Here is a 57671-nt window from a genome sequence, read left to right as displayed (position 1 = left end):
GCTATGGCCGCTGGCGCCCAGGTCATCGTTCAGGGCGCACTTCAGTATGGCCGATGGAGTGGCCGGACCGACATCTTGCGCCGGAAGGAGACACCGAGCGCATTTGGTCCGTGGTCCTACGAAGTCACCGACACCAAGCTCGCTCGCGAAACCAAGGGAGGTTCAGTCCTACAGCTGTGCCTCTACTCCGCTCTAGTTGAGCATGCACAAGGCCAAGCCCCGGAATATGCATACATCGTCACGCCGGAGCTTGCCGAGCCCGAGCCCTACAGGATCGCCGACTATGCGGCCTACTATCGCCACGTACGAGCCAGTCTTGAGAGCTCAGTCGCTGCCGTCCCTTCTCCAGACACCTACCCCGAGCCCAATCCTCACTGTGACATTTGCCGCTGGCGTAACCACTGCGACAGCAAGAGGCGGGCGGACGATCACCTTTCCCTCGTAGCGGGCATATCGAAGGCACAGATCTACGAGCTGACCGCCAGAGGTGTCAGCTCAACGACTTCACTCGCAACTATACCACTTCCTTTGACCTGGAAGCCGGAACGGGGCGCGATCGAGACCTACACCAAGGTTCGCGAACAAGCTCGGGTTCAGGTGCAGGCCCGGACGGCGACTGCGCCTGTCTACGAACTCTTGCCGGTCGTTCCAGCGTTCGGCTTATCGCGCCTACCGCAGCCGTCGGAAGGTGACATATTCCTCGACTTCGAAGGCGACCCGTTCGTCGACAAGGGCGGCCTCGAGTTTCTCTTCGGGTACGCCTACGCCAAGGACGGCCCTCTCACCTACACCGCCGACTGGGCCATCACGCGCGCGGCCGAGAAGGCGGCATTCGAGCGCTTCGTTGATTTCGTCATGAAGCGTCTTGAGACCTTTCCGGACCTTCACATCTACCACTTTGCGCCATACGAGCCTGCGGCACTCAAGCGGCTCATGGGGCGCTATGCGACTCGGGAGAACGAAATCGACCACATGCTCAGGGCCGAGCTGTTCGTCGATCTGTACGCCGTGGTGCGACACGCTATCCGCGCCGGCGTCGAAAGCTATTCCATCAAGAAGCTCGAACCACTGTTCGGCTTCAAGAGAGCCCAGGCCCTTGATGAATCCGGCACAGCGCTCATCAAGGTCCAAGCCTGCCTTGAGCTCGGTGACATTGACAGTATCCTCGCCCAGGACAAGGACATCGTCCAAGCCTACAACCGCGAGGACTGCCTTGCGGCAGCCGAACTGCGGCAATGGCTGGAACAACTGCGCAATCAGCAGATCACCAACGGCTACCAGATCCCCCGCCCCATTCCAAAGCCTGGCGAAGCCAACGAAGAAATCGCCGAGTGGCAGCGGCGCATTGCACCCATCATCGAACGCCTGACGCGCAATGTACCGGTCGACCCGAAGGATCGCACGACAGCCCAACACGCCCGATGGATTCTGGCCTATATCCTCGACTGGCATCGGCGCGAGCAAAAAGCCACCTGGTGGGAGCATTTTCGACTGAGAGACCTATCCGCAGACGACCTGCTTGACGAACGAGCTGCCGTATCCGGGCTCTCGTTCCAAGCCGTTGTTCCCGCTGCGGGACGCACACCGGTACATCGCTATGCCTTCTTGCCCCAAGACACCGACATCCGGCCCGACGCCAAGCTCCGCAGCGCTGGCGGCCAGCACTTCGGCTCCGTCGTCGACATCGACCAAGAAGCCCGCACGGTCGACATCAAGAAGCGCAAGGACACCGCAGAAGTCCACCCACCCGCCGTTTACGCTCACGAAGTCATTGGCACTGACGTGTTGGCGGAGTCGCTCTTCCGTCTCGCCGAACATGTCGCGATCAACGGTATTGAAGGCGATGGGCCGCACAGAGCGGCCCGCGATCTCCTCATGATGATCGCGCCTCGCATTGGTAATGACGAGCTCAGGAAACCCGGAGAAACTGCGGCTGAGGCAGCTACTCGATTAGCCACGTTGCTCGATCGAGCCGTCCTGCCACTCCAGGGCCCACCCGGAGCGGGCAAGACATACACAGGTGCCCGCATGGTCTGCGCTCTTGCGCGGGCCAGTATGAGCGTAGGCGTCACGGCTAATAGCCATAAGGTCATCCGAAACCTGCTGGACGAAGTTGCCAAGGCAGCGAAGGAGACCAACACACCTGTACGTTCTCTCCAGCGCGTTAGGGAGAAGACAGACAACATCGCAAGCATCGACTTCACGCTCAAGAACGACGAAGTGCTGACGAAGATCGGTGGCACCTACCCCGTGGCGGGCGGCACCGCTTGGCTTTGGGCACTTCCGGAAGCCTTCGAGGCCGTCGATGTGCTCTTCATCGATGAAGCTGCGCAGATGTCACTCGCCAATGTCCTGGCCGTATCGCAGGCCGCAAAGAGCTTGGTCTTGCTCGGCGACCCGCGCCAGCTCGAGCAACCCATGCAGGGTAGCCATCCGGAGGGCACCGACGTCTCGGCTCTCGACCACATCCTCGGGGAGCACGCGACCATTCCGCCAGATAGGGGGCTCTTCCTCGAAGAAACCTGGCGACTGCACCCCGACATTTGCACGTTCACATCGGAGCTTTACTACGACAGCCGCCTGCACTCGCGGCAGGGGCTTGAGCATCAGACCATTCGGTCAACCGGGCTACTTTATGGGACCGGTCTTCGCTACATTCCTGTTCAGCACAAGGGCAACCAGAGCTCATCAGTAGAGGAAGCCGAAGTCGTCAAAGGCTTGGTCGCCTCGATTCTGTCAGCCAAATCGACTTGGGTAAACCGCGAAGGGACGGAAGCACCCATCACGATCAACGACATCCTGATCATCGCCCCCTACAACGCCCAAGTTTTCGAGCTTCAACGTCGAATCCCCGCCGGCCGCATCGGAACAGTCGACAAGTTCCAGGGGCAGGAAGCGCCTATTGTCATCTACTCCATGACGACGTCCAGTCACGCCGACGCACCTCGCGGCATGGAGTTTCTCTACAGTGCCAATCGGCTCAATGTGGCGACATCTCGTGCGCGGTGTCTGTGCATACTCGTCGGATCGCCAAGCGTGTTCGAGGCCGAGACGAGAACACCACGACAAATGCTCCTCGCAAACGGCTTCTGCCGATACCTTGAACTGGCGAAAACGCTACCGCCCCCAGGCGCTACGATGAGCAAATCTGGGACGTGACTGACGATAAGCCGGTCCACTGGCTTAAGAGGGTCAGTACGCCCAATTGCCTCGCGCTCCGGCGGGAAGGTCGTGCGCCGGCGTCACACTACCCGTTGACGCGCCTTGAACCAGGCGATCTCGACATCGGCGCGTGCCTTGTCCCGTCGAATGGCAATCTCGGCGGCAGCCTTGTCGCGCATGATCTCGATCTCGGCCTGTGCCACCAGCAACGTTGCATCAACCGGTGATGATGGCGGGCCCGCGGCGCCTGTCCTGGCTGCCGCCTCCGGCGATTGGAAGAACAGTCCGGATGTCCGATAGCCAAGTGTCGCGGTGAGCTTCTGCGCGGCATTCGCGATGTTGGCGACCGTCACGAACGGTCCGTTGGCGCCACCCTGCAGGGCGATCAGCTTTTCCTGCAGGCTGCCAACCAGGGCAAGATGGCCCAACGCCTGCTCGCGGTTGCCTATGCCCACGACGTCGACCGACAGGTCCATGTCATCGGGCCACTGGCTGGGATCGCAGCTGACGAACGCGCCGCCCTCCCCCGGCCAATAGTGCAGCGGTCCCGCCGCCGCGCGCTTGATGGCGCGATAGATCAGACGATAGAGCCGCTTGATCGCGGTCTCGGCGAAGACGCGGGCAATCAGGTCCTGTCGCTGCTGGCTTGCCGACATTATGCGGTTGAGCCCGCCCAACGTTTTATTGAGGCTGTCGGCATCGAGGCCCTGGTTGTAGCGGCTGACGCCGGTGCGATTCTCGCGCACCGTCGCCAGATGCTCCAGCGCCGTCAGCGCGCCGTCGGTGACGTTGGGCACCTGCAGCCAGGCGACGTGGTTGTCGCCCGGCCGGGCGCCGGCGCGCAGGCGGATGGGCGAACCCGGTGTCCAGTCAATCAGACTGTCGATGTTGACGTGGTCGCTGATGACCGGCCGTGGCCGGTTCACGAGGTAGAGGTTGTCGAGCAGGCCGCGGGTGATGACCGAGCCGATCAGCTGGAGGTCCTGCGTCTGGTCGAACAGCGAGCGGCCGACGAGGCTGTGGGGCATCAGGATTGGCGTGGCCAGCGCGATCGCGGCCGGTCCCTCCCAGGGCATGCGTTCGATGATGCGGCCGCCGTTCGTGCCGCCATGGGCGTAGACGACCCGCTCCAGCTCGGACTTGCCGTCGCCGTCGGTATCGGCGCGGATGTAGGCCACGACCAGCCACAGCGGGCGCTCGCTGTCGGGCCGGCCGTTTGCGTCCTGGCCGCTGCGCGGCTCGCCGTCCACCAGGCCCTCGTTGCGCTGCGCTTCCTCGGTCGAGGGCGGGCGGTCGGCGTTCAGGTCGTCGATTTCCCCAGGGTTCAGCCCGAGCTTGACCAGGTCGGAGGCCGTGACCCGCTTGATGAAGCCAAGGAACGAGGCCTTGTCCTCGGTGCGCGCGCCCGGGCTGAAGCGGATGTCCTCCGGGGCGATGTTCTCGATGGCGACACGCTGCCGGCGATGCGTCAGCGTGATCGTGCCGGACAGGCGCTGCTCGCCGGGCGCCGCCGGCGGCTGCGACGGTCCGGCGTCGAGGGCGGCCAGGAAGGACATCGGCGCCGGCCGCCCTTGTGCGAACTCCGGCTCGAGGTCGAGGGTCACCGTCGCGCCCTGCTGCTCAGCGGCGGCCATGACGAGATCGATGGCGTCCTGCGGGAGGCCCTGCACCGGCAGGGTACGTGTCTCGTCGACCTCCTCGAGGTCGACGGTGACGCCGCTCAGCCGGTACATCAGGGCGTCCTTCAACAGGCCGGAGATGATGCGAAAGCCGTCGTTCTCGCGCATCAGGACGTGCGGGACGTAGGCGCTCGCCTCCTCGGCCCACTTCTCCTGTCCCGGCGCGCCGGGCGTGAAGCGGACGAGATCGTCGGCGGCGGTGAAGACGCGCATCAGGCCGGGCATCAGGGATTCGATGACGTCGGCGAACTCCGAGGTGACGACCTGCGAGGCGCCCTCCTGCTCGTCGCCGTAGGGCTGGCGGTCGTAGTAGGCCAGCGCCTGGCGGCGCAGGGCGGCGAGGGTGCCGTCCTGGAACCCAGCGGCGGCCTGCTCCTCCTTGCGCAGGAGGGCGAGGAGATCCTCGTCGGAAAGGGCAGGCTTGGGACGAGGCACGGATCAGCGCGGGTTGCGGCGGCGGAACTCGGCGATCAGCTCTTCGAGCTTGGTGTTGGTGACGGCCGCCTCGACCCGGATGCCGGTCACCTCCTTGCGGACGTCGCGCATGTCGGACTGGATGCCATTCAGGAACCAGCCGACAGCGATCACGATGGCACCGAGCAGGCCGCCGACGACCCATTTGAAGGTGTCCATGGGGACGGTCTTGCTGGAGGTGGCTTCGGCCCCGACTTTGGCGCCTGCTGCCTGCTCCTGGCGCAGGAGGGCCAGGAGGTCACTGTCGGCCAATCGCTGAGGTCCGTGGGTTACGCTGCTGTCGTGGGGCACTGCCGATCCTCCAATGGGAGTCGGCAGGGATAGGCCACAATTTCCTGCGGGGAAGTCAATGCTTGAAACTCTGCCCAGCCACCGCTCCCACTTGTTCTGCCGCCAACCATCGGGGTTGACTCAAGCGCCTACTTATGCGTGTATTGTGCTATAAGTCCTCAATCTATTTCTCTACGCGTTCATTAAGGTGCTTGAAGTCACAGAGCGGACGTCAGGTGATCGAGCGAATAGTTGCAGCTCAGGTTTCCTTCGCCGGCGGATAAGACGCGACCACTCTCAGTGCATATGGGATAATAGGGTTCATCGTCGTAGGTGCTTCGTCTGGGTCTGATCTCGCGGGGAGGTGGACATGGATCATGGAAGCATTTGGATCCTCGCGGGTTCCACGATCGCACTCCTGGGCGTTTTCTTGATCGAGTTCTGGGTGAAGCCGCGTCGTTCAGAATCACCCGCGACGAGAAGCATCGGCATGCGCGTGTCGGTCCTCATTGCCGTTGCGCTGGGCCTGGCAGTCTTGGTCGCCCTTGCCGTTTTAGTCCGATCTTCTTTGCCTTCGGCGATAGAACCAAAAGGCGTTTCCGAAACGACATCCTGGGGCATGGTAGTCGTTATGTACGTTGCAATGGTTGCCGGCATCGTCGCCCAATCATACTATTTTGGAGATGGTGCACAGGTCCGATGGTCGTGGCTCAAGCCTGCTCTTGCTTCGCCAATTATCTTCATCCCCCTCATCTCATCGTACCAGACATCCTTGTCAACCTGACGAACGTCGGCCTACCTGAATTGATGATCCTGCTCGTCTCGTTTCAGAACGGCTTCTTCTGGAAGGTGATTTTCGACAAGCAAGCCGAACTCCTAGGACAGCGAAATCCAAAATAGGAGGCGGAAATGCATTTGCGCTACTGGTTTGCTCTCTGCCTTCTCGTTCTGGCTGCAGGTAGCGCCGACGCGCGCGAGCTAGCCTATGTTCGGCAGCAAGACACTGCAGATGCGGTCCGACAAGCCGTGTCGCAAGTCTTCGGCAGCACGTTCAACAAGAGCTATGCTGTTGTCATTGGCGTTGGCAACTATCGGAAGGATCCGCGACTCCCTTCCCTTTCGGCGCCTGCATCTGATGCTGTGCGCATGCATAACTTTTTGAAAGATGAGGCGGGCTTCGACTACATCGTGACACTTACAGATGAGCACGCGTCCAAAAGTCGTATTGAAGAGCTTATGGATAAGGTTTTGCCCAGTATGGTAGGGCCGAGTGACCGATTCCTCTTCTACTTCTCTGGCCATGGACTGACGCGGCCGTTGGCGGATGGTCAGAAGAGAGGCTACTTGGCCTTGGCCGACGCTACGAGGGATAGCTGGAATTTGATGATAGACATGCCGCGGCTTCGGCAGTGGACAGAAAACTTCTTTAGTGCACGGCACAGCCTGTTTCTCATTGATGCATGCTTTAGCGGGCTTGCGGCATTCGAGCCGAAGTCGGAGGTGGAAAGGAAAACACTGAGTCGACTGCGGCAGCCCGCACACCATCTTCTGACTGCAGGCACGGAGGGTGAACAAAGCTTTATCGTTAATGGCGAGAGCTTATTTACTCAGGCGTTTCTCTCGGCCGCACGTGGCAATAGCGCTTATAGCACTGGAGATCTCTATGTGTCTCTTAGTGAGGTGTTGGTCCAGATAAACAAGGCTCTGGATCGAAAGCGCGCTGAAGTAAGAGATGAGATAAAGATGACGCCGCGCATCTACTACTCCCGGATTGGAAACAACAGCGGCGAGTTCTTCTTCATCACAACATCGACAGCGATGCGGCCGACTCAAGAGTCGGACAACAGAACCTCTCCAAGCCCTCAAGCCACACCGAAAGGCGACGCCCCACCTTCAGCGCCACCTGTGCCGCCTGCGTCCCCAGCGCCTGTACCATTGGTGTCTCCAGCGCCCACACCGCACGTTTCTCCATCACCCGCGCCGCCAGCTCAAACCCAGCAATCGGCCGCTCTGAATGCTCGATACATCCCAGAACCCTGTGGGAGCATTAAAGACAGGCAAACAAATCTGGAGTGGTATGTTGGGCCCGACGACAATCTGAGCTGGTCAGACGCGTCGTCATGGGTCCGAAACTTGCAGAGTTGCGGTGGCAATTGGTCTTTGCCCACGAGTCAGCAAGTAGCAACGCTGTTCGACCCGGCCAAGACAGCCGGCACAGGGTACTTCACAGCGGGCAAGAACTTTCCGGCCCACATCGATCCCATCTTCTCCAAGATTGGAGCCGGTTCTTGGATTTGGTTAAGGGGCGGACGCACTGGAGGCAAATCCCCAGCCTACAACTTGAATCAAAATCTCTCGGTCCAGTTTTCCTCGGATGGATCCGAGTTTCCTGCTCGTGCCTTCGGCGTGAGGGAAATCGGCACCCGATAGCTCGAAGCGTGCTAATGGCTTACTCAATCAGGCATCATACTACCCATCGCTTGAGCTTCGCGAGCTTCTCCTCCAAACGCCGCTCGGCGGCCCAGTCGCGGCGGATCGCCGGATAGGCGAAGGTAAGGGCGAGTGCGTCGCCATCATCCGGCGACGCCAGGCCGCGGCGGCGCATGTCCTGCTTGCGCTCCAACAGCAGTGCATTGCCGGCGTCGTAGCCGTATTCGACGCCGGTCATGTCGGCCACGAGATCGCGATCGTCGGGCAGGCAGCCGGCGACGCACCAGTCCTTCATGAAGCCCCACATCTCGGCGCGCTTGTTGGCGTAGCGGGCCGTGGCGCCCTCGCGATCGGGCTTGCCGCCGAAATCGACACCGACCAGGTTCGGACAGCCGAGCTGTAGCAGGCGGTCGTGGACGCCCCATCCGATGCCGGTGCCGTCGAGGAAGACGGCGTCGGGCGCGTGCTCCTGCACCAGTTCCATGACGCGGCCGGCGATCAGCATCAGGTCGGCGATGCGGAACTTCACGGCCGGGATCGAGCGTGCATCCAGGCCGCGGCGGAAGCGGATGACGCTCTGGTCGCCGCTGAGGCTGCGGGCGACGTCGATGCCCATGACCAGGGGTGCCGCGGGATCCTCGACCAGCTCGCGCTTCAAGGCCTGGTCGACCCGCTCGGAGTCGATGAACTGCATGCTGCCGGCGCGCGGGAACTGCCCGCGCACGCGCACCCGCACAAAGTCGGATTCCTCGCCGTAATCCTTCACCCACTCCGCAATCTGCGTCTTGTTGGTGATCGAGACCGAGCGCGAATCGACCTGCTCGGCCTTCCAGCGATGGGCGAAGCGGCCGCCGGCGAAGCATTCGCGGAAGCGGCCGGTGTTGCGCGTCGGGTTGCCGAAGACGGCCCACAGCAGCTCGGTATCGGCGTCGGTCAGCGCGCCCTCGATGGTCTCCCACACGGCGTCGGGGATGGCCGACGCCTCGTCGAGCAGCACGAAGGCGCGGCGGCCCTTGTTGTGCAGGCCGGCAATAGCCTCGGTGTTGTTCTCCGACCAGGTGACGGCATCGACGCGCCAGGTCTTGTCGCGGCCGGGCTGGACGGAATGGAGCGAGGTGGCGGTGTAGGTGAACCAGTCACGGACAAGGCAGAGGCCATGCCACTTGGCGAGCTCGGGCCAGGTCTTGGTGCGGAGCTGACCCTCGGTGTTGGCCGAGACGACGCCGCGCGTACCAGGCCGCGTCGACAGCGCCCAGAGGATGATCCACGAGACCAGGGCCGACTTGCCGACGCCGTGACCGGAGGCGATCGCCGAGCGCACGGCCTCGCCGCGCGCCTGCACGCCCTCGCCCAGGCTCACAAGCACCCGGGCCTGCCACGGTTCCGGTCCGGTCTCGGTCGCGAGCGCACCGGGCATGCCCCAGGGGAAGGCGAACATGACGAAGCCCAGCGGATCGAAGCGCAGGGCCCCGATCTCGCGGTGCAGGCGGCGGTCGGCCTCAGTCGCGCTTGGCATTGGCCAGGCGCTCACCGGCGGCGTCGAGCAACGCCAGCAACTCGTCGGAGGCGTGATGCTCGACCTCGATCTTGTCGCGCCACAGGTCGCGCCGGCGGTTGCGCAGCCAGAACATGCAAGCGGCAGTGTCGGGCGCGTAGTGCTGGGTGTACTTCACTTCCTGCGGCCCGTCCGGCGTCTGGAAGTAGCGCGAGGCCTCGCGCTCGTAGCCGATGGCGCGCGCGTAGAGCTTCTCGGCAACGTCGGCGTCGGCGACCGTGCGGCCCTGGCTTACGGCCTCCTTGAATTCGGGGAAGTCGCGCAGCCAGTTGCTGATGGTGGCGACGCTGACCTCGAAAAGCTCAGCCAGGTTCTCGTTGGTGGCGCCGAGAATGCAGAACTTGCGGGCAAGGTTGCAGAAGTCGGGTTTGAAGCTGGATGCGGGGCCGCGCTTGCCCATGGTGCCGATCTCCTCGAAGTGAGTGTCGGCAAGGACAGGCCACAAAATCCGGTGGGAGAGTCAAGCCTTCGTCGTCAACGACGATGAAGGACCATTGGCGCATCAACCGCCCTGCCAGGGCCTCAGGCGTCGCAGGGGGGATGTCCAGTCATTACGGCCAGGCGCGCCGAGGCCAAGCGCTGCACGGCGGTCACTCACCGTCTTCGGCTTGAACCGCATGCCGGTCCGCGCGGCAATGAGGTCGGCGATCTCGGCGTTGGTACAGCGGTCTGCACATTCGACCAGTATACTGGCACACTCGGTATCCCAGAGCGGTCTGCGGAAAGCCGATTGCAGATCCTGCATGCCATCCGAGAGCCTGAAACACGGCAGGGCGTGCGGTGTGGTGGGGGCAACGAGCAGCGATGGATAGGGCGATGTCGACATGATGATAACTTGACGTGACCATGGTATTCAGTCAATATCTTAGTTATGCACTGGAAATGACAGCAGTGCAGTCACGCCGACGAGGTTTTCCATGACGACATTAGGCGAGCGGGTAAAGACGGAGCGCCGGGCCAAGGGGTGGTCGCAGGCGGAGCTGGCGCAGCGGGTGACCAAGGCGGGCTACCAGATCACGCAAGGCGGCATCGCGCAGATCGAACGCCGCGGCGAGACCGAGCCGAAATCGATCGTCCAGCTTGCGCAGGCGCTCGGTGTGTCGGTGACCTGGCTGCAGAGCACCCACGGAGAGAAGACTGCCGGCGTCACCGTAGACAATCTGCAGCTCAGCATGTTGCCATCCGGAGGGCGCGCGGGAACGCGGCCGGCGGCCATCCCAGAGCCGCGGCAGCAACTGCAGGTTTTTGCCTCCGCCCAGGGCGGGGACGAAGGCGCGATGACGCTCAGCAACGAGCCCGTAGCATGGTTGCCGCGCGATGCCCGCCTGGAGGGGATCGACGAGGCCTATGCGTGCTTTGTCTCCGGAGACTCGATGGAGCCCGCCTACGAGAAGGGGAACATCCTCCTGGTCAACCCGAAGGCGGCGGTCAACCCGGGCGACGACGGCGTATTCATGCGCGAGGACAAGAGCGGCACGCGCTATGTGCTGGTCAAGCGGCTGGTCCGTCGAAACGAGTCGAGTTGGACGGTGAAGCAGTACAATCCACCGAAGACGTTCACCCTGTCGCGCAAGGAGTGGCGCAAGGCGCACCTGGTGATCGGCAAGTACAATCGGGCGAGCTGAGGACGCGGGGCCTCTCCCGAAATTCCTTTGGCGACAACGCCCCAGCTCGGTCGTCAAGCTCCAAAAGGCAGCTCCGGATGGCGCCGTAGTGCTCTTGCCTGAGGAGGCGAAGGCAACTTAGCCCGAACCGGGTGTCGGTTGCTCTTCACCTTCCAGGCCTTTCACTAAATGAGCCGTTTTCAGCATTTGTTGAAAACAGGACGGACAGTGAAACTTCGCAATAGATTTCACCAATTCCGCCTATTTCAGCATTCGCTGAAATCACGCCTCCCAGTGGAAATAGCATCAATTGCTGCCTGAATGGGCGGAGAGCGCCCAGCTTCCGGCGCGCGCGTCTCGATCTCCGCCCACCGCCGGGCGAACGGACTGTGCGTCGACGTCATCGGAGGGCCTCGCTGGGCTGGGGCAGCTTGCCGAACACGTCGGGCAGGCGGTCGGACCGACCCGGCCGCGCCGCAAGCACTGAGCGATATGCGATAGTGTCTTGCCGATGCGCCTCGCCAAGGCGGACTGCCCGCTGGCCCGGGTCACGGCCTTCAAGAGAGGTCCATGGCCGGGAATTTATCCACCAATGTTATATTTTATTGAAACCTCAGTTATCAATAACTGCGCTAGCATTGCCGTCATGACGACACTTGGCGAACGGGTCAAAACTGAGCGCAAGGCCAAGGGCTGGTCCCAGGCCGAGCTGGCGCGGCGCGTAACACGCGCCGGCTATTCCATCACACAAGGCGGCATCGCGCAGATCGAACGACGCGGCGACACCGAGCCGAAGTCGATCGTGCAGCTCGCGCAGGCGCTGCAGCTGTCAGTCAACTGGCTGCAGTCGAACCGTGGCGACAAGACGGTTGGTGTGTCGCTGGCCGGCGATGACGACGATCTGTCGCTCGCCGAAGGCGGCAAGCGCGGCCGCCGCGCCGGTGCAGCGGCAGCGAGCGCCGCAGCGCGAGCAGCGAGCGGACGCCCGCCGCTACAGGTATTCGCCTCTGCGCAGGGCGGCAGCGAGGGCGCCATGCTCCTGTCAAGCGAGCCGGTGTCGTGGATCCCGCGCGATCCACGTCTCGAAGGCATACAGGAGGCCTATGGCTGCTTCGTGTCCGGCGATTCGATGGAGCCGGCCTACGAGCGTGGCAACCTGCTGTTGGTCAATCCGTCGAGTGACGTCTCGCCGGGCGACGATTGCGTCTTCCTGCGCGAGACCGCCGACGGCTCGCGCTACGTGCTGATCAAGCGGCTGGTCCGGCGTAACGAGGCGAGCTGGACGGTCAAACAGTACAATCCGGCCAAGACCTACACCTTGTCGCGCCGTGAATGGCAGAAGGCGCACCTGGTGATCGGCAAGTACAACCGCGCAAGCTGACCTGGGGATAACCCGGCCCTCTTGACAAAAATAACCATAGTTATCATATCGTGGCTCCCGGAGCAGGAGCCGCCATGTCCTCTGATGAAGCCCTCGCCAGCCGTGCCAGGCGCCTGTCGGCCTGGCAGGTCGATTGCGCCGCCCTCCTGGGACAGGCCGACGCCTTCGTCGTCGTCTCGTGGTGGCAGGAGACAAGCAGCGACGGCCGTGCCGGCGACTACGAGTACGAGCACCGGCCGACCTTGAACGATGCCCTCGATACCTATCGGGAGTACGAAGACGGCGAGTTCCGCCGGGCACGTGCCGTCGGCATTTTCGCGGTCAAGGATGGCCTGCCGATCGGCGGCCGGCTCGAGGCCACGCAGATCATGCGCTTGATGCGTGAGACGCGGCGGGCGACGTAGCACCGGATCCCGCCTCGGCGCGCCGTGTGGGGCGATGGTCCTCAGCGGCGAGCCTGTAATCGGGGCTGCCACGCGCCGCGAGGCTGGAGGGCGTTCCCGATGCCTATGGCCGCTTCGTGTCCGGTGAATCACGCAAGGAGTGGAGCAAGACCCACCTGGTGAACGGCAAGTTCAACCGGGCGAGCTGAGCAGCAAAATCAGAGCCACCGGCTTACCAGCCACCTTCCGCGGATCTGCTCGAAGACGACCGATTGCTTCGGTCGGTAGCGGCCCTCGCGCCAGGCGGCCTCGTAAACGTAGATCCGGCAAGCAAATGGGGCGGCGGTTTCGTTGCCGCAGGTTCGGTCTATCACGCGATCGGGCAGACGATTGTTGCTGGCCTCTATGACCTGTTGCTCGGTCATTCCCGGTCTCAAAAGGCCGGGCACCCTTGCGGATTGTGAGGGCTGGCTGCACGCCGCCAACGCAAGACAAAGTATGAAGACGCGCTCTATCACCGATTGCTCCCAATTGGCCGTCGGCAACGCGAGAGCAATAGACTTGTTCAATGCGGCTTCAGGCCGACTATCCATCTGAGACGTCGAGAAGCACCCCGCACGCCCGAGCTTTCAGGCGCGCGGTCTCGTCTTGCTGCACACCATGCTTGAAAGCCTGCAGTCACTGGCGAGTCCGAGCCTGAACTGAAGCTTGTCTTCAATGTCAGTGTGGATTTGACGAACTGGTACGTCCTTCAATGATCACAGACGCACTAGTCGTGATGGTCTCGCTGTCAGCGTAGGCCGCAGTGTCGATGGAGCATAACTTCTGCGCGAGATCGGTGACGGCCGCGCCAATACGATTTCCCGGAATGACAAAAATCAAGGTTCCTCTGTTCGAATGGCCGGATGCTCGTTGGGCGGATAATGAGGGGGCATCCCATGATCACACGGGTATGGCTCACTGCGAGCCTATGTACATCCGCGTTGCTTTGCGTCCCATTTCCATCGAGCGCCCAAACGGTGTTGCCAAAGGAAGGCAACATCGCTGTGACGATCGTCGCTCAGGTTACGCTCAAGAAGGTGGCCATGGGTGAAGAGCATGTTCAGTACGTCTATGAAGGCAAGAACGGCCTGGTGGCTGACAAGCCGGACGGCTTCGGAGATCGTGTTGCGGGTCGCTGTGTCGGAAGTCTGCGCCTCATCAAGGGAAAGCTCGATACCGAACTGGGGACCTGCGAGTTTTCTGATTTGGCGGGCGACAAATTCTATACGAGTTACACATCGTCGCCCGAAGGCGACACGCTCAAGGAAACACAAACGCTGATCGGGTGGCACCGGGAAGTATGTCGGCATCTCGGGCGCAATGGGCGGTGTCCGCCAGATCCATCGCCCACGGGCAGAAGACGACATTGCCGCCAGCCTGAAATGGACCGGCACCTACAAGCTGCCCTGATACTCGCGGGACGGCCCTTCCCATTCGACTGCATGACTGACTGACATTCACACAAGCGGTGAGACGCCTTCTGCATCGTATTGCACCTGGCTCGCTCAGAACCAACAAAGGGAGAGATACCATGACTGTTACGGTAGTAACTCGCTGGACGACGCCAGATGCGGCGGCCTCAACAGCAATCGCAAAGCGCTCAAAAGCGCTGTGGATGAAGAACGGTGCGCTGGACGTCCGACTCAACCAGATCTTTACCGGTCCCGACACTGGCAATTGGCTCTTTATCGTCGTTTTTGCCGACATGGCAGCCTATGCAAAATCGTTCTCCACTGTGAGTGGCAGCCCGGACCTGCAGGCTCTCTTGGCGGAAAACGCAAAAGTCGGTGCGGTCATGCATGAGCGTATGCTCCTCGTCGGCGCTGACATCTAACGTCCGGCAGGTCACACTCGGAGGAACTACATGATCGCGAAAATCATCCTCGGATTGTTGGCCGCCCTTACGGTGGCGGGCGCCGCTTCGGCGCAGACCGTGCAGCTGGTCACGGAAGAGATGATGGTGAAGGCCGCCGACCCCGGCATCGACCTCTTTGTGCGCAACAAGCGACCGGCGTCGATGACTGCGTTTCGCCCTGAACGGACGGTGTTGTTCGTGCATGGTGCGACCTATCCCGCCCACACCACGTTCGATATGAGGCTCGATGGCCAATCGTGGATGGAATTCATCGCCGCACGCGGCTACGACGTCTACCTCCTCGACATTCGCGGTTATGGCAAGTCGACACGGCCGAAGGAGATGTCGGAGGAGGCTCAAAAGAATCCTCCCATCGTGCGCGGCGAGACTGCGGTGAAGGACATCGGCTCGGTCGTCGATTTCATCCTCGCGCGCCGCAACATCGCGCGCCTCAACCTGCTCGCCCATTCGTGGGGCTCGACGTTGATGGCGACCTACACCACGCAGAACGCGACAAAGGTCGAGCGGCTTGCGCTCTACGCGCCGCCCTGGATTCGTCAGACTGCCTCGCTTGTCCAGGCCGGGCCCGGGCCGCTCGGTGCATACCGGACCGTCCGCCGGGAGCAGGCGCTCGAGCGGTGGATGACCGGCGTGCCCGAGACCAAGAAGGCAAGCCTCATCCCCGCCGGCTGGTTCGACGCCTGGGCTGACGCGGTGTTCGCGAGCGACCCGGACGGCGCAACGATGACCCCGCCGGTCCTGCGCGCGCCCAACGGCGTGGTGCAGGATGGCCTGGAGTTCTTCGGTGCCGGCAAGCCCTACTACGATCCGGCGAAGATCACGGTGCCGACTCTGCTTGTCCTCGCCGAATGGGATCGCGATACGCCGACCTACATGGCGCAGACGCTGTTTCCCCTGTTGGTAAACGCCCCCGGGAAGCGCATGGTCACACTCGCGGAGGGCACGCATTCCATCATGATGGAAAGGAACCGCTTGGAGCTGTTCCGGGCAGTCCAGGCCTTTTTCGACGAGGCAAACGGCTCGTAGGTTGCAACGAGCGATCAGCGAACGGCTGCCCCGGCAGCGAAAACCCGGTGCCAGCTTCTATCGGCCCGGTCGCGCCGCGGGTCAGAGTCGTGCCCTATCAAAGTTCAAACCGCGGATGGCCTGCCGATCGGCGGCCGGCTCGAGGCCACGCAAATCATGCGCTTGATGCGTGAGACGCGACGGGCGACGTAGCACCGGATCCCGCCTCGGCGCGCCGTGTGGGGAATGCCACAGAATCCGCGCGTGACCCTGCCTAAAGTACAGCGTTGCACGATCTGAGGGGGCCACGATGGACCGGGGCGAGCATCAGAATTCGCGGGCGACTGTCGCATTCTCGAGGATGTATTGGCCAACGCCGGATTACGTGCTGGCCGCCAAGCGCGCCCGCGGCAAGGCGTTGCGCGGCATGATCCTGGCGCTCCTCGGATCGGCAAGAGCCCTCATAGCGAACCAGCCGTCTCTTGAGACGGCAGTCACTGTCCCGATCCGGTCCGCTTCGAAGCGTTGACGGACGAGAACATCAGGCCACGGAGCTCACGATGGATACGCTGCTGGGAGTCTTGGCATTCACGGCGTTCATTCTCGCGCAAGTCGCGGCCGTCGTTGCGATTCATGCCGGGAAAGAGCGCCGCCAACCAGACGCGTTCGATGCGACGCGCCTGGACCCGCGCGCCCGCGCCGTTTGGGACAGCGGCGGCTGACGATGCCGCGCGCGAGCGGGGTGCGTGGCGTTGCGGCCTGCCTGGTGTTGCTGGCCTCAATTCCCGCGGTATCGCTCGCGCAAGACGGCAGGGTGTTCGTCGAATGCGTCGATACCGCTCACCCGCAAGACACACTCTCCGTCGTCCTCGACTTCGACCGGCAATCCGTTGCCGGCGCGTTCCCGATCAACTGGGCCTGGTTCACCGGGACCTTCGTGCTGTTCCAGTACAGCACGCTGATCAACGGCCATCAGCATACGATGCAGTCCTACATCCTCGATCGAGCGACGCGGTCGATGGAAATCTGCGACTTTGCCGCCGGCCAGGAACAGGCCTGCAGCCGTCGCCCGTGCGCGTTCGGCCCCAGGGACACGGACGGCGGCGGGACCGCAACGCTGCCGTCCGCCGCCCGCGCCGACAGGTGATCGGCAGGAGACACTACGAAAAGGGTGGCGATGACTAACCGAACACCAGATGCAGTAGGCCGAATCTTATCGACAGGATTTTTTCATAAAACCACAACGTTGACGCGTTTGTATGGCGTTTAGGTTGTCATGAGCACCTTGACCACGGGCCCCAGCACCCTTGCCTCGCTGGCCGACCGCTGCCTCGTCGAAGCGCCATCGCGGGCGCTCGACGTCGAGATCTACTGCGCCCTTCACGGAATCGAAGACGGCAACGATCTCGCGAGCCCCGCCCTCGCCGAAGCGCGCGCCAAGGGTGAGATGCTGATCGTCGAACCGGGACTGTGGGGTTGGGTGGAAGTCCCGCCGTTCACCGGAGTGCTCAAGTACGCCAAGTCGCTGCTGCCCGACGGCGTCTACACGATCTCGTCCGACCCGCGAATCGTCTGCGCCGCGGCGTTGCGGGCGCTCGCGCTCACCGACGCGCCGCCCCTGCCCTATCTCAGCCTGCGCAGCGAGCAGTGGGGCTGAGGCGCAAGGCCTCGCCATCGCAAAGGACGCTCCCCTGGAACGATCGCCGCGCCGGGCAATCGAACCATGAGACGACACCTCCACACCTTGGTCGGCCTGGTGTCAGTGCTGATGACGCTGTGGTTCGCCACCGACGCCGCCCTGGCCTGCGCCTGCTGCACCAACCGGGGCGGCCGCTACGTCGCGGTCGAGACGCTGAGCCCCCACCGGCTCGACATGATGGAGCAGATGACCTTCGCCGACGAAGCCTTCGTCGCCCAGGGCGCGGCCGACCATCCAATCGACCTCAAGGATTTCGGCCCCACCCTTCAGCTCGCGGTCAGGCGCACGAAGACGGAGATCGTGTTCGCCTTCCGCGACGAGGCCGATCGCACCAGTGACGTCGCGTTCGCCGTGCCCGACACGATCTCGATCTTCGAGGTCGATCCGCGCGGGCCGGAACCCGATGCCGGGCTCGGTCCCGCCTTCTACAAGGAATGGCAGCTCAGCGGCGCTGCGACGGCCACCGGCGTGCTGCGGCCGCTGATCGAGGGTGGCGATCCAAAGGTGACGCTGATCGTGCATGGCCGCGGCCGCGGCTGCACCGAGGCATCCGAGTTCACCGAGTGGACGCTGATGATCGACGGACCGGCCGGCAGGCTCACCCTCTACGGCGCGCTGACGTCGGCCGCACGATAGCCGAGCGGAACCGGCGACCGAACGGTCAGCTGGCGCCGAAGGCCGCTGGCCGGGCCGCCAACCGCCGCGTCTCGGCGAGCTCGCGCCCTTCGGGCAAGTCGACGGTCAGCCAGGCGTAGGCCAACTCGGCATCGCGAAAGATCTTCAGCGGCCGGTCGGCGTCGACGACGCTCTCGAAGAGCCGGAATCGGTCGTAGAGCTCGTCGGAACCGGCGATGACGGCGACGCTGCCCATCGGCCTCATGCTCTCGTGCGCACGGATGCGAGCACCGAGAGCCGCCATGTCGTCGCTGCTCAAAGCGAGGCGGCTCTGCGTCATGTCCAGCACCTTGCGGTAGGACAAGGTGGCCGCCGCCTCCAGCCCGTCGAGATAATCCTCGAAGTCCGTCCTGCCCAGCTCACCCGTGGCCTTGGCGGACACGAGCCGCGCGGCGTGATTTACGCCCCATACGATCGGCATCATTCCCCTCCCCACACCAGATGCCGGAGCCGTTAGCAGAACTGGCGCGGAAGTCGCGTGGCATTTTGGTGACCGTGACTCGACGCTCAGGGATAAAGCGGCACCCGGGCCCGCATGGTCGTGTCGGCCCAGACGAGGGCGAGCGGCAGCGTCGGGCATATCGCGGCCAGCGGCACGCGGCCGCCTCCGATGTCGATTGGTGCGGCATCGAAAGCGTCCGTCACGCCGTGGGGAACATCGTCCAGAAGGGCAACGATATCGCGCCAGCCATCGGGCACCAGGCGCAGCTCATCCGCCAACAGCGGCAGGCGCAGCGCCAACCGCGGCGCCACGACCAGGGCCCAGGATTCCGGCCGGCGGCGGACGAAGGCGATCATGGCATCGGCCAGCGGCCCTTCCAGCGGGACCGGCCGATAGTCGCCGTCCTCGAACAGCGGCGAGAGGCGCCGGCGAAGCGCCAGGACGCGCGCAACCAGGCCCTGCTTGATCGCGCCGTCGCGCCAGTGCGCGGCCAGCGCCGGCAGCGGTTCGGCGGGCGGGCCCGCGATGCGCCGCTGCCAATCGACCGGCCGGCGGTTGTCGGGGTCGACCAGGCTCAGGTCCCAGAGCTCGGTGCCCTGGTAGAGATCGGGCACGCCCGGCACGGTCATGCGCAGCAGGCATTGCGCCAGGCCGTTGAGCGCGCCAGCCGGTGCGATGCGACGCACCAGGCTGGCGATGCGCTGCAGCAGGTCGGGCAATGCAGCCTCGGCCACCAGCGCCAAGGTGAAGTCGTGTGCCGCCGCTTCGTAGCCCTCGTCGATCGCCGCCCAGTCGCTGGCAAGCTTGGCCTCGCGCAACGCCTTCTGCTGCCAGGCGACCAGGCGCTCGGCAAAGGCGTGGCGCCCCGCACGGTCGCCGGCGTCGAGATCGAAGGGCCAGGCGCCGACGATCGTCTGCAGCAGCATGGCGACGTCGCCAGAGGAAGGAGCGCCGTCTCGTGTGAGCGGCCGGCTGGCCTCGACCCAGTTGCGCTGCAGGGCGGCCCATTCCGTCGCCATGCCGCTCAGCACGGCGAGCCGCGCGCGCACATCCTCGCCGCGCTTGTGGTCGTGGGTGGCGGTGGCCAGCAGGGCGCGCGGCCAGTCGGTGCGGCGGCGCTGCATGCGACGGTGGAAGGCGTCCGCATCGAGCGCGAAGGTCGCGGGATCGAAGCCGACATCGTTGCGCGACAGCAGGCGGCCATAGCGATAGAAGCCGGTGTCCTCGACCGCCTTGGCGGCGATCGGCGCGCTGAGCTGCTGGAAGCGCGCCACGGCGCTTTGGCGGTCGCGCTCGGAAAAGCGCGCGAGCAGCGGATCGATCGCCCAGCGGTCGGTCGCAAGACAGGTGCGGCGCGCGCCGGCGGCGGCGCGGTCGAGCACGGCGCGATCGGCTGCCGAGAGCACGCCATCGCGGCCATAGGTGCGATAGACTGGGAAATGCGCCAGCAGCTCGCCCAGGACGCGGCGCAGCAGCGGGCGCGCCAGCTCGCCACCGGAGAAGGCGGCGGCGCAGGCGTCGAGCTGGGCGCCGAAGCTCCGCGCCAGGACCTCGCGGCGGGCCGGCTCCTCCTCGGCGGCGAAGTCGGCCGGCCGGCCACTCAATAAGGACCAGGCTTCGGCCAGCACGCGCTCGCCGGCCGGGTCGTGCTGCAAGGCGCTGACCTCATCCATGAAGTCGTAGCCGGTCGTGCCGTCGCAGCCCCATTCGGCGGGCAGGGACTCGCCGGCCAACAGGATCTTCTCGACCACGAGATACGCCCCGGGCCGCAGCCGCGCGCGCAAGGTGCGACAGTAGGCAGCGGGATCGGTCAGGCCGTCGACATGGTCGACGCGCAGGCCGTCGACGATGCCCTCGGCATGCAGGCGGAGCGGCAGGGCATGGACGGCCTCGAAGGCCGCCGGCTCCTCCATGCGCAGGCAGACCAGCTCGTTGATGTCGAAGAAGCGCCGCCAGTTGATGCGATCGCCGGCGCTGCGCCACCAGGCCAGGCGCCAGTGCTGGCGCTCCAGGCCGCCGTCGACGGCGGGGAGCCGGTGCGAGAAATAGACGAAGGCGTCGCCGTCTCGGGTGAGCTCACCCGCGGCCAGCACCTCGTCGAGCGGGCGACCGAGGATCGGCAGCAGGACCTTGTCGTCGGCCTCCCAGTCGATGTCGAACCAGCGGGCGAAGCGGCTGGCGCGGCCATGGCGCAGAACGTCGGCCCACCAGGCGTTGGCCGTGTCGGCCGCCATGTGGTTGGGCACGATGTCGACGATCAGGTCCATGCCCTTCGCTGCCAGTGCCGCCGAGAGCGCGCGCAGGCCCGGCTCGCCCCCCAGCTCGGGATTGACGCGGGTGGGATCGATCACGTCGTAGCCATGCTGCGAGCCCGGCCGCGCGGTGGCGATGGGCGAGGCATAGAGGTGGCTGATGCCCAGCCGTGCGAAGTACGGCACCAGGGCCTCGGCATCGGCGAAGGTGAAGCCGCGATGGAATTGCAGGCGCAGCGTGGCGCCCGGACTCGAAGATGAGGGTGTCATCGCCGGTGGCCGCGGATGAGATCGACGCGGGCGCGCACGGCAGGCGCCTCGAACAGCTCGCGCGCCGGCGGTTCCAGGCGACGACGCCAGTTGGGATGCTCATCGATCGTTCCCGGCAGGTTGGGCTGATCGACCAGGCCCAGCAGATCTTCCAACGGCGCCAGCATCAGCGGCGAGCGTGCCTGGGCGACGTAGCCCAGCGCCGCATCGACGGCGTGCGCCGGCTGGTCGGCAGGCGGCATCCCGCCGTCGAGGCCGGCGTTGGCAAAAGCGCGCCACAGGCGCGTGCGGTCCTGGGCGCGCGCCTGGTCCTCGCCGGGCGCGCCGAGGCCGAGCGCGCGGCGGGTGCGGATGTCCTCGCCGCTCCACCAGCCGGCCACGGTCGGCAGGTCGTGGGTGGTGGTCATGGCGACCGCGTCGGCGCGCCAGAGCGACGGCTTCTTGAAGTTGAGACGCGTGCGCTCGAACCACAGCACGTCCATGCCGGCGATGCCGGCGCGGCGCAGGCGGCTGCGGAAGCCCGGCGGCACGGTGCCGAGATCCTCGCCGATCACCACCGCTCGATGGCGGTGCGATTCCAGCGCCAGCAGGTTCAGCAGATCCTCCAGGGGATAGGCGAGATAGGCGCCCTCGCTCGCCGGCTGGCCGCGCGGGATCAGCCAGAGCCGCATCAGCCCCATGATGTGATCGATGCGCACGCCGCCGGCATGGGCGAGCGCCGCGCGCAGGGTGGCGAGGAAGGGATCGAAGCCCGTGGCCACCAGGGCGCCGGGCGAAAAGCCGGTCAGGCCCCAGTCCTGGCCGTGCGGATTGAAGGCATCGGGCGGGGCGCCGATCGACAGGCCCATCAGCAGGTCGGACTGACGCGCCCAGGCATGGCTGCCGGCGCGGTCCATGCCGATCGCGAGGTCGCTCAAAAGGCCGATGCGCATGCCGGCGGCCTTGGCCGCCTGCTGCGCGGCGGCAAAGGAGCGCGCCGTGATCCATTGCAGGAAGAGCTGGTAGCGCTCCGAGCCGCTCACCGGTCCAGTGGCGGCCTGCTCGGCTTCGAACCGGGCATGCTGCAGCAGGGCCTCGCCGCCTTCGGCGACGAACAGCTCGAACTCGCGCAGCAGCGGCGTGTCGACCTGGTCGAATTCGTCGAACAGGGCGCGCAGGCGGGCGAACTTGGCCGCGCCGGCGGCCGCCCAGTCGATCAGCGTTGCACGCTCCAGCGACTCGTCGGCGGCGACGACCCCGGCATCGAAGGTCGCCGCCGGATCGGCATAGAGCGGATTGAGGAACAGCCGGCTCGACGGCGAGTAGGGCCCGCACCGCCCCGGATCGTGCGGGAACAGGCTGTGCACGGGGCTGAGCGCCACGGCGTCGGCGCCATGCCTGGCCGCCGCCTCGGCAAGGTCGCGCACGGCGCCGACATCGCCGATGCCGCCATCGCCGGCGCGGCGCAGGCTGTAGACCTGCGCGGCCACGCCCCACATCCGCTCGCCCCCGCCGATGTCCTGCAAGGTGACGCAGCGCGGCGGCGCCACGGCGAGGATGATCTCGCGCCCGGCGAAGCGCAGGCGGTGATAGCCCGGTTGCGCGATGCCCGGCAGCGTGCCGGCGCGGATGGTGACGGCCTTCACCCCGCCGTCCTCCAGCGCCAACTCCGCCGCATGGTCGGCATCGATGCCGGGGATCGCGATCGGCCGGCCGATGCGCGCCGTGAGCAGCGGCGGCGTCGACGGTGCGTCGACGCCGTCCAGCGCCTCGAGCAGGCGGCGCAAAGCCTCGGTCCTGACGCGCTGCGGGCGGCCCATGGCATCGGTCCAGTCGACGGCAATGCCGACGGCGCGGGCGTGGGCCAGGACCGCTTCCTCGTTCATCCCAAAGCGCTCACCTTGCAGGTTCCAGGAAGGCCACGGTCGCGGGTCCGGCGAGGCGGCCGGCGCGAACGTCTTCGCCGGCGCCAGCGCGGGTCTCGAACAGCAGGTCGCCTTTCGGCGGATCGACCGCGCAGTCGCTACGACCGAGATTGCTGACCAGCGCCAGCACGGCGCCGTTGCCGAGCCGCCAGCGGGCGGCGACGCAAGCGGGACCGACAGCCTTGGCCGAGATCGAGCGCGTGCCGCCAAGATGCGGCACCAGGGCCGCCGCGCGCAGCGCCAATAGCCGGCGATAGAGGTCGCGCCTGTCCGCACCGTCGGCGACCGGCCGGCTGCTCTCGAAGGTCGCGAGCGCATTGGGATCGGGAATCGATTGGGCCGTCTCGCCGTCATGGAAGCCCTTGAAGGCCGCGAACTCGCGGCGCCGCCCCTCACGCACGGCCTTGGCGAGCTCGCCGTGATGGTCGGTGAAGAAGAGAAAGGGCGTGCGGCTCGCCCCCTCCTCGCCCATGAAGATCAACGGGATCTGCGGGCAGAGGAGTTGCAGGGCGATCGCGGCCTCCAGGGCCGCGGGATCGGCGCGCTCGACCAGGCGGTCGCCGAACGGTCGGTTGCCCACCTGGTCGTGGTTCTGCAGGAACAGCACAAAGGCTGTGGGGCCGAGATCCGCGCTGGGCGTCCCGCGGCACTCGCCCTTGCGATAGGCGGAGGGCTCGCCCTGATAGACGAAGCCCTCGCCGAGGCAACGCGCCAGGCGCTCGGCCGGCCGATCGGCGTAGTCGGCGTAGTAACCGTCGGCGTCGCCGGTCAGCAGGACATGCAGGACGTGATGCGCATCGTCGTTCCACTGGGCGTCGAAGTCGCGGCGCAGATGGTCGGCGACGTTGCCGTCATGCTCGAGCACGAGATGGACATGGCGGCCCGGTTCGACGGTGGCCCGGACCTCGGCCGCCATCTCATCCAGCCAATCGGGTGATCCGATGGCATGCACGGCATCGAAACGCAGGCCGTCGAAGCGATACTCCATCAGCCAGTAGAGGGCGTTCTCGATGAAGAAGCGGCGCACCTCGGCTCGGCGAAAATCGATGGCGGTCCCCCAGGGCGTGGCGACGTCGCTGCGGAAAAAGCCCGGGGCGTAAGCGGCGAGGTAGTTTCCGTCGGGCCCGAAGTGGTTGTAGACGACGTCGAGGAAGACCATCAGGCCGAGGCCGTGCGCCGCATCGACCAGCGCCTTCAGATCGTCGGGCGTGCCATAGGCGGCGTCGGGCGCGAAGGGCAGCACGCCGTCGTAGCCCCAGTTGCGCTGGCCCGGGAAATCGTTGACCGGCATGAGCTCGACCGCGGTGACGCCGAGCTCGGCCAGCTCCGGCAGCATTGCGGCCACGCCGGCGAAACCGCCGAGGACGCCGGCATGAAGCTCGTAGAGCACGGTTTCCGGCCAGCGACGGCCGCGCCAACCGGGGTGCCGCCAACGATAGGCACGCGGATCGACGACAAGGCTGGGATCATGGACGTCGCGACCCTGGGCGCGCGACGCCGGATCGGGCACGGCAAGCCCGTCGGCCAGACGATAGCGATAGCGCGCGCCCGCGCCGCACGCCGCCTCGGCCTCGAACCAACCCTCGCCGGCGCGCGTCATCGCCACGATGCCCAACCCGTCGACGTCGACGGCGACCTCCGGCTGGCCGGGAGCCCACAGGCGAAAGCGCGTATGGTCGGGATCGATCAGGGTGGCGCCGAACGGCAGGTCGCGCGCGAAGGCGGTCACGATTGCCGACCCTGGGGCCGATCCTTGAGGCTGCTCAAGGTCAGCACGACGCTGCGTGGGCCGATCATCAGGTCGTCGCTGCTGAGGTAGCGCTCGGGCGCATCAGGCTCGCTGCTGTCCACCAGCAGGCGCGCCGGGCGGCCGGGCGGCGGCAGGCGGAAAAGCTGCGGCTCGCCGGTTGCATTGAAGAACGCCGTCAGGATCGAGACCGCGCCGTCGCCGTTGCGGCCGGCGAGGCGCAGCACCAGGCGCTGCTCCTTCGGGTTGTTCCATGAATCATTGGAGACCAGCTCGCCGGAGACGTCGAACCAGGCGATGTCGCGAATACCGTCCACCAGCTCGTCCTGGCCGTGCATGAAGCGAGGCGCTCGCAGCACCGCGTGGCGGCGGCGTATATCGGCGATCCTGGCGGCGAACCGCGTGAGGTTCCTGCCATCCTCGCCCTCGGCCTGCTTCCAGTCGACCCACGAGATCTCGTTGTCCTGGCAGTAGGCGTTGTTGTTGCCCTTCTGCGTGCGGCCGAACTCGTCGCCGCCCAGCACCATGGGCGTGCCTTGCGCCAGGAACACGGTGGCCAGCAGCGCGCGCTGCAGACGCCGGCGTGTATCGAGGATGGCGGGATCGTCGGTCGGGCCCTCGGCCCCCCAGTTGGCCGAGTGGTTATCGGCGTGGCCGTCGTTGTTGTCCTCGCCGTTGGCCTCGTTGTGGCGCTCGGCGTAGCTCACCGTGTCGGCCAGGGTGAAGCCGTCGTGGCTGGCGGCGAAGTTGATCGACGCCCACGGCCTTCGCGCCCGCTTGTCGAACAGGTCGGCCGAGCCGGCGAGGCGCGCGGCGAAATCCGATCGCTGACCCTCGTCGCCGCGCCAGTAGCGGCGGATGCCGTCGCGAAAACGGTCATTCCACTCGGCGAAGCCCGGCGGATGGTTGCCGAGCTGATAGCCGCCCGGCCCGATATCCCACGGCTCGGAGATCAGTTTTACGCGCGACAGCACGGGATCCTGGCGGATGGCGTCGAAGAAGCCGGAGTTGGGATCGAAGCCGTGCGCCTCGCGGCCCAGCGTGACGCCGAGGTCGAAGCGGAAGCCGTCGACATGGAAGGAGGTGACCCAGTAGCGCAGCGAATCCATCACCATCTGCAACACGCGCGGCGTCGAAAGGTTCACCGTGTTGCCGGTGCCGGTGTCGTTGACACAATGACGCGGATTGTCGGCGACCAGGCGGTAGTAGCTGGCATTGTCGAGGCCGCGGAACGACAGGGTCGGCCCCAGCTCACTGCCCTCGGCGGTATGGTTGTAGACGACGTCGAGGATCAGCTCGATGCCGGCGGCATGCAGGCGGCGGACGGCGATGCGCATCTCATCGAGCGTGTTGTCCGACAGGTAGCGCGGCTCGGGCGCGAAGAAGCCGACGGTGTTGTAGCCCCAGTAGTTGCGCAGCCCCTTCTGCAGCAAGGTGCGGTCCTGCACGAAGGCATTGATCGGCATCAGCTCGACGGCCGTGACGCCGAGCCGCTTGATGTGCTCGATGAAGTGCGGATTACCGACGGCCGCGAAGGTGCCGCGCTCGTTGGGCCTGAGGTCATGGCGCAGCATGCTGAGCCCGCGGACGTGGGTTTCGTAGATCACCGTATCGGACCACGGCACGTTGGGCGGGCGATCGTCGGCCCAGTTGAAGCTGTCGTCGGTGACGACGGCCTTCAGCATGCCCGGCGCGCTGTCGCGGCGATCGAAGGAAAGATCGGCGCGCGGCGAATTCACCCGATAGCCGTAAAGCGCGTCGGACGGCCGCAATTCACCGGCGATGCGCTTGGCATAGGGATCGAGCAGAAGCTTGTGATGGTTGAAGCGATGGCCGTGCTGCGGCTCGTACGGCCCATAGGCGCGATAGCCGTAGATCAGGCCGGCGCGCGCGTTGGGCATGTAGCCGTGCCAGACCTCGTCGGTGCATTCCGGCAATTGGAAGCGCGCGATCTCGCGACGACCCGACGGGTCGAAGATGCAGAGCTCGACCTTGGTGGCGTGGGCGGAGAACACCGCGAAGTTGGTGCCGAGCCCATCCCAGGTGGCGCCCAGCGGATAGGGCGAACCCGCCAGCAGGCGATCGGGCCACGCCATCTCAGCCCTCCGCGCGCAGCATCACCGTGGCGAGCGGCGGCAGGGTCAGCAGGACGGATTGCGCCTCGCCGTGCGAGGGCTGGTCGTGGGCGACGGCCCCGCCGTCATTGCCGAGGTCGCTGCCGCCGTAGAAGCGAGAATCGGTGTTGGCGATCTCGCGCCAGCGGCCGGGCCGCGGCACGCCCACGCGATAGCCATGCCGCGGCACCGGCGTCATGTTGCAAACGACCAGGATCGGCGCATCGCCCTTCCCGCCCTCCTCATGTCCTTGGCGCAGAAAGGCGAAGACGGAATTGGCGCGATCGTCGCCGATCAGCCAGCGGAAGCCTTCGGGTTCGGCGTCACGCCGATACAAGGCGGGCTCTGCGGTGTAGAGGCGGTTGAGGTCGCGCACCAGGCGCTGGATGCCGGCATGGGCCGGATCACCGAGCAGGGCCCAGTCGATCTCGGCGTCGTGGTTCCACTCGCGCGGCTGGGCAATCTCGCAGCCCATGAACAGGAGCTTCTTGCCGGGATGCGCCCACATGAAGCCGAGATAGGCGCGCAGGTTGGCGAAGCGCTGCCACGTATCGCCCGGCATCTTGCCCAGCAGCGAGCCTTTTCCGTGGACGACCTCGTCGTGCGAGATCGGCAGGATGAATTTCTCAGAGAAGGCGTAGAGCAGGCCGAAGGTGATGTCGTCGTGGTGGAAGGCGCGATGGATGGGCTCGTGCTCGATGTAGCGCAGCGTGTCGTGCATCCATCCCATGTTCCACTTGTAGGAGAAGCCGAGCCCATCGGGCTGCGCCTGGGTGACGCCGGGCCAGGCGGTCGATTCCTCGGCGACGACGATGGCGCCGGGACAACGCTCGGCCACGACGGCGTTGAGATGGCGCAGGAAGCCCACGGCCTCGAGGTTCTCGCGACCGCCATAGACGTTGGGGATCCAAGCATCGGCCGGCCGGCTGTAGTCGCGATAGAGCATCGAGGCCACGGCATCGACCCGGAGTCCGTCGACGTGATAGCGCTCCAGCCAGTGCAGCGCGCTCGCGATCAGGAAGCCCTGCACCTCGCGGCGACCGAAATTATAGATGTAGGTGTTCCAGTCGCGGTGGAAGCCTTCGCGCGGATCGAGATGCTCGTAGAGCGCCGTGCCGTCGAAGCGCGCCAGGCCATGCGGATCGGTCGGGAAATGCGCCGGCACCCAGTCGAGCAGCAGGCCGATGTTGTTGGCATGCAGGGCATCGACGAAGCGGGCGAATCCTTCCGGCGGGCCGAAGCGCGCGGACGGCGCGAACAGCCCCAGCGGCTGGTAGCCCCACGAACCACCGAACGGATGCTCGGTGATGGGCAGCAGCTCGACGTGAGTGAAGCCCAGCTCGGTGAGGTACGGGATCAGCCGATCGACGGCGAGATCCCACACCGAGCCATGCGAATCGCCGGACCTCAGCCACGAGCCGATATGCACCTCGTAGATCGAGAGCGGCGCCTGCGGTGCCTGGCGTTGCGCACGGCCTGCGAGCCATTTGTCGTCGGTCCATCGGAACGGCCGCGGCGAGGCAACGATCGAGGCGGTGCCGGGCGCCACCTCGGCTTGCTGCGCCATCGGATCGGCCTTGTTGGCCTGGCGCACGCCGCCCGGTCCCATGATGTCGTACTTGTAGTGTGCGCCCGCGGCGACCCGCGGCACGAACAGCTCCCAGATGCCGGACGGATAGCGCAGCCGCATGGGATGGCGCCGCGCATCCCACGAATTGAAATCGCCGATCACCGCCACACGCTCGGCATTCGGAGCCCACACGGCGAAGCGCACGCCCTGCACACCGTCGATCGTGACGACGTTGGCGCCGAGCGCCTCGGCCAGATGGAAGTGTCGGCCCTCATTGAACAGGTGCAGGTCGAGCTCGCCCAGCACCGGCTCGAAGGCATAGGGATCCTCGGTCTCCTGCACCGCGCCCGGCCACTGGATGCGCAGCAGATAAGGCGACGCGTCGGCCACGGCGCCCTCGAACAGCCCGGGCTGGACCTCGGGCAACGTTCCCAGGGAGGCACGATCAGAGCGACGCAGTACCTCGACCGACTGCGCGCCCGGCAGATAGGCACGGATGGTGCGGCCATCGGGGCCGTCATGCGGCCCCAGCACGCGGAAGGAATCGCGATGACGCGCCGTCATCAGCGCCTCGACCTCACCGCGGTCGAGCTGCGGTCTGGTCATTTCGTTCACACTTTGCTCCGTGCGGTCTTGAGCAGGCGCGTGGCGATGCGCGCGAGCCCGCTCACCGGGACGATCAGCCAGTTCGGCCGGTTGGCTGCCTCATAGCCGACTTCGTAAGCGGCCTTCTCAATCAGGAAGAAATCGAGCAGCGACGGGCCGCCCATCGAAGGCAGGCCGGTCACGGCCTCGCGATAGGCGCCGAGGAAGGACTTCTCCGCCCCTTCGCGCAGCCGCGTCATCAGCCGGTCGCGCCGCCCCGGCGAGAGGCGGCTGGCGAGCACGTTCTTCGGATCGAGGGTCGTCGCGGCGGCATAGTCGATCGAGCGCAACAGCCCGGCGACATCACGCAACGGGCTGGCCTTGCGCCGGCGCTCCTCGACAGGGCGCGCCGGCTCGCCTTCGAAGTCGATGATGTAGGCGTCGGCGCTGGCGACCAGCACCTGGCCGAGATGGAAATCGCCGTGGATGCGCGTCATCAGGCCGCCTTCGCCCTGGCGGCCAAGCCGCTGCAGCACCTCATGCAGTGCCTCGCGGTTGGCCAGCAGCTCCTTGGCCCCGGCCTCGATGGTCTCGTTGTCCCAACTCCCACGCGCCGCGATGGCGTCGAACGCCCGCGCGAGCAGCCCGGTCGCCCGCTCGATCCAGGCATCGACGTCTGCAGCAGTCGCGCGTTGCGGGGCGAAATCCGGATTATCCGTCGGCCGCGCCAGCACGACATGCATGTTGCCCAGCTGCCGGCCGATCGTGGCGGCAAGCGCATGATAGTCGCGGATGTCGTCACCGCGGGCCTCCGCCGAGGCTTCGCGGCTCGCCGTGGCGTCGAACGCGCGATTGGCCTGGTTGAGGGCCCAGGTCCAGGCATCGCCCTGGTTACGCACGAAAGCCTGCGCCACGGCCAGCACATGGCGCTCTCCGTCGCGGTCGATGCGGCTCACTTCGCCCAGCAGCGCCGGCGCATTGGCGAAACCCTGGGACGTCAGATAGCGGCTCATCTCGGCCTCGGGATGCTGGCCGGTCGAGATGGAGCGGAAGATCTTCAGCATGACGGCATCGTCGACAGTCAGCGAGCTGTTCGATTGCTCGGCGGTCAGCCACATGACCTGGGCGTCGGCCGGGCGGCTCAGCACCTCGACCTTGTCCGGCATGGGCTCGAAGACGATCTGGCCTTCCGGCGTATCGATGCGTTCGCTATTGGCCAGCGCCTCCAGCATGCGGCGGGCGAAGCCCGCCAGGGAAAAGGCATCGGTCAGCAATCCCACGCGCCGTCCGCGCCGGACGCGCGCCAAGGCAAGCTGGGAGGGCAGCGCGGACGTCGGTTCATCCTCCCAGCACATCGACAGGGGCAACTGCCAGCGCGTGGTCCCACTGCCGGTCTTGACCTCGATCTCCGCCAACAGCAGGTCACGCTCGCCGCCGAGCGGAGCCAGATAGGCGATGTGGGCGCCTTGCAGCACCTGGTCCTTGGCGCCGAACCAGCGGCGCTTCTGCAGGTAGGGCGGCAGGGTCTCGCGTTCCAGTACCGGCGCGGCCGCTTCCAGGGCCTGGTCGAGCTGGTTGCGCAACACGACGGTGACGTAGTCCGGCAGCGGCTCCGGCGCCGGCGTGTGCCATGACGGCGCGTCGGTCTCGGTCGTCAGGATGAACCAGTAGAAACCGTAGGGCGACAGCGTCAGCAGATAGGTGAGCTGGCCGATCGGCGGAAACAGCGAGCCGCCGTTCAGCTCGACGGGGACACGGCCCGTGAACTCCGAGAGGTCGAGCTCGACCGCCTGCGGCGTGCGCGAAACGTTGGCCACGCACAGGATGACCTCGCCGTCGAGTTCGCGCAGGTAGGCCAGGACCTTGCGGTTCTTCGGATAGAGAAAGCGCAGGCTGCCGCGGCCGAAGGCGGCGTGCATGCGCCGGATGGCCAGGGTGCGGCGCATCCAATGCAGCAGCGAATGGACGTCGCGCGTCTGGGCCTCGGCATTGACGATCTCGTAACCGTAGAGCGCGTCCATGATGACCGGCAGCGCCAGCGCCGCCGGATCGGCACGCGAGAAGCCGCCGTTGCGGTCGGGCGACCACTGCATGGGCGTGCGCACGCCGTCGCGATCGCCCAGCCGGATGTTGTCACCCATGCCGAGCTCGTCCCCGTAGTAGATCACCGGCGCGCCCGGCATCGAGAACAGCAGGCAGTTCATCAGCTCGATGCGGCGGCGGTCACGCTCGAGCAGCGGCGCCAGCCTCCGGCGGATGCCGAGATTGAGGCGGGCACGACGGTCGGTCGCGTAGGTCTGCCAGAGATAGTCGCGTTCGGAATCGGTCACCATCTCGAGCGTCAGCTCGTCGTGATTACGCAGGAAGATCGCCCATTGGCAGGTCTCGGGGATCTGCGGCGTCTGGCGCATGATGTCGGTGATCGGGAAGCGGTCCTCGCGGGCCAGCGCCATATACATGCGCGGCATCAGCGGGAAGTGGAATGCCATATGGCATTCATCGCCGTTGCCGAAATACTCCTTGGTGTCCTCCGGCCATTGGTTGGCCTCAGCCAGCAGCATGCGGCCGGGATAATGGGTGTCGATCTCGGCCCGGATGCGGCGCAGCACGTCGTGGGTCTCGGGCAGGTTCTCGTTGTTCGTGCCCTCGCGCTCGACGAGGTACGGCACGGCATCGAGCCGCAGGCCATCGACGCCGAGGTCGAGCCAGAAGCGCATGACGCCCAGCACCGCGTCCATGACGGCCGGATTGTCGAAGTTGAGGTCAGGCTGGTGGGCGTAGAAGCGGTGCCAGTAGTAGGCGTTGGCGGCGGGATCCCAGGTCCAGTTCGAGCGCTGGGTGTCGACGAAGATGATGCGCGTGCCGGCGTATTTCTGGTCGTTGTCCGACCAGACATAGAAATCACGCTCGGGCGAGCCGGGTGGCGCCAGGCGGGCACGTTGGAACCAGGCATGCTGGTCGGACGTGTGGTTGATGACGAGCTCGGTGATGACGCGGATGCCGCGGCGATGGGCCTCGTCGATGAAGCGCTTGGCGTCGTCGAGCGTACCGTACTCGGGATGAACGGCGGTGTATTCGGCGATGTCGTAGCCGTCGTCGAGGCGCGGCGACGGATAGAATGGCAGCAGCCACAGCGTGTTGACCCCGAGTTCGGCAATGTAGTCGAGCTTGGAGATCAGGCCGGGGAAATCGCCGATGCCGTCATTGTCCGAATCGAAGAACGACTTGATATGGAGCTGGTAGATGATCGCGTCCTTGTACCAGAGCACGTCCTGGGCAACGGGCAGCTGGGTGGCAGCCAGGGGCGCGTTCATGGCCGGGCTCCCATCGGCGTGATTCGCCAGATGGCGAACGGCAAATCAGCCGGATCGAGCCGCACGTGCTGCACCTTGCCTTGCCAGACGAATCGATTGTTGCGCATGAGATCCTCGACTTCCACGGCGCCGTTGTCGGGCAGCCTCCACTCCCACAAGGGCACCTCGAACGACGCTTCCTGCGCGTGGTGAGGATCGAAACTGACGGCTACCAGGATCATCTCCGCGCCGTCGGGCGACGGCTTGCCGTAGACCAGGACCTGGTCGTTGAAGGCGTTGTAGAAGCGCACGCCAAGATGACTGTGGAGCGCGGGATGCAGGCGGCGCAGGCGATTGAGCGCGGTGATCTCGGCCACGATGTTGCCGGGCGCATTGAAATCGCGCCGCCGCGCCTCGTACTTCTCCGAATCGAGGTACTCCTCGCGGCCCGGCAGGGCAGCGGCTTCACAGACCTCGAAGCCGGAATAGACACCCCACAGGCCGGACAAGGTCGCAGCCAGGGCGGCGCGGATCAGGAAGCCGGCACGGCCCGAGCTCTGCAGGAAATAGGGATTGATGTCGGGTGTATTGACGAAGAAATGCGGCCGGTAATAGTCCGCCACGTCCGTCGTGGTGAGCTCGCGCAGATAGTCGGCGATCTCGCCCTTGTTATTGCGCCAAGTGAAGTAGGTGTACGACTGCGAGAAACCGACCTTGGCGAGGCGGTACATCATGGCGGGCCGCGTGAAGGCCTCGGCCAGGAAGATCACATCAGGATGCCGGCCGCGCACATCGGCGATCATCCACTCCCAGAAGGGCAGCGGCTTGGTGTGCGGATTGTCGACACGGAAGATGCGCACGCCTTCGTCGGCCCAGTGCAGCACGACATCGCGCAACGCCACCCACAGCTCGGGCATCGCCCCTTCGGCGTAGAAGTCGACGTTGACGATATCTTCGTACTTCTTGGGCGGGTTCTCGGCGAAGCGGATCGAGCCGTCGGCGCGGCGGCGGAACCATTCAGGATGCTGCCTGAGCCAGGGATGGTCGGGCGAACACTGGATGGCGAAGTCGAGCGCAATCTCGAGGCCATGCTCACGGGCAGCCGCCACCAGACGGCGGAAATCCTCCGGTGTGCCCAGCGCTGCGTGGATCGCGTCGTGGCCGCCGTCGCGGGCACCGATGGCGTAAGGACTACCGGGATCGTCAGGCGCGGGCTTCAGCGTATTGTTGCGGCCCTTGCGATTGGTCGTGCCGATGGGATGGATGGGCGGGAAATAGAGCACATCGAACCCCATGTCGCGAACGCGCGGCAGATGGGCAACGACGTCGTTGAAGGTCCCCAGCGACCGGGGAAAGAGCTCGTACCAGCTCGCGAACTCCGCCTGCGGCCGCTCGACCTCGACAGCGATTTCTGGATGCCGGCACGGCAGATGCCGAACCTCCGTCGCCGCGACCAGATGATGCGTATCGGCAGCCGTCAACAGCCGCACGGCGGCAGCGGCGTCGGCGCGATCCAGTTTGGCGACGAGCTCGCCCAGGCCGAGCCGGCGCAGATAGGCGACGGCATCGGCGATGTCGACGGTGACATCGACGCCAGCATGGCTCTTGACCTCGAGAGCGTGGCTCAAGCTGCCAAACTCGTCACGCCAGGCTTCGATGGTGAAGAAATGCCGGCCAACTCGCCGAGGCATCATGCTGCCGCGCCAGCGGTCGTTGCCGAGCGGAGCCATCGGCGAGCGCCGCCATTCCGATTCACCGGCTTCGCGCCACAGTAGCTCCGCCGCCAGGACATCGTGGCCGTCGGCGAAGATGTCGGCCTCCACTGCGATCGGTCGGCCGACGATGCGGCGGACCGCGAAGCCCGGTGCCTGGGGGACGACGCGATCGATCACCACCGGAGATCGGGTCACTGCGGCGCTGGCCGGGTGCGATTCGTCGTCCTTTACCGGATCGACGGCAGCGAGTTCAGCCATCAGCACCTCACCAGGCTGCAGTCGATCGGGCACCGGCCGTCCGTCGAGCAGGCGAGGTTCGCCCAGCACGGCGCCACCAACCGGATCGAGTGGATCCAGGCTCACCGGCACGGCGTGGTCCGCGGCCAAATCATTGTTGATCAGAACGACGAGTCCACGCTGCGCTTGCCGCGGATCGGCTGCATCGAGACGCGCCAGCGCCGTCACTGGCGCCGACGATCCTGTCAGGCGACGAACACACTTCGTCGGCAGGCGATGCCGCTGGAGATCGGTCGTCGCTCGCCGGACCTCGTCTTCGACGCCAGCGGCAAAATCTTCCGGCAGGAACAGGCCGTCGGTCGTGGCGACAGCGAGCCGCAATGCGCGACGGCGCGCGGCGGTGTCCGCCGGCAGGCTGCGCGCTTCCGCAACCACGCCGATCGCCGGCGCAACACGGGCAAGTGAATCGAGCTCCTCGCCGTACCAAGCGGCGCGTCCATCCCACCAGGCCGTGGAGGCGAAGACGCCGTCGAGGCCCGCCCCTGCCAACTCGCTGTGCTTCGCCCAGGCGAGGCCGGGGGTCCATGCCCATAAGGCGCACGCGCTCTCGCGGCGGGTCGCTGCAACAATCTCGCGCAAAGCCCCGGCCGGCAGGAGATCGAGGCCCTGGAGACGGAAGGCCGCCGCGCCGGCGTCGGCCAGTCGCACAAGGTGCGAAGCCCACCATGAGGCGATTCGGTCGGCGTCGGGCCGCACCGTGACGGCGTGAGCGATCGAACCTTCGGCTCGCGGATCGACGACATCGCTTTGGTACCGGCGCTCGAACAGATCTCCGGCCTCGTGGGCGCTCGCCCCGTCAAACGCCAACCGGTCGAGCACGACATCGAGACAAAGGCCCAGGCCCTGCGGCTTGCACAGCGCGGCCATCTCGCGGACCACGTCTTCGATGGACCCGCCGATTCCCAGGCCAGGGTTGGGTTTGGCAAGATCGCTGATCAGCAGCGGATCGTTGCGTCGCGTCAGGAACGGGTTGAGGCAAACGTGGTCGAGACCCAGGTCGGCGGCGCGGGCCAGCCGGGGCCGCCAATCGGTGCCGTGGAAGTCCTCGACATGACAAATGCCGGGCGTCCGCACCTGCGGACGCCGACGAGCCTCCCCCACCCCGGCCGATCCGGCCGTGGACTTCAAGCACCTGCCCATCCGATAGAAACCGCTGAACCCGCCTCAGGTTGCGAGGAACGGTCGCGATTTCAGGGATTTATTGGGAAGATTTGATGACTCGCGGGCCGATCGCCACTCCGGCTGGCATTCCCGGGCCTCAGAGAAAGGTGACTCGCGCCTCGCGCCCCAAGATCTCCGGGAATATCACGCCGTCATCGGCCTGGATCTCGACCTCGATCTGGCGGACACTGGCCACGCCCATATCCGCCTCGCTGCGCTTCTCGCGTTTCACGGACATGGGGGCGATAGCGATCTTGCCGCGGTACACCGTGGGGGTGCCGCGGAACGTGACTTCGACCGGCGAGCCCACCTTCAGGCGCGGCAGGTGCAGTTCATCGACCGTCGCGAAGACGCGCAATTGCTTCATGTCGACGACTTTGGCGATGCCCAAGCCCGACGCCATCTCGCCCTCGCGTGAATTGATCTGGGTGACGACGCCGTCGATGGGCGAGCGGACAAGGGCCTCTTCGCGGACTCGCAGAGCCTGATCGACCGCCGCCTTCAGCCTGACGATATCGGTGGCATTCTGCTCGAGGTCGATCTGCAGCCGCCGCTTGTTGAGGGCGAGGCTGGCCTCCTGGTTCTTGATCCTCTGCTCAGACAGCCAGACTTCGAGGTCCTTTTCCTCGGGCGGCCTGCCCGAACGGTTGCGCAGTATGGTCGCCAATCGTTCGTTTTCGATCGCCGACTTCAGAGCACCTTCTTCGAGCTGAAGATCGACGACGCGCGTGCCCTTCAAGGTGGTTTCGCGCAGCCGCTCGGTCTTCAAAAGGTTGTTCTCGGCGATCTTCAGGTTGACCTCGGCCGTGGGATAGTTGCCCATCACGGCAATGATCTCGTCGCGCTTGACGATCTGCCCTTCCTTGATGCGCAGTTCCTTCAGCACCGCACCGCCATTGGGGTCGTTGGCGATCAGCACCGTGCCGGCCGGAGCCTCCGTGTAACCGCGCGCGATCAGGGGACCGCCAGTGGGCAGGGCACCCGTCGCGCCATTGGCGGCCTGCTGGCTGCGAGCAATCCATGCCGCAGTCACGCCGACCGCCACCAGCGCAACCGCGCCGGTCATGACCCGCTTCATCGTTCCGCTCTTCGCCACTGGCCGCTGCCCACTACCCTGTTTGGACCCCGTCACCACGGGAACATTTGCGCAAAAAATGGTTATCTTTCAATGGGGTCGAGGCCCAATTCATCACCAATATGGCGGCCTATTGTGGCCAAATTCGACTTGATCCTGGCCGGTTTTATCCCGATCCCGCCCGGCGGCAATGAACCGCGAGGCTATGACGCAGGGACGTTCCCCGTTGTCTGGCCCCGTTGTCGGCCCCCGCTACTTGGTCGCCTTGTCGAAGGCGAGGCCAAAGCCCAGCAGCGGCACGTCTATATTGATCGTCCGCTTGTTGGGATCCTGGAGCGTGAGCTTGAGGGTCGTGCCGTTTCTCAGTGACGCCAGGAACGGGTCTTTCAAGGGAAGCGAGACGATGCAGCCGGCATTGGTGCAGGTCTGCACCGGCAGTTTTTCCACCGCGCCATTGTCGACCTTGAGCTGGACCGGCTCGGTCAGGCTGATGCCGAGGGGAAGCTGGATGGTCAGGCTGGGCGCCTTGGTCTCCGGCGCGATCCGCGCGGTGAGCTGCGCCACGAGCTGCTTGTCGTCGCGATTGATCATCTGCTGGACGGCGCGGCAGTCCAGGACCTTGCCGTCGCTGGTGCACTCGACCCGCCAGCCCGCGACGGGGGCGTCCTGCGCCGATGACGGTACCGTCGCGATAAGTCCAGCGACGAATGGCGCGAGAAACGCCAGAACGCGACGGCGGCTACCTGATGTCATACTGTTAGGCTCCTCCCTTGGGCGCGATAATCGCGAACTTCCGGCGGTATGCAAGGGGGCGTGGAGCTACATCTTCAGGAGCCATGCCTCGACATTGCCCTTGCCCTTGACCTCGATCTCGCCGCGCGCCTCGAACGTGAACTGGTCCTTCAACGTCTCGTAGACCGGTCGCGTCACCTGGATCATGTCAGGCAGGCCGCCCGATTCCATACGGCTCGCCAGGTTCACCGTGTCTCCCCACAGGTCGTAGATGTACTTGCTCTTGCCGATGACGCCGGCCACGACCGGGCCGCTGTTGACGCCGACCCTGAGCTTCATCGAGACTTGGTACTCCATCGCGTGCTCGCGGGTGATGTGCACCATGCGGATCGCCATGCGCACCATGCGGGCGGCATGGTCGGGCACCGCCACCGGCATGCCGCACACCGCCATATAGGCATCACCCACCGTCTTGATCTTCTCGATGCCGAGCTCGTGGGCGGCCTCGTCGAAGCGGCTGAACAGGCCGTTGAGAAGTTCCACGACCTCGGCCGGCGGCATCTCCGACGACATGGCGGTGAAGCCGACCAGGTCGGCGAAGGCCACGGTGACCTCGGCGAAGCCGTCGGCGATACCCTTCTCACCGCCGCGCAGTCGATTGGCGATCGGCGCCGGCAGGACATTCAGCAGCAATTCCTCGTTTTCGCGGTTCTTGCTTTCGATGAGGACATTCTTCTCGCTGATCTCGTCGACCATGCCGTTGAAGGCGGCACAAAGCTGGCCGATCTCGTCGCGCGTGCGCACCGGTACGTGGGCATTGTGGTCGCCGGCGGCGAACCGGCGCACGCCGGCCGTGAGCTCGCGCAACGGCCCCAGCAGGGAGCGCGAGAGCCAGGCGCCCGTCACCAGCACCACGATCAGAGCCAAGCCGCCCACGATCATGAGATCGCGCTCGAGACGGCGGACAGGCGCGAAGGCCTCGGAGGAGTCGATCTTGACGATCAGCGCCCATTTGACGCCCGCGATCCGTATCGGCCCCCATGAGGCCAGGGTCGGGATGCCGCGATAGCCGAGGATCTCACCGGTGCCTTCGACACCGCCCAGGGCGGCGCGGCTGGCCTGGGTGTCGACCTTCTGTTGCAGGACGGGCGTGCCGTAGCGGCGAATGTCCTCGATGTCTTCGGCAGATGTCTGACCGCCCTTCAGCTCCTCGAAATAGAGGTCGCGATTCTCGAAGAACGTGCGTGGGCTGGAGCGGATCAAAAAGTCGGGCCCGACCAGATAGGCCTCGCCGGTGGCGCCAAAACCTTCGTGCTGCCAGCGCCGCCCGCCGGTGACGATATTGTCGATCTCGTCGATCGAGAGTTGCGCCACCAGCACCCCTGTAACAACGCCCTGATCGACGATCGGCGCTGCCATGAACGCCTGCGGTGCGCCGTTGGACGGCAGGTAGTCAGCGAAATCCTCCAGACATGTCGCCGATGGGTCCGGCGTCTGCGCGCAGCGCGCCACGGCAACCGCCAGGTTGGAACTGCGATAGGGTCCCGCCCTGAGGGAGGTGCCGAACTCGGCCTCCTTCTCGACCGAATAGATGATGCGGCCGGTGCGCGGATCGACCAACAACAGGTCGGCGAAATTCAGCGTCGCCGCCGCGGTCCGCAGCAGCGGATGATAGAGAGCATGCAGCTTGGCATAGTTCCCCTCACCCGCCTCGGTGACCAGCTTGCGCCGTTCCTTGGGATGCGGGTTGTCGACGATGTACCAGTCCTGGAGGAAGTAGGGCGCCGACCCGACCGGGAGGAAGTCCTGCAGGGGCGTGTTGGCGCCCAGCAGGCGGCGCACCCTGGGCATATAGTCGGTCTCGTACCAGTTGACGACGCGCTGGCGCACGTCAGCGGGGACCGGCTTGGCATCGAGCTCATCAACGGCTTCGCGGAAGCCGCGCATGGCGTCGACGACCATCTTCGACGTCGACAGCAGCCGCATGTCGGCACGGATGGTCCGGAAATAGACCGTGACCTGATGCGCCTTGCTCTCGCGCGTCGCCGTGAGCTGGTTGAAGATCGTTTGCTCGAGTGCGTCGCGCGCACGGACGTAACCCAGGATGCCGGTGATCAGCACAGCGACGGCGCCCAGCAGGATCAGGACGGCGAACAGCTTCGCCGCCAGACCCCAGCGCGTTGGTTGAATGGCCGTCGCGTCGGCCATGATGAAACGTCAGCTCTTCTTTTGTGTGTAGGCGCCGCCGGAATTGGCGGCACGCACCTCTGCAGCCGTACGCGCCTTGCGCAGGAGCACCAGGCGGCGCGCCTCGTCGTCGAGCATGGCGCGGGCATTCTTGACGACCGCCTCGGCATGCGCCGGTGGGAACTTCACCGCACCGTTCTCGTCCATATGGATCAGGTCGCCTGGCGCCACGTCCATGCCGCCGACCGAGACCGGCACGTTGACCGACTGCACGGCCATCTCGCCGTGGCCTGCGGTGACGCCGCCCAGCAGGAGCTGGAAACGAAGCTTGCGGATGGCGTCGATGTCGCGCGACGGGCCGTTCGAGATCATGCCGATGCAGCCCACCGCCATCATCGAGCTCACCATCATCTCGCCCGCGAGGCCCGCCTTGTTGTGCAGCTCGGGCGGCCACTTCTGCTGGATCACCAGGATCGTCGGCTTCTTCATGGCGTCGAGCGCATCGACCACGTCCATGAACGACAGCCGGCCGGCGAAGTTGGGATCGGGCAGGCCGTAGACGCAGGTGACGGCGTAACCGACGATCGGACCCATCTCGGGATAGAGGCAGCGGATGCTGGTGTCGCTGTACCAGTTCTCGGTCCACGGATTGTAGAGGCCGAGACACAGGGGATTCTTCGGATAGGTCGCCACCACGTTGGTGATGGTGGGCGTGTCGATCTTGCGCAGCTCGGCGAAGATGTCGTCGGACAGCGTGATGGCTTGGTCGGGCATGGCAGGCGGTTCTCCCTTTGCAGGCCTTGTTCTTCGCGCAATTGGCCGCCGCCGACAAGGGACTGCGCGCCCACGCCGTTGCTGGGCAAAAGGGATGGCTTGCGGTAAAGCTCGAGGGCTTGGCGGCCGCCATCTTCTACATCCGGATGCTGCTTAACGCCGTCCCTGCCCTCTGGAGGCAGCGAAACCAATATCGCGTCCGCGGTCGAGGCGCGCGATCCGATGCAGGCAGGTGGATTGGAAGAACGACTCGGACGTAGTTGTCTTCAGGATTCCTCCCGCGACGATCAAGGTCGAATTGGTCCAGTAACCACGTGGGCAGGTCGTACCTATCAATTTCACTGAAGTATGGGTCCCCACACGAACTCCGGGACCCGATAACGATAATCCATCCCCTTGGTAAGATCGAAGAATGCGTCGTTGTTGAGGTGGTTTCGGGCGTCTTGTCTCGCGCGTTCAAACGCTGCTTCTTCAATGGTTATGTCCTTCAATTCCGGCGTGAGCTGGACGACGATGGAACCATTGTCCAACTCCTTCACACGGTAGGCCGGACAGGACAGGAGTCGCTCGCGGGAAAACAATTCCACATAGGGCTTGCCGAACATTGTCACCCAATAGATATCCGGCAAGAACTTCCGCAGGTGGTGAGTGACAAGGTAGAGATCCTTCTCCGTGTAGGCTGCATCCAAGAAGCTGACCGAGCCGTTCGCTCTGCCTCTCGGTACTTCCGCGTCCGTAATCTTGTGAATGAAGCCAAGGTCTGCCGAGAACGTGCAAGCAGCACACTCCAGCAGTTGGCAGAAAGCGGGCTGCGCAAAATCTTTGACCTTCTTTAGGCTAATGCTCCATATGGCGTGGTCCCGATGTGGACCATACTGCATAGAAAACTGTTGAGGATGCTAAGGGTTGTCTCGGTCGTATCATTTCGTAGTCTTTCTGCGAGACGAGCCAAATCATCTCGGGCTTTTAGGATCGAGTCTTCATAGATGCGGCTTCCATAGGTCGCGATTGCGCTTACAAGTCCATCAATTTGATCGGCTGTTGCACGTCGGTAATCCTCGATGGATCGCGAGAGCGCTTCAGTCCGGCGTTCGGGCAACCTGCCAGCTGGCTCTGTGGGTGTGACGGGATTCTTCGGTTCCGTCGGTTGATCTTGCGGCGGCGGCATCCGCTGCTCTGCCTGCGGCAACTCGGGGTCGCCAGCGTTCGCAAGAATAAAGTTAGAGTCTGCAACGGGCCCAACCGACGGTGTCGGGGCAACGCCTATTGGCTGCGGCATCGCAACAGTAGGCCATGATACCTCGCGTTTGGCGCTGTCCGCTTCCGCATAAGGCCATCCATTTATCAGTGGCTGCGGCCAAGTATTCCACATCACCGCCTCAGGTGTCGGCTCGGAATTGGCAGGCCGCGCCGTTGTAACGCCGGGGCCGCTATTGATGTCCGTTTGCCACACCGGCGTGTCGGAGGGCGGCCACCGTTCGGCGCTCGGCGTATTGGGAGACTCCAGATCAGGCAGGGGGCTGATGTCGTCAACGTAAGGGCGGGTATCCTCACTCCCGCGCGCGTTCTGGTTTGTCGTTAGATATGATCTCGCCAGGCCAATCAGTGGCTCATTGGGCACGATGCGCCGCCCGGTACGCGGATCGAATGCCGTCGACAACTGTGGCACCGGCATTGTTACAACCTTGTAGAGCCACTCGGGAAGCTGCGGTGGAATGAGCGAGGTCGAATCCTCGGCGCCAGGCGGTGTAGGTGTTGGCGCGGTGTCTGAAGATGATGGCAGCGCCGATTCCGGGCGCGTCTCCTCAAACCAGTTCGTTTCCCGGCGCTGCGCATCGCTTCCGCTGCCGACGAGGTTTAAGCCCAGCAAGGCTTTCTCGGGGCTGAGGTTGAAGCCAAAGACGTTGTCCCATGGTGCGGCGCGAAGGCCGGCCAAGCCGGTCGGCAGAGTTGACTGCGCTAGAAGCTCCAGATCCGGCGTAGGAATCCTCAGGATTGGTTGCGCCAGCGCTTGTGCCGCGCCGGCATAGGGCGAGGTCAGCGTTCCAAGTGGCATGCCGAATCCGAAGGAGCCTGCTGTCCCTCCACGCTGCGCGCCACGCACGGAACCGTCGGGATTCATGCGAAATCCGGGCAGTTCGTCGGCTGGGGGTGGCTCGACGTGGAGCCAGGGGATCATGGCTTCGGGCCGGACATTGAACATCGACGAGCTCCTGCAGAAGCGTGGCCTCGTTCTGTGCCTAGTGGATTGCCCGAAGGCGAAGCCAGAAGAGGGTGGGAGCATTGTAAAACAGAACTCAAGTCAATAACTAGGGTATGTAAAATAACTGAGATTGTTTATCGGAGTTTTGAACGACAGACGCGTCCGCCAACAAAAAGGCGCCCGTGAGCGCCCTTTTTCATCGCTAGATATCCAGATCAATCACTTGATAGACGGGCGCCGCTTGTCCTTGAGCAGCCGGTACGCCTCGTCACCTTGCGCGGTGGCCAGTAGCTTGACGAGCCAGCATCGCGGTGTGGGCGGCGGTCTTCGGGCTCTCGATTGCGAGCTTCGTGCTGGCGGCCTGACGGCCGGTCACGGGACGAAAACCATGAACACGAAGACCGCGAACAGCACCAGATGCACGAAGCCCGGCAGGATATTGGTGCGCCCGCCGGCGAAGGTCACGAGGCTGACCGCGAAAGTCAGGACCAGCAGGACGGTGTCGTGCATGTCGACGCCGAGCTCGAGCGGCTGCTTCAGGACGATCGCCAGCAGGGAAACGGCGGGGATGGTGAGGCCGATCGTGGCGAGCGATGAGCCGAGCGCGAGGTTGAGGCTCTTCTGCAGTTCGTTGCGCCGGGCGGAGCGCAGGGCAGCGACCGTCTCGGGCAGCAACACCAGCAGCGCCACCAGGAGGCCGACGGCCTCGGTCGGTGCGCCGATCGACACGACCGCGGTCTCGATCGACCCGGAGACACCCTTGGCAAGCAGCACGACGGCCACCAGCCCGACCAGCAGCAGCACGACGCTCTCCCAGAGCTGACGCTGGCCGGGCGGTGCATGGTCTTCCGATGCGCCACCGAGGTCGGACAGGAAGTAGTCGCGGTGGCGCACGGTCTGCACGTAGAGGAACACGGCGTACAGGATGATCGTCACGAAGCTGACGAAGGCGAGCTGCGAGGTGGTGTAGAACGGGCCGGGCATGCTGGTGGTCCAGGTCGGCAGGATCAAGGTCAGGGTGGCAAGCGGCATCAGCACGACGAGGTAGGCGCTGGCGCCGGGCAGGCGGAAGCCCTGCTCGCCATAGCGCAGGCCACCCAGGATCAGGCACAGGCCGACAACGCCGTTGCACACGACCATGATCACCGAGAAGACGGTCTCGCGTGCCAACGTCGGCTTACCCTCGCCTGCCAGCATGATCGACAGGATGAGCGCGACCTCGATCACGGTCACGGCGACGGTCAGCACCAGCGTGCCGTAGGGCTCGCCGGTGCGGTGGGCGATCACGTCGGCGTGCCAGACGCAGGCGAACACCACGCCCATCAGCACAAGCAGGCCCACCAGGGGCAGCACCAGGCCAAGCGCGGAGTCATTAGCCGGGAGCGACGACAGGGCGAAGGCCGCCGCAAGGCCCGCCAGCGGCACTGCTCGCCACGCTAGCGTCCGGTAACGGCCTGCCATCCCATTGCCCCACCTCAAAAAACTGCAGACAACCGATATACGCAAGCTCCGACACGGAAGCGAGGCGGACTTGGTGCAGATTTTGTCAGGGTTGATGACTATTTTTGCAGGCACACGCTTTGCGTGAAATCGGTTAGGCTCATCGTCTGTTTCGCCGAGGGGGCCGGACGAGGTGAAAAACCGCATCCTTGCCAGGATGGGAGCTATCGCTGTCCTGGCTGTCGTGGTCGGCGCGGGCTACCTCTTCCTGCAGCACACAGGGCGCGACCGAGCGGCCGTCGCGGCGATGGCACAGCCCGCCATTCCGGTGAGCGTCGCAGTCGCGAAAACGAGCAACGTGCCGGTCTATGTGCGCGGCATCGGCACCGTCCAGGCCCTCAACACCGCCGTGATCAAGACGCGTGTGGACGGCACGATCGTCAAGGTCTCCTTCCAGGAAGGACAGGACGTCAAGGAAGGCGATCCGCTCTTCCAGATCGATCCGCGGCCCTTCCAGGCGGTGCTCGATCAGGCCTCGTCCAACCGGGCCCAGAACGAAGCCAAGCTAAGAGGCGCCCAGCTCGACCTCGAGCGCTACCTCAAGACCTCGGCGCAGGGCTACGAACCCATCCAGATTCGCGACGAGCAGCAGGCGCGCGTCGATGCGCTCAAGGGCCAGATCGCCGCCGACGAAGCGGTCATGCACTCGGCCCGTCTCAACCTCATCTACGCCGACATCCGTGCGCCGTTCGACGGCCGCACCGGCACGCGCCTGGTCGATGTCGGCAACCTGGTGCAGGCCTCGCAGGCCACGAGCCTGGTCAGCATCACCCAGATCAAGCCGATCTACGTGAACTTCACCGTGCCGCAGGACGTGAACGAGCAGGTGCGGCGCATGCAGAAAGCCGGGCCGCTGGTCGTCATCGCCTATGGCGGCAAGGACAGGGAACTGGCGCGCGGCACGCTGTCGGTCGTCGACAACCAGATCGAGACGGCGACCGGCACGCTGCGGCTGAAGGCAACCTTCGAGAACACCGACGAGCGTCTGTGGCCGGGCCAGTTCGTCAATGTGCGCCTGCAGCTCGAGACCCGCACGGACGCCGTCACCGTCCCGCAGCGCGCCGTCATGCAAGGCTCCAGCGGCTATTTCTGCTTCGTCGTGCGGGCGGACGGCACGGCCGAGCGACGAACGATCGAGATCGGCGCCGTGCAGGACGGCATCGCCGTCATCGACAGCGGCGTCGCGCCCGGCGACAAGGTCGTGATCGACGGCCAGTTCCGCCTGTCCGACGGCACCCGCGTCAGGGCCGCCGAGCCGGCAAGCTGAGGCGGCCATGAACTTCTCCGAGCGCTTCATCCGCCGGCCGATCGCGACGTCGTTGCTGATGCTGGGCTTGCTGGTGTTCGGGGCTTCGGCCTACGTCCTGCTGCCGGTCGCTGCCCTGCCCGACGTCGACTTTCCGACCATAACGGTGACCGCCAACTTGCCCGGCGCCAGCCCCGATACCATGGCCACCAGTGTCGCCACGCCGCTGGAACAGCAATTCGCCGCCATTCCCGGCCTGGTGGCGATGACATCGTGGAGCGGGCTGGGCTACTCCGTGATGTCGCTGCAGTTCGCGCTGAGCCGCAACATCGACGGCGCGGCAACCGACGTGCAGACCGCCATCAACGCGGCGGGCGGCCTGTTGCCCAAGGACCTGCCCAATCCGCCAACCTATAAGAAGGTCAACGCGGCCGACCAGCCGATCCTGATCTACTCCGTCCATTCCGACGACCTACCGATCTACAAGGTCGACGACTTCGCCTTCAGCGTGCTGGCGCAGACGATCTCCGCCATCCCAGGCGTTGCCCAGGTGAACGTCGCCGGCCAGCAGGACTTCGCCGTTCGCATCCGCGCCAATCCCGCTGCGCTGGCATCGCACGGGATCGGCATGGAGGACATCCGCAAGGCAATCGCGGCTGCCACGACCAACCAAGCAAAAGGCACGCTCGAGGGTCGCTTCCAGTCCTTCGTGCTCGACGCGAACGATCAGCTCTTCCAGGCCGAGGGTTACCGCGACGTCATCGTCGCCTTTCGCAACGGCGCCCCCGTGCGCATCCGCGACATCGCCGAGGTGGTCGACGGTGCGAGGCTGCCGCGCACCGGAGCGTGGCACAACAACAAGAAGGCCGAGGTCCTGCTGGTCTACCGCCAGCCGGGCGGCAACACGACCGAGATCGTCGACCGCGTGCGGGCGACTATGGCCGAGCTCGTCGCGTCGGCGCCGCCCGCCATCAAGGTCGACCTGGTGTCCGACCGCTCGACGGCGATCGAGGCGTCGATCGCCGACGTGAAGTTCACCCTGGTCCTCACCATCGCCCTGGTGGTGATGGTCATCCTCCTCTTCCTGCGGCACTTCTGGGCGACCGTCATCCCGAGCATCGCGGTGCCGCTGGCCCTGGTCGCCACCTTCGCCGTCATGTATGCGCTCGGCTACAGCGTCAACATCCTGACGCTGATGGCTCTGACGATTGCCGTCGGCTTCGTGGTCGACGACGCCATCGTCATGATCGAGAACATCGTACGCCACATCGAGAAAGGCGAGACGCCGCTGCAGGCGGCATTCAAGGGTTCGGGCGAGATCGGTTTCACCATCGTGTCGATCACGATCTCGCTTGTGGCCGTGTTCATCCCGCTGTTGCTGATGTCAGGCATGGTGGGCGTGCTGTTGCGCGAGTTCGCCGTCACCGTGACCGCCGCCATCGTTCTGTCGGCCTTCATATCGCTGACACTGACGCCGGTCATGTGCGCCCGCTTGCTGCATTATGCGCCTCGCGCCGAGCGGGGCCGCGTCGAGCAAGTCTGCGAAGGCGCCTTCGACGCCGTGCAGCGCGGCTACGACCGTGGCTTGCGTTGGGTGCTCGACCATCAGCGTCTCGCCCTGGCCGCGACCATCGCCCTCGCCGTCCTGTCCGGCTGGCTGTACGCGGTCATCCCCAAGGGCCTGTTTCCCCAGCAGGACACAGGCTTTGTCTTCGTCACGGTCGAAGGCCGCCAGGACATCTCCTACACGGCGATGGTGGAGCGGCAAGAGGACGTGGCGGCCGTGTTCCTGCGCGATCCGGCCGTGCAGAATGTCATCGCCTTCGCCGGTACCGGACCGATCGTGTCGTCCGAAAACCTTGCGCGCTTGTTCGTGCAGCTCAAGGACTACTCGAAGCGCGACGTCTCCGCCCAGCAGTTCATCCAGCGCATTCGCCCAGAGGTGGCGAAGGTCCGCGACGTCAACGTCTATCTCCAGGCAAGCCAGGACCTCACTTTCGGCGGCCGGCTGAGCCGCACGCAGTACCAGTACACCTTGACGTCGATCGACACCGCCGAGCTCAATCGCTGGGCGCCGGTCCTCGACCAGCGCATGCGCGGCCTGCCGATGCTGCAGGACAATGCGACCGACCAGCAGATCGCCTCGCGTCATGTCACCGTCGAGGTCGACCGTGACATCGCCTCTCGTCTGGGCATATCGCTGTCGGCGATCGACCAGACGCTCTACGACACGTTCGGCGAACGCCAGGTGGCGACGATCTACAGCGCGGCCACGCAGTACAAGGTGCTGCTGGAATCGACCGATCACTTCGAGAAGGGGCCGGACGCGCTCTCCCGCCTCTACGTTTCCGGCGCCAATGGCGTGCAGGTGCCGCTGAGCACGGTGGCGCGCTTCACCGACACGGTGGCTCCGCTCACCATCAACCATCAGGGCCAGTTCCCCTCCGTGACCCTGTCCTTCAACCTCGCGCCCGGAGCAGCGCTCAGCGATGCGGTCGCCGCCGTCAACCAGTTGCGCCAGGAGCTCGACGTCCCGTCGACGGTCCAGGGATCATTCCAGGGGATCGCCCAGATCTTCGAGAAGTCGCTGAAGTCGACGCCGATCCTGATTCTCGCGGCGATCTTCACCGTCTACATCGTGCTGGGGATGCTCTGCGAGAGCTACATTCATCCCATCACCATCCTCTCGGCCCTGCCGTCGGCCGGTGTCGGTGCGCTGCTGGCGCTGATGCTGTTCGGTTACAATCTCAGCATCATCGCGCTGATCGGCATCATCCTGCTGATCGGCATCGTCAAGAAGAACGCCATCATGATGATCGACTTCGCGCTCAAGGCCGAGCGCGAGCAGGGCATGAGCCCGCGCGAGGCGATCCACCAGGCCTGCCTGATGCGCTTCCGCCCGATCATGATGACGACCTTCGCAGCCCTCGGCGGCGGCCTTCCGCTGGCGCTGAGCCAAGGTGTCGGTGCCGAACTGCGTCATCCGCTCGGTGTGTCGATCGTGGGCGGTCTTTTGGTCTCTCAGTGGCTCACGCTCTACACGACGCCGGTGATCTATCTCTATCTCGGCCGCCTGGCGCAGTGGCTGACCGCGCAACGCAGGCAACGCACAATCGCAGCCAACCAGTAAGCAGCGTGTAAGCGAACCTGCGCGACGATGCCGATCTGCAGCACACGTGACGCGCTCACGAAATGGTGCGTCATCGTCTGCGGCAATTCAGCATCCCGCGAGGCACGGCTGTCGATCCGCCACGTATAGCCATGTAGTCGCCACAAAAGCGGATGCACTTTGGGTAGTGTCCGTCGATGGAGCTTGCCGCGTATGAACAAAGGCATCTGGTCCAAAGTTGGAGCGGTCGGCCTGATGGCTGGCCTTGTCGTCGCGGGCTGGTTCATCGTCACTGAGATGGGGAGAGACCGGGCGCGCGCCGCGGCGTCGACGCAAGTGCCTCCTGTTCCCGTCGTCACGGACATCGCCGTCACCAAGGACATGCCAGTGATGGTGCGCGGCATCGGCACGGTCCAGGCATACGAGGCAGTCGCTGTGAAGACCCGCGTCGACGGCCAGATCGTCAAGGTCGCCTTTACCGAAGGTCAGTTCGTCAAGGCGGGCGACCTGCTTTTCCAGATCGATCCTGCGCCGTTGCAGGCAGTGCTCGATCACGCCAACGCCGCCAAGCAGCGCGACGAAGCACAGCTTGCCGGTGCCAAACTGGATCTTGAACGTTACGGCAAGCTGATCGGCTCGGGGTACCAATCGCGCCAGAGCTTCGACCAGCAGCACGCCACTGTCGATGCATTGACGGCAACGGTCGCGCTCGACCAGGCGACGATCGATACCGCCAAGGTCAATCTCGCCTTTACCGATATCCGCGCGCCGATCGACGGGCGGACCGGCCAACGCCTGGTCGATGTCGGTAACGTGCTGCAGGCGAACCAGGCGGTGCCGCTGGTCAACATCACCCGCATCAAGCCGATCTTCGTGAATTTCACGGTGCCGCAGGACGTCGCCGACCCGATCCGGCACGCCCAGGCCGCGGCTCCCCTGACGGTGATTGCCTTTGCCGCCGACGACAAGACGAAGCTGTCGCAGGGCAAGCTCACCCTGATCGACAATCAGATCGACGCCGCGACGGGAACGTTGCGCCTCAAGGCCACGTTCGATAACGCCGACGAACGGCTGTGGCCGGGCGAATTCGTCAATGTGCGGCTTGTGACCGACGTGCGCGTCGGCGCCGTCACCGTTCCCGAGCGTGCGATCATGCAGGGCCCGGAAGGCTACTACGCTTACACGGTGAACCCGGACAACACCGTGCAACGGCACCCCATCGAGATCGCCAGCATGCAGGACGGCCTCGCCGTCGTCGCCCACGGCCTTGCCAACGGCGACAAGGTCGTGGTCGACGGCCAGTACCGGCTTTCCGAGGGATCCAGCGTCAAGATCGACACCGCGTCTCCCGCCGGACAGTCAGCAGCCGCGGGCAAAGCCGGCTGAACGGCGCGTACCATGAACATCTCCGAGACCTTCATCCGCCGGCCGATCGCCACCTCGCTGATGATGCTGGGACTGCTGGTGTTCGGTGCCGCGACCTACAATCTGCTGCCCGTCGCGGCGCTGCCCAACGTCGACTTCCCGACCATCACCGTGTCGGCGACCCTGCCCGGCGCCAGCCCGGAGACCATGGCCTCCTCGGTCGCCACGCCGCTCGAGCAGCAGTTCGCCGCCATCCCGGGTCTCGCCTCGATGAACTCGACGAGCGGCCTCGGCACGACCTCGATCGCGCTGCAGTTCGATCTCGGCCGCAGCATCGACGGCGCGGCGACCGACGTGCAGACGGCGATCAATGCGGCGAGCGGGCTGCTGCCGAAGGACCTGCCCAACCCGCCGACCTACCGCAAGGTGAACCCGGCCGATCGCGCCATCCTGATCTATGCGATCTCGTCGGATGCGCTGCCGATCTACAAGGTCGACGACTACGCCTACACCATCCTGGCGCAGAAGATCTCGGCGGTCGCCGGCGTGTCCCAGGTGCTGGTGGCCGGTCAGCAGGACTTCGCCGTGCGCGCGCAGGCCAACCCCGCCGCGCTGGCTGCCCACGGCATCTCGCTCGAGGATGTGCGCGCTGCGCTGGCCAACGCCACGGTCAACCAGGCGAAAGGCAACATCGAGAACGAGCACAAGTCGATCACCATCGACACCAACGATCAGCTGTTCCATGCCGCAGGCTACCGCAACATCATCGTCGCCTACCGCAACGGCGCGCCGGTCAAGCTGCAGGACGTGGCCGACGTCGTCGACGCCACCAAGGCGCCGCGCAACGGCGCCTGGTTCAACGGCAAGCGTGGCGAGCTTCTCCTGGTCTTCCGCCAGCCCGGCGCCAACACCGTCGAGGTGGTCGACAACATCAAGGCCATGATGCCGCGGCTGCTCGCCTCGGTGCCGCCGACGATAGGCGTCGATCTGGTGTCGGATCGATCGCAGTCGATCCGCGATTCGGTGGTCGACGTCGAGTTCACCCTGTTGCTTACCATCGGCCTGGTAGTGATGGTGATCTTCATCTTCCTGCGCCACTTGTGGGCCACGATCATTCCGTCGATCACCGTGCCATTGTCGCTGGTCGGCACGTTCGGCGTCATGTACGTGCTGAGCTACAGCATCGACAATCTGAGCCTCATGGGCCTCACCATCGCCGTGGGCTTCGTCGTCGACGACGCGATCGTCATGATCGAGAACATCGTGCGCTACATCGAGGCGGGCGAGCGGCCGTTCGATGCGGCGTTGAAGGGTGCGGGACAGATCGGCTTCACCATCGTGTCGATCACGTTTTCGCTGATCGCGGTGTTCATCCCGCTCCTGTTCATGGGTGGCATCGTCGGGCGCCTGTTCCGCGAGTTCGCCGTCACCGTCACCGTGGCCGTGGTCATGTCGGCCTTCGTATCGCTCACCCTGACGCCGGTCATGTGCGCGCGCTTCCTCAAACGCCACGCCGGCCACAAGCGCGGCCGACTGGACCAGATGTGCGAGGACGCCTTCGAGGCCACCGTGCGCTTCTACGATCGCGGCCTGCAATGGGTGCTGCGCCACCAGTTCGTCACCCTGATGTCGACGATCGTGCTGATCTTCGTGACCGGCTACCTCTATGTCGTGATCCCCAAGGGCTTCTTCCCCGAGCAGGATACCGGCTTCATCTTCGCCCAGGCCGAGGCGCGACAGGATATCTCCTTCGCCGCCATGGCCGACCTCCAGAACCGGCTTTCGGCGATCGTCCAGAAGGATCCGGCTGTGTCGGGCGTGGTGGGCTTCGTCGGCTCCACCGGCGGCAATTCGTCGGAGAACACCGCGCGCATGTTCATCCAGCTGAAGCCGTTCGGTGAGCGCTCCGCGTCGGCCCAGCAGATCATCCAGCGGCTGCGGCCCAAGGTGGCCGAGGTGCCGGGCGTGAGGTTCTTCATGCAGGCCGGCCAGGACATCAATGTCGGCGGCAGGCTCAGCAAGACCGAGTTCCAGTACACGCTCACCTCGACCGACAGCGAGGAGCTGAACCACTGGGCGCCGATCATCGAGCAGGCCATGGCCAAGCTGCCCGGACTGCAGGATGTGACGTCGGACCAGCAGATCGCCTCGCCACACCTTTCCATCGACATCGACCGCGACAGCGCCTCGCGGCTTGGCCTGTCACTCGCCCAGATCGATCAGACGCTGTACGACGCCTTCGGCCAACGCCAGGTGGCGACGATCTATGCGTCGAGCACCCAATATAAGGTCGTGCTGGAGGTGTTGCCGTCGTTCCAGGCCGATCCGGCGGCGCTGTCGCGCATCTACGTCACCGGCGTGAACGGTGCGCAGGTGCCGATCAGCACCGTGGCGAAATTCAGCAACAAGATCGCGCCGCTCACCATCAACCACCAGGGCCAGTTCCCGGCAGTGACCATTTCGTTCAACCTGGCGCCCGGCACGGCGCTCGGCGAGGCGGTGGAGCGCATCCAGCAGGTCCAGACCGAGCTCAAGACACCGATCACGCTCGACGGCTCCTTCCAGGGCACGGCCCAGGTTTTCCAGTCGTCACTCAGCTCCACGCCATTGCTGATCGCGGCCGCCATCCTCGCCGTCTACATCGTCCTGGGCATGCTCTATGAGTCGTATGTCCATCCCATCACGATCCTCTCGGCCCTGCCCTCGGCCGGTGTCGGCGCGCTCCTGATGCTGATGCTCTTCCACTACGACCTCAGCGTCATCGCCCTGATCGGCATCATCCTGCTGATCGGCATCGTCAAGAAGAACGCCATCATGATGATCGACTTCGCCCTCGAGGCCGAGCGCGAACAGGGCAAGAGCCCGTTGCAAGCCATCCACGAGGCCTGCCTGCTGCGCTTCCGCCCGATCATGATGACCACCTTCGCCGCGATCGGCGGCGGCCTGCCCTTGGCCATCGGCCAGGGCGCGGGCTCCGAGCTGCGCCGGCCGCTCGGCATCGCCATCGTCGGCGGCCTGATCGTGTCGCAGTGGCTGACGCTCTACACCACGCCGGTCATCTACCTGTATCTCGATCGCTTCCAGCACTGGCTCGCCGGCAAGCGCCGCCGTCCGACCGGACAGATCCCGGCCGCCATACCGCCCGCGATGCCTGCCGCCGAAGCCGGCACGCACGCCGCCGACTAGCCGCCATGTCCGGTCAACACGAGGAAGACGAATATCTCGACCAGGACGAAGCCGAACGCGACGACGCTGGCCGCCGCAACAGCCTGATCGCGCTCGTCGTGCTGGCGGTGCTGGTCGTCACCGGCCTCGTGCTGGTGGACCGGCTGTCGTCGGTATCGGCGCTGCAGGATTGCCTGATGAGCCACGCCACCAATTGCGCGACCGTCAGTCCGCCGCCTTCGGCTGCGCCCGCGGTTCAGAGCGGCGCTTCCACCACTCGCTGAACTCGCCGACGACCCCCTTGCGGAAGGCCATGACGATCACCACGAAGATCAGGCCCTGGATCACCAGCACGAACTCGCCAGTCGCGGCGAGGTAGTTCTGCATGGTGATGATGATGAAGGCGCCGATCACCGGGCCGATGATGGTGCCGAGACCGCCGACCAGGGCCATCAGCACGACCTCGCCCGACATCGCCGCGCTGACATCGGTCAGCGTGGCGAACTGCAGCACCATCGCCTTGGTGGCACCGGCCAGGCCCGCCAGCGCCGCCGAGAGCACGAAGGCCAGCAGCTTGTAGCGGTCGGCCTCGTAGCCCAGCGACAGGGCGCGCTGCTCGTTGTCGCGGATCGCCTTCAGCACCTGCCCGAACGGCGAATGGATGAAGCGGTAGATGGCGCCGTAGCCGAACAGGAAGATCGCCAGCACGACGTAGTAGAGGACCCGATCGTCCTTGGTCGGGATCAGGCCACCGAGCAGCGGTTTGCGCACGATGCCCTGCAGGCCGTCCTCGCCGTGGGTGAACGGCGCCTGGATGCAGAAGAAGTAGACCATCTGCGCGAAGGCAAGCGTGATCATGGCGAAGTAGATGCCCTGCCGGCGGATCGCCAGCGCGCCGGTGACCAGCCCCAGCAGTGCCGCACCGCCGACACCCGCCAGCAGGCCGAGCTCCGGCGGCATGTCCCAGGCCTTCACGACATGGCCGTAGAAGTAGCCCGCCATGCCGAAGAACATGGCGTGGCCGAAGCTCATCAGGCCGGCATAGCCCAGCAGCAGGTTGAAGGCGCAGGCGAACAGCGCAAAGCACAGCGCCGTCATCAGGAACACCGGATAGGCGAACCACGGGGCCGCCAGCGCCAATACCGCGACGGCGACGGCGACGATCATGCGTTGGCTGGGCGACATCATTTGGCCCGCCATCACTTGGTTTGGCCGAACAGGCCGGCCGGCTTGATCAGCAGCACCAGCGCCATGACCACGAAGATCACGGTGTTGGAGGCCGGCGGATAGAACACCTTGGTCAGGCCCTCGATCAGCCCGAGGCCGAAGCCGGTGACGATCGAGCCCATGATCGAGCCCATGCCGCCGATCACCACGACGGCGAACACCACCAGCACCAGGTTGGTACCCATCAGGGCCGAGACCTGCTGGATGGGCGCCGCCAGCACGCCGGCCAACGCCGCGAGGCCGACGCCCAGGCCGTAGGTAAGCGTGATCAGGCGCGGCACGTTGATGCCGAAGGCGCGCACCAGGGTCGGATTCTCGGTCGCCGCGCGCAGGTAGGCGCCGAGCTTGGTGCGCTCGATGCCGTACCAGGTGGCGAGGCAGATCACGAGCGCCGCCAGCACGACGAAGCCGCGATAGGTCGGCAGGAACATGAAGCCGAGATTGTAGCCGCCCGGGATCGGGTTGGGATAAGGCGCGCCGGACGACCCCCACTTCCACTGGAACAGGCCCTCGATCACCAGGGCGAGGCCGAAGGTCAGCAGGAAGCCGTAGAGATGGTCGAGATGGTAGATGCGCTTCAGCAGCAACCGCTCCAGCACGACGCCGAACAGGCCGACGATGATCGGCGCCAACACCAGCGACACCCAGAACGGGATGTCGAGGATGCCGAGCAGCAGCCAGGCGGCGAAGGCGCCCATCATGTACTGCGCGCCGTGCGTGAAGTTGATCACGTTCAGCATGCCGAAGATCACGGCCAGGCCCAGGCTCAGCATGGCGTAGAAGGCGCCGTTGATCAGGCCGAGCAGGAGCTGGCCGAACAGGGCTTGGGGTGGGATTCCGATGAGCTCGAACATGGCGTTACACCCCCAGATACGCCTGCAGCTTGCCGATGTTCTGCTTCACGTCGCCCGCCGTCATGATGTCGACGACGTGGCCGTCCTCCATGATGTAATGGCGGTCGGCCACGGCGGCGGCGAAATGGAAGTTCTGCTCGACCAGCAGGATGGTGAAGCCGCGGCCCTTGAGCTGGCGGATGATCTCGCCGATGCGCTGGACGATCACCGGCGCCAGGCCCTCGGTCGGCTCGTCCAGCAGCAGGAGATTGGCGCCGGTGCGCAGGATGCGGCCGATCGCCAGCATCTGCTGCTCGCCGCCCGACAGCTTGGTGCCCTGGCTGCGCCGCCGCTCCTGCAGGTTGGGGAAGAGCTGGTAGATCTCTGAAAGGCTCATGCCGCCCGGCCGCACCATCGGCGGCAGCAGGAGGTTCTCCTCGACGTTCAGGCTCGAGAAGATGCCGCGCTCCTCCGGGCAGTAGGCGAGCCCGAGCCGGGCGATGGCGTCGGACGGCTGGCCGACCGTCTCCTTGCCCTCGAAGGCCACCGAGCCGGTGCGCTTCTCGACGATGCCCATGACCGACTTCAAGGTCGTGGTCTTGCCCGCGCCGTTGCGGCCCAGAAGCGTCACCAGCTCGCCGCGGCCGATTTCGAAGCCGACGCCATGGAGAATGTGCGATTCGCCGTACCAGGCCTGCAGGCCCTGAACCTTCAGCAATGTCTCAGCCATGACCCGTCCCGACATAGGCTTCGACGACCGCAGGATCCTTGGACACCGTCGCGTAAGGGCCCTCGGCCAAGACCTCGCCGCGCGCCAGCACGGTGATGGTGTCGGAGAGGTCGGCGACGACGGACATGTTGTGCTCGACCATCAGCACGGTGCGATCGCGGGCGACGGTGCGGATCAGCGCGGCAATGCGCTTGATGTCCTCCTGCCCGAGGCCGGCCATCGGCTCGTCGAGCAGCATCATCTCGGGATCGAGCGCCAGCGTGGTGGCGATCTCCAGGGCGCGCTTGCGGCCGTAGGGCAGGTCGACGGCCTGCTGCTCGGCAAAGGCTTCGAGGCCGACCGCCGTCACCAGCTCCATCGCGCGACCGTCGAGCTGGTTCAGCACGCGTTCGCTGCGCCAGAAGAAGAAGGAATTGCCGAGTTTGCGCTGCAGAGCGACACGGACATTCTCGCGTACCGAAAGGTGCGGGAACACCGCCGAGATCTGGAAGGAGCGCGCCAGCCCCATGCGCGCGATCGCCGCAGGTGAGCTGCCCGTGATGTTGCGGCCCTTGAAGTGGATCTGGCCCGCCGTCGGCGTCAGGAAGTGCGTGAGCAGGTTGAAGCACGTCGTCTTGCCAGCACCATTCGGCCCAATCAGGGCATGAATAGTGCCGCGCCGTACGTGCAGATTGACGTTCTTAACTGCGACGAAGCCCTTGAACTCCTTCGTCAGCCCTTCCGCCTTGAGAATTACTTCTTCTTCGGCCATCCCGCCTCCCTGCGGTGTCGCGAATTAATCGAAGCTTTGCGCCGCTGTCCAGCACTGGCGCAGCTCGGACGCCGCCGCTAGATATTTCGGCGCGTTGCGGGGAGTGGAGCATTGGGAGGATTAGCGTATGAGAGTTGGTAAATCTGTTCGTTACGTAGGCACGGCCGTTGCCGTCGCCGGCCTGACTGCCTTGGGAATGGTCGCGATCGCCCAGGCCCCTGTCCAGGCACAGGCGCCGGCACCGCTCAAGATCGGTGTCATGGAAGGCTTTTCGGGCGTCTATGGCGACCTCACCGCCGGTGAGGTCGAAGCCATGCAGATGGCGGTCGAGGATGCCACCAAGGAGACAGGCGGCAAGGTGCTCGGTCGTACGGTCGAGATCCTGTCGGCCGACCATCAGACCAAGCCCGACGTCGGCGCCCAGATCGCCCGTCGCTGGTACGACGTCGACGGCGTCAAGATGATCACCGGACTCGGCACCTCCTCGGTGGCCCTGGCGGTGCGCAAGATCGCCCAGGAGAAGGGCCTCATCGACATCAACACGGGTGCGGCCTCGGCCGACCTGACCGGCCCGGCCTGCTCGGAGACCGGCGCGCACTGGGTGTACGACACCTACGCGCTGGCCCACGTGACGGGCCAGGCGATGGTGAAGGCGGGCGGCGACTCCTGGTACTTCCTCACGGCCGACTACGCGTTCGGCCATGCGCTCGAGCGCGACGTTACCGAGGTCGTGAAGGCCGCCGGCGGCAAGGTGCTGGGCAGCGTCCGCCACCCGCTCAGCACGCAGGACTTCTCGTCCTTCCTGCTGCAGGCCCAGGCCTCGAAGGCCAAGGTCATCGGCCTCGCCAACGCCGGCCAGGACACGATCAACTCGATCAAGCAGGCCGGCGAGTTCGGCATCGTCAAGGGTGGCCAGAAGCTCGCGGGCCTGCTGGTCTTCGCGACCGACGTGCAGTCGCTCACCCTGCCGGTCGCGCAGGGCCTGGTGCTGACCGAGTCGTTCTACTGGGACCTGAACGACGAGACCCGCGCCTGGACCAAGCGCTTCCGCGCCAAGAAGGACAAGCTGCCCAGCATGCTGACGGCGGGCGTCTACAGCTCGACCCTGCACTACCTGAAGGCCGTGCAAGCGGCCGGCACCGACGACGCCAAGGCAGTCATGGCCAAGATGCGCGAGATCCCGGTCAAT

The 57671-nt window shown here is 65.2% G+C and carries 44 protein-coding genes (1 of these 44 running past the window's edge); 19 read left to right on the top strand and 25 right to left on the bottom strand.

Features of this window, described 5'->3' with window-relative positions; translation table 11 throughout:
- On the top strand, positions 1 to 3159 hold the 3' portion of the coding sequence (locus tag RSO01_RS19390; protein WP_147150930.1) for a TM0106 family RecB-like putative nuclease. Its footprint begins 267 nt before the window's first position; 3159 of the gene's 3426 nt are visible here — the last part of the coding sequence; the start codon falls outside the window, past its left edge; it ends in the stop codon at positions 3157 to 3159.
- An 83-nt stretch (positions 3160 to 3242) separates the two neighbouring features.
- On the opposite strand, the gene RSO01_RS19385 is transcribed toward RSO01_RS19390, so the two are convergent.
- Together RSO01_RS19385 and RSO01_RS19380 are read right to left on the bottom strand one after the other, a co-directional pair.
- The gene (locus tag RSO01_RS19385) at positions 3243 to 5276 is read right to left on the bottom strand and encodes a portal protein (protein WP_147150928.1); all 2034 of its coding nucleotides are present in this window, start codon (positions 5274 to 5276) and stop codon (positions 3243 to 3245) included.
- Positions 5277 to 5279: 3 nt separating this feature from the next.
- Positions 5280 to 5567 (bottom strand): hypothetical protein, encoded by a 288-nt coding sequence (locus RSO01_RS19380; RefSeq protein ID WP_170303198.1) that lies wholly within the window; start codon positions 5565 to 5567, stop codon positions 5280 to 5282.
- A 388-nt stretch (positions 5568 to 5955) separates the two neighbouring features.
- Between RSO01_RS19380 and RSO01_RS19375 the strand changes: the two genes are divergently transcribed.
- Together RSO01_RS19375 and RSO01_RS19370 are read left to right on the top strand one after the other, a co-directional pair.
- Positions 5956 to 6369, top strand: a complete 414-nt coding sequence (locus tag RSO01_RS19375; RefSeq protein ID WP_147150924.1) for a hypothetical protein — start codon at positions 5956 to 5958, stop codon at positions 6367 to 6369.
- Between the two features lie 125 nt (positions 6370 to 6494).
- Positions 6495 to 8015, top strand: coding sequence for a caspase family protein (locus RSO01_RS19370; RefSeq protein WP_147150923.1), 1521 nt, complete (start codon positions 6495 to 6497; stop codon positions 8013 to 8015).
- A 34-nt stretch (positions 8016 to 8049) separates the two neighbouring features.
- On the opposite strand, the gene RSO01_RS19365 is transcribed toward RSO01_RS19370, so the two are convergent.
- From RSO01_RS19365 to RSO01_RS47380, 3 genes are all read right to left on the bottom strand, one after another.
- Complete coding sequence (locus tag RSO01_RS19365; RefSeq protein ID WP_147150921.1) at positions 8050 to 9531, bottom strand: terminase; 1482 nt, start codon at positions 9529 to 9531, stop codon at positions 8050 to 8052.
- Positions 9515 to 9970 carry a helix-turn-helix domain-containing protein gene (locus tag RSO01_RS19360; RefSeq protein WP_147150919.1) on the bottom strand — a complete coding sequence of 152 codons (456 nt, stop codon included), beginning with the start codon at positions 9968 to 9970 and terminating at the stop codon, positions 9515 to 9517. The genes RSO01_RS19365 and RSO01_RS19360 overlap by 17 nt, the downstream gene beginning before the upstream one ends.
- 102 nt (positions 9971 to 10072) lie before the next feature.
- Positions 10073 to 10396: a hypothetical protein gene (locus RSO01_RS47380; protein ID WP_170303197.1), complete on the bottom strand. Its 324-nt coding sequence runs from the start codon at positions 10394 to 10396 to the stop codon at positions 10073 to 10075.
- 91 nt (positions 10397 to 10487) lie between these two features.
- On the opposite strand from RSO01_RS47380, the gene RSO01_RS19355 reads away from it, so the two are divergent.
- The 3 genes from RSO01_RS19355 (at position 10488) to RSO01_RS19345 (ending at position 12959) form a co-directional block, all read left to right on the top strand.
- Positions 10488 to 11195, top strand: coding sequence for an XRE family transcriptional regulator (locus RSO01_RS19355; protein ID WP_147150917.1), 708 nt, complete (start codon positions 10488 to 10490; stop codon positions 11193 to 11195).
- Between the two features lie 490 nt (positions 11196 to 11685).
- Positions 11686 to 12555 carry an XRE family transcriptional regulator gene (locus RSO01_RS19350; RefSeq protein ID WP_147150915.1) on the top strand — a complete coding sequence of 290 codons (870 nt, stop codon included), beginning with the start codon at positions 11686 to 11688 and terminating at the stop codon, positions 12553 to 12555.
- A gap of 74 nt (positions 12556 to 12629) precedes the next feature.
- The gene (locus RSO01_RS19345; RefSeq protein ID WP_147150913.1) at positions 12630 to 12959 is read left to right on the top strand and encodes a hypothetical protein; all 330 of its coding nucleotides are present in this window, start codon (positions 12630 to 12632) and stop codon (positions 12957 to 12959) included.
- A 197-nt stretch (positions 12960 to 13156) separates the two neighbouring features.
- On the opposite strand, the gene RSO01_RS19340 is transcribed toward RSO01_RS19345, so the two are convergent.
- Entirely contained in the window at positions 13157 to 13363 is a 207-nt protein-coding gene (locus RSO01_RS19340) for a hypothetical protein (protein WP_147150911.1), read from the bottom strand.
- A 594-nt stretch (positions 13364 to 13957) separates the two neighbouring features.
- Between RSO01_RS19340 and RSO01_RS19335 the strand changes: the two genes are divergently transcribed.
- From RSO01_RS19335 to RSO01_RS19310, 7 genes are all read left to right on the top strand, one after another.
- Positions 13958 to 14434, top strand: a complete 477-nt coding sequence (locus RSO01_RS19335) for a hypothetical protein (protein ID WP_170303196.1) — start codon at positions 13958 to 13960, stop codon at positions 14432 to 14434.
- A gap of 77 nt (positions 14435 to 14511) precedes the next feature.
- Positions 14512 to 14814 (top strand): DUF6854 domain-containing protein, encoded by a 303-nt coding sequence (locus RSO01_RS19330; RefSeq protein WP_147150907.1) that lies wholly within the window; start codon positions 14512 to 14514, stop codon positions 14812 to 14814.
- A 72-nt stretch (positions 14815 to 14886) separates the two neighbouring features.
- Complete coding sequence (locus tag RSO01_RS19325) at positions 14887 to 15882, top strand: alpha/beta hydrolase (protein ID WP_246158575.1); 996 nt, start codon at positions 14887 to 14889, stop codon at positions 15880 to 15882.
- A gap of 539 nt (positions 15883 to 16421) precedes the next feature.
- Positions 16422 to 16583, top strand: coding sequence for a hypothetical protein (locus RSO01_RS47375; RefSeq protein ID WP_170303195.1), 162 nt, complete (start codon positions 16422 to 16424; stop codon positions 16581 to 16583).
- A gap of 2 nt (positions 16584 to 16585) precedes the next feature.
- Positions 16586 to 17008: a hypothetical protein gene (locus RSO01_RS19320; protein WP_147150903.1), complete on the top strand. Its 423-nt coding sequence runs from the start codon at positions 16586 to 16588 to the stop codon at positions 17006 to 17008.
- 129 nt (positions 17009 to 17137) lie between these two features.
- Entirely contained in the window at positions 17138 to 17518 is a 381-nt protein-coding gene (locus RSO01_RS19315) for a hypothetical protein (protein ID WP_147150901.1), read from the top strand.
- Positions 17519 to 17584: 66 nt separating this feature from the next.
- Entirely contained in the window at positions 17585 to 18196 is a 612-nt protein-coding gene (locus RSO01_RS19310; protein WP_147150899.1) for a hypothetical protein, read from the top strand.
- 25 nt (positions 18197 to 18221) lie between these two features.
- Here the strand turns inward: RSO01_RS19310 and RSO01_RS19305 are convergent, their stop codons facing one another.
- The 15 genes from RSO01_RS19305 to RSO01_RS19235 form a co-directional block, all read right to left on the bottom strand.
- On the bottom strand, positions 18222 to 18656 hold the full coding sequence (locus RSO01_RS19305) for a hypothetical protein (protein WP_170303194.1): 435 nt from the start codon (positions 18654 to 18656) through the stop codon (positions 18222 to 18224).
- Between the two features lie 86 nt (positions 18657 to 18742).
- The gene (gene treY, locus RSO01_RS19300; protein ID WP_147150895.1) at positions 18743 to 21199 is read right to left on the bottom strand and encodes a malto-oligosyltrehalose synthase; all 2457 of its coding nucleotides are present in this window, start codon (positions 21197 to 21199) and stop codon (positions 18743 to 18745) included.
- Positions 21196 to 23064 carry a 4-alpha-glucanotransferase gene (malQ, locus tag RSO01_RS19295; protein WP_147150893.1) on the bottom strand — a complete coding sequence of 623 codons (1869 nt, stop codon included), beginning with the start codon at positions 23062 to 23064 and terminating at the stop codon, positions 21196 to 21198. The genes treY and malQ overlap by 4 nt, the downstream gene beginning before the upstream one ends.
- 10 nt (positions 23065 to 23074) lie before the next feature.
- Entirely contained in the window at positions 23075 to 24832 is a 1758-nt protein-coding gene (treZ, locus tag RSO01_RS19290; RefSeq protein ID WP_174825940.1) for a malto-oligosyltrehalose trehalohydrolase, read from the bottom strand.
- On the bottom strand, positions 24829 to 26946 hold the full coding sequence (gene glgX, locus RSO01_RS19285; RefSeq protein WP_147150889.1) for a glycogen debranching protein GlgX: 2118 nt from the start codon (positions 26944 to 26946) through the stop codon (positions 24829 to 24831). The genes treZ and glgX overlap by 4 nt, the downstream gene beginning before the upstream one ends.
- Position 26947: 1 nt before the next feature.
- A complete protein-coding gene (glgB, locus tag RSO01_RS19280; protein WP_147150887.1) occupies positions 26948 to 29140 on the bottom strand; it encodes a 1,4-alpha-glucan branching protein GlgB in 2193 nt (730 codons plus the stop codon).
- Between the two features lie 5 nt (positions 29141 to 29145).
- Positions 29146 to 32433, bottom strand: coding sequence for a maltose alpha-D-glucosyltransferase (gene treS / locus RSO01_RS19275; protein ID WP_147150885.1), 3288 nt, complete (start codon positions 32431 to 32433; stop codon positions 29146 to 29148).
- Positions 32430 to 35525 carry an alpha-1,4-glucan--maltose-1-phosphate maltosyltransferase gene (locus tag RSO01_RS19270; protein ID WP_218037390.1) on the bottom strand — a complete coding sequence of 1032 codons (3096 nt, stop codon included), beginning with the start codon at positions 35523 to 35525 and terminating at the stop codon, positions 32430 to 32432. Before RSO01_RS19270 ends, treS begins: the two co-directional genes overlap by 4 nt.
- A gap of 157 nt (positions 35526 to 35682) precedes the next feature.
- Positions 35683 to 36630, bottom strand: coding sequence for an HlyD family secretion protein (locus RSO01_RS19265; protein ID WP_170303193.1), 948 nt, complete (start codon positions 36628 to 36630; stop codon positions 35683 to 35685).
- Between the two features lie 282 nt (positions 36631 to 36912).
- Positions 36913 to 37413, bottom strand: a complete 501-nt coding sequence (locus RSO01_RS19260) for an invasion associated locus B family protein (RefSeq protein WP_147150879.1) — start codon at positions 37411 to 37413, stop codon at positions 36913 to 36915.
- A 66-nt stretch (positions 37414 to 37479) separates the two neighbouring features.
- A complete protein-coding gene (locus tag RSO01_RS19255; RefSeq protein WP_246158573.1) occupies positions 37480 to 39600 on the bottom strand; it encodes an adenylate/guanylate cyclase domain-containing protein in 2121 nt (706 codons plus the stop codon).
- Positions 39601 to 39609: 9 nt separating this feature from the next.
- Complete coding sequence (locus RSO01_RS19250; protein ID WP_147150877.1) at positions 39610 to 40353, bottom strand: RraA family protein; 744 nt, start codon at positions 40351 to 40353, stop codon at positions 39610 to 39612.
- A gap of 338 nt (positions 40354 to 40691) precedes the next feature.
- Positions 40692 to 41042, bottom strand: a complete 351-nt coding sequence (locus RSO01_RS19245) for a hypothetical protein (RefSeq protein ID WP_147150876.1) — start codon at positions 41040 to 41042, stop codon at positions 40692 to 40694.
- Positions 41043 to 41185: 143 nt separating this feature from the next.
- Positions 41186 to 42556: a hypothetical protein gene (locus RSO01_RS19240; RefSeq protein ID WP_147150874.1), complete on the bottom strand. Its 1371-nt coding sequence runs from the start codon at positions 42554 to 42556 to the stop codon at positions 41186 to 41188.
- A 372-nt stretch (positions 42557 to 42928) separates the two neighbouring features.
- Positions 42929 to 44017 carry a calcium:cation antiporter gene (locus RSO01_RS19235; protein WP_147150872.1) on the bottom strand — a complete coding sequence of 363 codons (1089 nt, stop codon included), beginning with the start codon at positions 44015 to 44017 and terminating at the stop codon, positions 42929 to 42931.
- A 196-nt stretch (positions 44018 to 44213) separates the two neighbouring features.
- On the opposite strand from RSO01_RS19235, the gene RSO01_RS19230 reads away from it, so the two are divergent.
- The 5 genes from RSO01_RS19230 to RSO01_RS19210 all read left to right on the top strand — a co-directional run bounded on the left by RSO01_RS19230 (position 44214) and on the right by RSO01_RS19210 (position 53225).
- Positions 44214 to 45323, top strand: coding sequence for an efflux RND transporter periplasmic adaptor subunit (locus RSO01_RS19230; RefSeq protein WP_170303192.1), 1110 nt, complete (start codon positions 44214 to 44216; stop codon positions 45321 to 45323).
- 7 nt (positions 45324 to 45330) lie between these two features.
- Positions 45331 to 48432 (top strand): efflux RND transporter permease subunit, encoded by a 3102-nt coding sequence (locus RSO01_RS19225; protein WP_147150868.1) that lies wholly within the window; start codon positions 45331 to 45333, stop codon positions 48430 to 48432.
- Positions 48433 to 48666: 234 nt separating this feature from the next.
- Entirely contained in the window at positions 48667 to 49797 is a 1131-nt protein-coding gene (locus RSO01_RS19220) for an efflux RND transporter periplasmic adaptor subunit (RefSeq protein WP_170303191.1), read from the top strand.
- Positions 49798 to 49809: 12 nt separating this feature from the next.
- Positions 49810 to 52962, top strand: coding sequence for a multidrug efflux RND transporter permease subunit (locus RSO01_RS19215; RefSeq protein ID WP_147150864.1), 3153 nt, complete (start codon positions 49810 to 49812; stop codon positions 52960 to 52962).
- A gap of 5 nt (positions 52963 to 52967) precedes the next feature.
- The gene (locus RSO01_RS19210; protein WP_147150862.1) at positions 52968 to 53225 is read left to right on the top strand and encodes a hypothetical protein; all 258 of its coding nucleotides are present in this window, start codon (positions 52968 to 52970) and stop codon (positions 53223 to 53225) included.
- Here the strand turns inward: RSO01_RS19210 and RSO01_RS19205 are convergent.
- The 4 genes from RSO01_RS19205 to RSO01_RS19190 are packed head-to-tail and all read right to left on the bottom strand — an operon-like array spanning position 53167 to position 56482.
- Positions 53167 to 54129 carry a branched-chain amino acid ABC transporter permease gene (locus RSO01_RS19205; RefSeq protein WP_147150861.1) on the bottom strand — a complete coding sequence of 321 codons (963 nt, stop codon included), beginning with the start codon at positions 54127 to 54129 and terminating at the stop codon, positions 53167 to 53169. The two genes, RSO01_RS19210 and RSO01_RS19205, sit on opposite strands and share 59 nt — an antisense overlap.
- An 11-nt stretch (positions 54130 to 54140) precedes the next feature.
- Positions 54141 to 55022, bottom strand: a complete 882-nt coding sequence (locus RSO01_RS19200; RefSeq protein ID WP_147150859.1) for a branched-chain amino acid ABC transporter permease — start codon at positions 55020 to 55022, stop codon at positions 54141 to 54143.
- Positions 55023 to 55026: 4 nt separating this feature from the next.
- Positions 55027 to 55731: an ABC transporter ATP-binding protein gene (locus RSO01_RS19195; protein WP_147150856.1), complete on the bottom strand. Its 705-nt coding sequence runs from the start codon at positions 55729 to 55731 to the stop codon at positions 55027 to 55029.
- Positions 55724 to 56482: an ABC transporter ATP-binding protein gene (locus tag RSO01_RS19190; protein ID WP_147150854.1), complete on the bottom strand. Its 759-nt coding sequence runs from the start codon at positions 56480 to 56482 to the stop codon at positions 55724 to 55726. Before RSO01_RS19190 ends, RSO01_RS19195 begins: the two co-directional genes overlap by 8 nt.
- 127 nt (positions 56483 to 56609) lie before the next feature.
- Between RSO01_RS19190 and RSO01_RS19185 the strand changes: the two genes are divergently transcribed.
- Positions 56610 to 57671, top strand: a 1062-nt coding sequence (locus RSO01_RS19185) for an ABC transporter substrate-binding protein (RefSeq protein ID WP_170303190.1), incomplete at its 3' end; no start/stop codon positions are given.

Origin of the sequence: Reyranella soli, from assembly GCF_007992495.1 — a bacterium.
Classification (GTDB): domain Bacteria; phylum Pseudomonadota; class Alphaproteobacteria; order Reyranellales; family Reyranellaceae; genus Reyranella; species Reyranella soli.
Note: the sequence above shows the minus strand (reverse complement) of the source record. Positions and strands in the feature narration are given on the sequence as shown.

What these genes read in the sequence shown, in the direction of transcription:
- RSO01_RS19375 (WP_147150924.1), top strand. Translation starts at nt 5,956, where the DNA reads ATGGATCATGGAAGCATTTGGATCCTCGCGGGTTCCACGATCGCACTC.
- RSO01_RS19370 (WP_147150923.1), top strand. Translation starts at nt 6,495, where the DNA reads ATGCATTTGCGCTACTGGTTTGCTCTCTGCCTTCTCGTTCTGGCTGCA.
- RSO01_RS19365 (WP_147150921.1), bottom strand. Translation starts at nt 9,531, where the DNA reads ATGCCAAGCGCGACTGAGGCCGACCGCCGCCTGCACCGCGAGATCGGG.
- RSO01_RS19360 (WP_147150919.1), bottom strand. Translation starts at nt 9,970, where the DNA reads ATGGGCAAGCGCGGCCCCGCATCCAGCTTCAAACCCGACTTCTGCAAC.
- RSO01_RS47380 (WP_170303197.1), bottom strand. Translation starts at nt 10,396, where the DNA reads ATGTCGACATCGCCCTATCCATCGCTGCTCGTTGCCCCCACCACACCG.
- RSO01_RS19355 (WP_147150917.1), top strand. Translation starts at nt 10,488, where the DNA reads ATGACGACATTAGGCGAGCGGGTAAAGACGGAGCGCCGGGCCAAGGGG.
- RSO01_RS19350 (WP_147150915.1), top strand. Translation starts at nt 11,686, where the DNA reads ATGCGCCTCGCCAAGGCGGACTGCCCGCTGGCCCGGGTCACGGCCTTC.
- RSO01_RS19345 (WP_147150913.1), top strand. Translation starts at nt 12,630, where the DNA reads ATGTCCTCTGATGAAGCCCTCGCCAGCCGTGCCAGGCGCCTGTCGGCC.
- RSO01_RS19340 (WP_147150911.1), bottom strand. Translation starts at nt 13,363, where the DNA reads ATGACCGAGCAACAGGTCATAGAGGCCAGCAACAATCGTCTGCCCGAT.
- RSO01_RS19330 (WP_147150907.1), top strand. Translation starts at nt 14,512, where the DNA reads ATGACTGTTACGGTAGTAACTCGCTGGACGACGCCAGATGCGGCGGCC.
- RSO01_RS47375 (WP_170303195.1), top strand. Translation starts at nt 16,422, where the DNA reads ATGGATACGCTGCTGGGAGTCTTGGCATTCACGGCGTTCATTCTCGCG.
- RSO01_RS19320 (WP_147150903.1), top strand. Translation starts at nt 16,586, where the DNA reads ATGCCGCGCGCGAGCGGGGTGCGTGGCGTTGCGGCCTGCCTGGTGTTG.
- RSO01_RS19315 (WP_147150901.1), top strand. Translation starts at nt 17,138, where the DNA reads ATGAGCACCTTGACCACGGGCCCCAGCACCCTTGCCTCGCTGGCCGAC.
- RSO01_RS19310 (WP_147150899.1), top strand. Translation starts at nt 17,585, where the DNA reads ATGAGACGACACCTCCACACCTTGGTCGGCCTGGTGTCAGTGCTGATG.
- RSO01_RS19305 (WP_170303194.1), bottom strand. Translation starts at nt 18,656, where the DNA reads ATGCCGATCGTATGGGGCGTAAATCACGCCGCGCGGCTCGTGTCCGCC.
- treY (WP_147150895.1), bottom strand. Translation starts at nt 21,199, where the DNA reads ATGACACCCTCATCTTCGAGTCCGGGCGCCACGCTGCGCCTGCAATTC.
- malQ (WP_147150893.1), bottom strand. Translation starts at nt 23,064, where the DNA reads ATGAACGAGGAAGCGGTCCTGGCCCACGCCCGCGCCGTCGGCATTGCC.
- glgX (WP_147150889.1), bottom strand. Translation starts at nt 26,946, where the DNA reads ATGGCGTGGCCCGATCGCCTGCTGGCGGGTTCGCCCTATCCGCTGGGC.
- glgB (WP_147150887.1), bottom strand. Translation starts at nt 29,140, where the DNA reads ATGACCAGACCGCAGCTCGACCGCGGTGAGGTCGAGGCGCTGATGACG.
- treS (WP_147150885.1), bottom strand. Translation starts at nt 32,433, where the DNA reads ATGAACGCGCCCCTGGCTGCCACCCAGCTGCCCGTTGCCCAGGACGTG.
- RSO01_RS19260 (WP_147150879.1), bottom strand. Translation starts at nt 37,413, where the DNA reads ATGACATCAGGTAGCCGCCGTCGCGTTCTGGCGTTTCTCGCGCCATTC.
- RSO01_RS19255 (WP_246158573.1), bottom strand. Translation starts at nt 39,600, where the DNA reads ATGGCCGACGCGACGGCCATTCAACCAACGCGCTGGGGTCTGGCGGCG.
- RSO01_RS19250 (WP_147150877.1), bottom strand. Translation starts at nt 40,353, where the DNA reads ATGCCCGACCAAGCCATCACGCTGTCCGACGACATCTTCGCCGAGCTG.
- RSO01_RS19240 (WP_147150874.1), bottom strand. Translation starts at nt 42,556, where the DNA reads ATGTTCAATGTCCGGCCCGAAGCCATGATCCCCTGGCTCCACGTCGAG.
- RSO01_RS19235 (WP_147150872.1), bottom strand. Translation starts at nt 44,017, where the DNA reads ATGGCAGGCCGTTACCGGACGCTAGCGTGGCGAGCAGTGCCGCTGGCG.
- RSO01_RS19230 (WP_170303192.1), top strand. Translation starts at nt 44,214, where the DNA reads ATGGGAGCTATCGCTGTCCTGGCTGTCGTGGTCGGCGCGGGCTACCTC.
- RSO01_RS19225 (WP_147150868.1), top strand. Translation starts at nt 45,331, where the DNA reads ATGAACTTCTCCGAGCGCTTCATCCGCCGGCCGATCGCGACGTCGTTG.
- RSO01_RS19220 (WP_170303191.1), top strand. Translation starts at nt 48,667, where the DNA reads ATGGCTGGCCTTGTCGTCGCGGGCTGGTTCATCGTCACTGAGATGGGG.
- RSO01_RS19215 (WP_147150864.1), top strand. Translation starts at nt 49,810, where the DNA reads ATGAACATCTCCGAGACCTTCATCCGCCGGCCGATCGCCACCTCGCTG.
- RSO01_RS19210 (WP_147150862.1), top strand. Translation starts at nt 52,968, where the DNA reads ATGTCCGGTCAACACGAGGAAGACGAATATCTCGACCAGGACGAAGCC.
- RSO01_RS19205 (WP_147150861.1), bottom strand. Translation starts at nt 54,129, where the DNA reads ATGATGTCGCCCAGCCAACGCATGATCGTCGCCGTCGCCGTCGCGGTA.
- RSO01_RS19200 (WP_147150859.1), bottom strand. Translation starts at nt 55,022, where the DNA reads ATGTTCGAGCTCATCGGAATCCCACCCCAAGCCCTGTTCGGCCAGCTC.
- RSO01_RS19195 (WP_147150856.1), bottom strand. Translation starts at nt 55,731, where the DNA reads ATGGCTGAGACATTGCTGAAGGTTCAGGGCCTGCAGGCCTGGTACGGC.
- RSO01_RS19190 (WP_147150854.1), bottom strand. Translation starts at nt 56,482, where the DNA reads ATGGCCGAAGAAGAAGTAATTCTCAAGGCGGAAGGGCTGACGAAGGAG.